The sequence below is a fragment of the Nocardioides sp. B-3 genome, assembly GCF_024703895.1.
Taxonomy (GTDB): domain Bacteria; phylum Actinomycetota; class Actinomycetes; order Propionibacteriales; family Nocardioidaceae; genus Nocardioides.
Map to the genome: position 1 here is coordinate 1,542,743 of NZ_CP087968.1, position 54,531 is coordinate 1,597,273.

At 69.0% G+C, this 54,531-nt stretch carries 56 protein-coding genes, 1 tRNA gene and 20 pseudogenes (2 of these 77 only partly in view); 48 read left to right on the plus strand and 29 right to left on the minus strand.

Annotation, left to right across the window (positions count from 1 at the left end; genetic code table 11):
• From LP418_RS33010 to LP418_RS33025, 19 genes and pseudogenes are all read left to right on the plus strand, one after another.
• Positions 1-313, plus strand: a pseudogene (locus tag LP418_RS33010) (S8 family serine peptidase) (its annotated part extends 47 nt beyond the left edge of the window); the annotation flags it as partial.
• Positions 314-443: 130 nt separating this feature from the next.
• Complete coding sequence (locus LP418_RS10165; protein WP_257956179.1) at positions 444-965, plus strand: S8 family peptidase; 522 nt, start codon at positions 444-446, stop codon at positions 963-965.
• Between the two features lie 184 nt (positions 966-1,149).
• Positions 1,150-1,323, plus strand: coding sequence for a CsbD family protein (locus tag LP418_RS10170; RefSeq protein ID WP_257956180.1), 174 nt, complete (start codon positions 1,150-1,152; stop codon positions 1,321-1,323).
• A gap of 98 nt (positions 1,324-1,421) precedes the next feature.
• Positions 1,422-2,228, plus strand: coding sequence for an exodeoxyribonuclease V subunit gamma (locus tag LP418_RS10175; protein WP_257956181.1), 807 nt, complete (start codon positions 1,422-1,424; stop codon positions 2,226-2,228).
• Between the two features lie 252 nt (positions 2,229-2,480).
• Positions 2,481-3,920, plus strand: a complete 1,440-nt coding sequence (locus tag LP418_RS30690) for a hypothetical protein (protein WP_336275959.1) — start codon at positions 2,481-2,483, stop codon at positions 3,918-3,920.
• Positions 3,865-4,128, plus strand: coding sequence for a hypothetical protein (locus LP418_RS30695; RefSeq protein WP_336275960.1), 264 nt, complete (start codon positions 3,865-3,867; stop codon positions 4,126-4,128). Before LP418_RS30690 ends, LP418_RS30695 begins: the two co-directional genes overlap by 56 nt.
• The gene (locus tag LP418_RS10190; protein ID WP_336276053.1) at positions 4,050-4,370 is read left to right on the plus strand and encodes a hypothetical protein; all 321 of its coding nucleotides are present in this window, start codon (positions 4,050-4,052) and stop codon (positions 4,368-4,370) included. The genes LP418_RS30695 and LP418_RS10190 overlap by 79 nt, the downstream gene beginning before the upstream one ends.
• Positions 4,367-4,759, plus strand: a complete 393-nt coding sequence (locus LP418_RS10195; RefSeq protein ID WP_257956183.1) for a hypothetical protein — start codon at positions 4,367-4,369, stop codon at positions 4,757-4,759. Before LP418_RS10190 ends, LP418_RS10195 begins: the two co-directional genes overlap by 4 nt.
• A 219-nt stretch (positions 4,760-4,978) precedes the next feature.
• The gene (locus LP418_RS10200) at positions 4,979-5,551 is read left to right on the plus strand and encodes a UvrD-helicase domain-containing protein (RefSeq protein WP_257956184.1); all 573 of its coding nucleotides are present in this window, start codon (positions 4,979-4,981) and stop codon (positions 5,549-5,551) included.
• Positions 5,548-5,763, plus strand: a complete 216-nt coding sequence (locus LP418_RS10205; protein ID WP_257956185.1) for a hypothetical protein — start codon at positions 5,548-5,550, stop codon at positions 5,761-5,763. Before LP418_RS10200 ends, LP418_RS10205 begins: the two co-directional genes overlap by 4 nt.
• Positions 5,736-6,188, plus strand: a complete 453-nt coding sequence (locus tag LP418_RS10210; protein WP_257956186.1) for a UvrD-helicase domain-containing protein — start codon at positions 5,736-5,738, stop codon at positions 6,186-6,188. The genes LP418_RS10205 and LP418_RS10210 overlap by 28 nt, the downstream gene beginning before the upstream one ends.
• The gene (locus tag LP418_RS10215; protein WP_257956187.1) at positions 6,145-7,227 is read left to right on the plus strand and encodes a 3'-5' exonuclease; all 1,083 of its coding nucleotides are present in this window, start codon (positions 6,145-6,147) and stop codon (positions 7,225-7,227) included. Before LP418_RS10210 ends, LP418_RS10215 begins: the two co-directional genes overlap by 44 nt.
• Positions 7,228-7,422: 195 nt before the next feature.
• Positions 7,423-7,956 carry a hypothetical protein gene (locus LP418_RS10220; protein WP_257956188.1) on the plus strand — a complete coding sequence of 178 codons (534 nt, stop codon included), beginning with the start codon at positions 7,423-7,425 and terminating at the stop codon, positions 7,954-7,956.
• On the plus strand, positions 7,938-8,294 hold the full coding sequence (locus LP418_RS10225; protein ID WP_257956189.1) for a hypothetical protein: 357 nt from the start codon (positions 7,938-7,940) through the stop codon (positions 8,292-8,294). The genes LP418_RS10220 and LP418_RS10225 overlap by 19 nt, the downstream gene beginning before the upstream one ends.
• Positions 8,291-8,542, plus strand: a pseudogene (locus tag LP418_RS33015) (exodeoxyribonuclease V subunit alpha); the annotation flags it as partial. The gene LP418_RS10225 and the pseudogene LP418_RS33015, both read left to right, overlap by 4 nt.
• Positions 8,543-8,871: 329 nt before the next feature.
• On the plus strand, positions 8,872-9,033 hold the full coding sequence (locus LP418_RS33020) for a hypothetical protein (RefSeq protein WP_442940252.1): 162 nt from the start codon (positions 8,872-8,874) through the stop codon (positions 9,031-9,033).
• The gene (locus LP418_RS10235; RefSeq protein ID WP_257956191.1) at positions 9,030-9,776 is read left to right on the plus strand and encodes an AAA family ATPase; all 747 of its coding nucleotides are present in this window, start codon (positions 9,030-9,032) and stop codon (positions 9,774-9,776) included. Before LP418_RS33020 ends, LP418_RS10235 begins: the two co-directional genes overlap by 4 nt.
• A 49-nt stretch (positions 9,777-9,825) precedes the next feature.
• Positions 9,826-10,068, plus strand: a complete 243-nt coding sequence (locus LP418_RS10240) for an ATP-binding domain-containing protein (protein WP_257956192.1) — start codon at positions 9,826-9,828, stop codon at positions 10,066-10,068.
• 9 nt (positions 10,069-10,077) lie between these two features.
• Positions 10,078-10,321: pseudogene (locus LP418_RS33025) on the plus strand (ACT domain-containing protein); the annotation flags it as partial.
• Between the two features lie 198 nt (positions 10,322-10,519).
• Here the strand turns inward: LP418_RS33025 and LP418_RS10250 are convergent.
• Positions 10,520-11,131: a nitroreductase family deazaflavin-dependent oxidoreductase gene (locus LP418_RS10250; protein ID WP_257956194.1), complete on the minus strand. Its 612-nt coding sequence runs from the start codon at positions 11,129-11,131 to the stop codon at positions 10,520-10,522.
• Positions 11,132-11,187: 56 nt separating this feature from the next.
• On the opposite strand from LP418_RS10250, the pseudogene LP418_RS10255 reads away from it, so the two are divergent.
• The 4 genes and pseudogenes from LP418_RS10255 to LP418_RS33030 all read left to right on the plus strand — a co-directional run.
• Positions 11,188-12,153 (plus strand): annotated as a pseudogene (locus LP418_RS10255) (1,4-dihydroxy-2-naphthoyl-CoA synthase).
• Between the two features lie 94 nt (positions 12,154-12,247).
• Positions 12,248-12,493, plus strand: coding sequence for an addiction module protein (locus tag LP418_RS10260; protein WP_257956195.1), 246 nt, complete (start codon positions 12,248-12,250; stop codon positions 12,491-12,493).
• A gap of 55 nt (positions 12,494-12,548) precedes the next feature.
• Entirely contained in the window at positions 12,549-12,791 is a 243-nt protein-coding gene (locus tag LP418_RS10265; protein ID WP_257956196.1) for a hypothetical protein, read from the plus strand.
• 252 nt (positions 12,792-13,043) lie between these two features.
• A pseudogene (locus LP418_RS33030) lies at positions 13,044-13,565 on the plus strand (NAD-dependent deacylase); the annotation flags it as partial.
• 252 nt (positions 13,566-13,817) lie between these two features.
• On the opposite strand, the pseudogene LP418_RS33035 reads toward LP418_RS33030, so the two are convergent.
• Positions 13,818-14,333: pseudogene (locus LP418_RS33035) on the minus strand (sensor histidine kinase); the annotation flags it as partial.
• Here LP418_RS33035 and LP418_RS10275 point away from each other — a divergent pair.
• Positions 14,256-14,786: a hypothetical protein gene (locus LP418_RS10275; protein WP_257956198.1), complete on the plus strand. Its 531-nt coding sequence runs from the start codon at positions 14,256-14,258 to the stop codon at positions 14,784-14,786. The pseudogene LP418_RS33035 and the gene LP418_RS10275 sit on opposite strands and share 78 nt — an antisense overlap.
• On the opposite strand, the gene LP418_RS10280 is transcribed toward LP418_RS10275, so the two are convergent.
• The 4 genes and pseudogenes from LP418_RS10280 to LP418_RS10290 form a co-directional block, all read right to left on the minus strand.
• The gene (locus LP418_RS10280; RefSeq protein WP_257956199.1) at positions 14,760-15,551 is read right to left on the minus strand and encodes a hypothetical protein; all 792 of its coding nucleotides are present in this window, start codon (positions 15,549-15,551) and stop codon (positions 14,760-14,762) included. The genes LP418_RS10275 and LP418_RS10280 overlap by 27 nt on opposite strands.
• 67 nt (positions 15,552-15,618) lie before the next feature.
• On the minus strand, positions 15,619-15,840 hold the full coding sequence (locus LP418_RS33040; protein WP_442940253.1) for a M15 family metallopeptidase: 222 nt from the start codon (positions 15,838-15,840) through the stop codon (positions 15,619-15,621).
• A pseudogene (locus LP418_RS33045) lies at positions 15,803-15,985 on the minus strand (M15 family metallopeptidase); the annotation flags it as partial. The gene LP418_RS33040 and the pseudogene LP418_RS33045, both read right to left, overlap by 38 nt.
• Positions 15,909-16,259, minus strand: a complete 351-nt coding sequence (locus LP418_RS10290) for a hypothetical protein (RefSeq protein ID WP_257956200.1) — start codon at positions 16,257-16,259, stop codon at positions 15,909-15,911. The pseudogene LP418_RS33045 and the gene LP418_RS10290, both read right to left, overlap by 77 nt.
• Positions 16,260-16,600: 341 nt before the next feature.
• On the opposite strand from LP418_RS10290, the gene LP418_RS10295 reads away from it, so the two are divergent.
• The 3 genes from LP418_RS10295 to LP418_RS10305 all read left to right on the plus strand — a co-directional run bounded on the left by LP418_RS10295 (position 16,601) and on the right by LP418_RS10305 (position 19,077).
• On the plus strand, positions 16,601-17,749 hold the full coding sequence (locus tag LP418_RS10295) for an acyl-CoA dehydrogenase family protein (RefSeq protein WP_257956201.1): 1,149 nt from the start codon (positions 16,601-16,603) through the stop codon (positions 17,747-17,749).
• A 109-nt stretch (positions 17,750-17,858) separates the two neighbouring features.
• Positions 17,859-18,335: a 2'-5' RNA ligase family protein gene (locus tag LP418_RS10300; RefSeq protein WP_257956202.1), complete on the plus strand. Its 477-nt coding sequence runs from the start codon at positions 17,859-17,861 to the stop codon at positions 18,333-18,335.
• Between the two features lie 4 nt (positions 18,336-18,339).
• The gene (locus LP418_RS10305; protein WP_257956203.1) at positions 18,340-19,077 is read left to right on the plus strand and encodes a VIT1/CCC1 transporter family protein; all 738 of its coding nucleotides are present in this window, start codon (positions 18,340-18,342) and stop codon (positions 19,075-19,077) included.
• A gap of 2 nt (positions 19,078-19,079) precedes the next feature.
• Here LP418_RS10305 and LP418_RS10310 read toward each other — a convergent pair whose 3' ends face one another.
• Complete coding sequence (locus LP418_RS10310; RefSeq protein ID WP_257956204.1) at positions 19,080-20,117, minus strand: LacI family DNA-binding transcriptional regulator; 1,038 nt, start codon at positions 20,115-20,117, stop codon at positions 19,080-19,082.
• A 225-nt stretch (positions 20,118-20,342) separates the two neighbouring features.
• On the opposite strand from LP418_RS10310, the gene LP418_RS10315 reads away from it, so the two are divergent.
• The 7 genes and pseudogenes from LP418_RS10315 to LP418_RS10340 all read left to right on the plus strand — a co-directional run bounded on the left by LP418_RS10315 (position 20,343) and on the right by LP418_RS10340 (position 24,607).
• The gene (locus tag LP418_RS10315; RefSeq protein WP_257956205.1) at positions 20,343-20,477 is read left to right on the plus strand and encodes a hypothetical protein; all 135 of its coding nucleotides are present in this window, start codon (positions 20,343-20,345) and stop codon (positions 20,475-20,477) included.
• Positions 20,449-20,541: pseudogene (locus LP418_RS33050) on the plus strand (hypothetical protein); the annotation flags it as partial. The gene LP418_RS10315 and the pseudogene LP418_RS33050, both read left to right, overlap by 29 nt.
• Positions 20,537-21,013: pseudogene (locus tag LP418_RS10320) on the plus strand (extracellular solute-binding protein); the annotation flags it as partial. The pseudogenes LP418_RS33050 and LP418_RS10320, both read left to right, overlap by 5 nt.
• A 160-nt stretch (positions 21,014-21,173) precedes the next feature.
• Positions 21,174-21,521 carry a hypothetical protein gene (locus LP418_RS10325; RefSeq protein ID WP_257956207.1) on the plus strand — a complete coding sequence of 116 codons (348 nt, stop codon included), beginning with the start codon at positions 21,174-21,176 and terminating at the stop codon, positions 21,519-21,521.
• A gap of 428 nt (positions 21,522-21,949) precedes the next feature.
• Positions 21,950-22,630 carry a carbohydrate ABC transporter permease gene (locus LP418_RS10330; RefSeq protein WP_257956208.1) on the plus strand — a complete coding sequence of 227 codons (681 nt, stop codon included), beginning with the start codon at positions 21,950-21,952 and terminating at the stop codon, positions 22,628-22,630.
• Positions 22,630-23,499: a sugar ABC transporter permease gene (locus tag LP418_RS10335; RefSeq protein ID WP_257956209.1), complete on the plus strand. Its 870-nt coding sequence runs from the start codon at positions 22,630-22,632 to the stop codon at positions 23,497-23,499. Before LP418_RS10330 ends, LP418_RS10335 begins: the two co-directional genes overlap by 1 nt.
• Before the next feature lie 10 nt (positions 23,500-23,509).
• Positions 23,510-24,607 (plus strand): annotated as a pseudogene (locus tag LP418_RS10340) (ABC transporter ATP-binding protein).
• Positions 24,608-24,759: 152 nt separating this feature from the next.
• On the opposite strand, the pseudogene pntB reads toward LP418_RS10340, so the two are convergent.
• Positions 24,760-26,203: pseudogene (gene pntB, locus LP418_RS10345) on the minus strand (Re/Si-specific NAD(P)(+) transhydrogenase subunit beta).
• Positions 26,204-26,213: 10 nt separating this feature from the next.
• Positions 26,214-27,741, minus strand: a pseudogene (locus LP418_RS10350) (Re/Si-specific NAD(P)(+) transhydrogenase subunit alpha).
• Between the two features lie 202 nt (positions 27,742-27,943).
• Between LP418_RS10350 and LP418_RS10355 the strand changes: the two are divergent.
• Both LP418_RS10355 and LP418_RS10360 read left to right on the plus strand, forming a co-directional pair.
• Entirely contained in the window at positions 27,944-28,522 is a 579-nt protein-coding gene (locus LP418_RS10355; RefSeq protein ID WP_257956210.1) for a hypothetical protein, read from the plus strand.
• Positions 28,512-28,874 (plus strand): hypothetical protein, encoded by a 363-nt coding sequence (locus tag LP418_RS10360; RefSeq protein ID WP_257956211.1) that lies wholly within the window; start codon positions 28,512-28,514, stop codon positions 28,872-28,874. The genes LP418_RS10355 and LP418_RS10360 overlap by 11 nt, the downstream gene beginning before the upstream one ends.
• A gap of 61 nt (positions 28,875-28,935) precedes the next feature.
• Here LP418_RS10360 and upp read toward each other — a convergent pair whose 3' ends face one another.
• Positions 28,936-29,577, minus strand: coding sequence for a uracil phosphoribosyltransferase (gene upp / locus LP418_RS10365; RefSeq protein ID WP_257956212.1), 642 nt, complete (start codon positions 29,575-29,577; stop codon positions 28,936-28,938).
• 86 nt (positions 29,578-29,663) lie between these two features.
• Here upp and LP418_RS10370 point away from each other — a divergent pair, with 86 nt between their 5' ends.
• On the plus strand, positions 29,664-30,170 hold the full coding sequence (locus tag LP418_RS10370; protein ID WP_336275962.1) for a tRNA adenosine deaminase-associated protein: 507 nt from the start codon (positions 29,664-29,666) through the stop codon (positions 30,168-30,170).
• Between the two features lie 26 nt (positions 30,171-30,196).
• Positions 30,197-30,630: pseudogene (locus tag LP418_RS10375) on the plus strand (nucleoside deaminase).
• Between the two features lie 6 nt (positions 30,631-30,636).
• Here LP418_RS10375 and LP418_RS10380 read toward each other — a convergent pair.
• The 6 genes and pseudogenes from LP418_RS10380 to LP418_RS10400 all read right to left on the minus strand — a co-directional run bounded on the left by LP418_RS10380 (position 30,637) and on the right by LP418_RS10400 (position 33,731).
• Positions 30,637-30,804 (minus strand): DUF779 domain-containing protein, encoded by a 168-nt coding sequence (locus LP418_RS10380; protein WP_336275963.1) that lies wholly within the window; start codon positions 30,802-30,804, stop codon positions 30,637-30,639.
• Entirely contained in the window at positions 30,741-30,968 is a 228-nt protein-coding gene (locus tag LP418_RS10385) for a DUF779 domain-containing protein (RefSeq protein WP_336276054.1), read from the minus strand. The genes LP418_RS10380 and LP418_RS10385 overlap by 64 nt, the downstream gene beginning before the upstream one ends.
• Before the next feature lie 10 nt (positions 30,969-30,978).
• Positions 30,979-31,444: pseudogene (locus tag LP418_RS33055) on the minus strand (aldehyde dehydrogenase family protein).
• A pseudogene (locus LP418_RS10390) lies at positions 31,344-32,531 on the minus strand (aldehyde dehydrogenase family protein); the annotation flags it as partial. The pseudogenes LP418_RS10390 and LP418_RS33055, both read right to left, overlap by 101 nt.
• A 74-nt stretch (positions 32,532-32,605) precedes the next feature.
• The gene (locus LP418_RS10395) at positions 32,606-32,818 is read right to left on the minus strand and encodes a hypothetical protein (protein WP_257956214.1); all 213 of its coding nucleotides are present in this window, start codon (positions 32,816-32,818) and stop codon (positions 32,606-32,608) included.
• Between the two features lie 97 nt (positions 32,819-32,915).
• Positions 32,916-33,731 (minus strand): GAF domain-containing protein, encoded by an 816-nt coding sequence (locus LP418_RS10400; protein ID WP_257956215.1) that lies wholly within the window; start codon positions 33,729-33,731, stop codon positions 32,916-32,918.
• Positions 33,732-33,895: 164 nt separating this feature from the next.
• On the opposite strand from LP418_RS10400, the gene LP418_RS10405 reads away from it, so the two are divergent.
• Positions 33,896-33,985 (plus strand) — tRNA-Ser (locus tag LP418_RS10405).
• Between the two features lie 177 nt (positions 33,986-34,162).
• Here LP418_RS10405 and LP418_RS10410 read toward each other — a convergent pair.
• The 6 genes from LP418_RS10410 to LP418_RS10435 all read right to left on the minus strand — a co-directional run bounded on the left by LP418_RS10410 (position 34,163) and on the right by LP418_RS10435 (position 37,493).
• Positions 34,163-34,360: a helix-turn-helix domain-containing protein gene (locus tag LP418_RS10410; RefSeq protein ID WP_257956216.1), complete on the minus strand. Its 198-nt coding sequence runs from the start codon at positions 34,358-34,360 to the stop codon at positions 34,163-34,165.
• Between the two features lie 352 nt (positions 34,361-34,712).
• Complete coding sequence (locus LP418_RS10415; RefSeq protein ID WP_257956217.1) at positions 34,713-35,234, minus strand: hypothetical protein; 522 nt, start codon at positions 35,232-35,234, stop codon at positions 34,713-34,715.
• A 202-nt stretch (positions 35,235-35,436) separates the two neighbouring features.
• A complete protein-coding gene (locus LP418_RS10420; RefSeq protein ID WP_257956218.1) occupies positions 35,437-36,054 on the minus strand; it encodes an AAA family ATPase in 618 nt (205 codons plus the stop codon).
• 71 nt (positions 36,055-36,125) lie between these two features.
• The gene (locus LP418_RS10425; protein WP_257956219.1) at positions 36,126-36,533 is read right to left on the minus strand and encodes a hypothetical protein; all 408 of its coding nucleotides are present in this window, start codon (positions 36,531-36,533) and stop codon (positions 36,126-36,128) included.
• A gap of 284 nt (positions 36,534-36,817) precedes the next feature.
• A complete protein-coding gene (locus tag LP418_RS10430; RefSeq protein WP_257956220.1) occupies positions 36,818-37,231 on the minus strand; it encodes a relaxase domain-containing protein in 414 nt (137 codons plus the stop codon).
• Complete coding sequence (locus tag LP418_RS10435; protein ID WP_257956221.1) at positions 37,119-37,493, minus strand: hypothetical protein; 375 nt, start codon at positions 37,491-37,493, stop codon at positions 37,119-37,121. Before LP418_RS10435 ends, LP418_RS10430 begins: the two co-directional genes overlap by 113 nt.
• A gap of 1,031 nt (positions 37,494-38,524) precedes the next feature.
• Here LP418_RS10435 and LP418_RS10440 point away from each other — a divergent pair.
• Both LP418_RS10440 and LP418_RS10445 read left to right on the plus strand, forming a co-directional pair.
• Positions 38,525-38,761 carry a hypothetical protein gene (locus LP418_RS10440; RefSeq protein ID WP_257956222.1) on the plus strand — a complete coding sequence of 79 codons (237 nt, stop codon included), beginning with the start codon at positions 38,525-38,527 and terminating at the stop codon, positions 38,759-38,761.
• A 254-nt stretch (positions 38,762-39,015) separates the two neighbouring features.
• Positions 39,016-39,360 carry a response regulator gene (locus tag LP418_RS10445; protein WP_257956223.1) on the plus strand — a complete coding sequence of 115 codons (345 nt, stop codon included), beginning with the start codon at positions 39,016-39,018 and terminating at the stop codon, positions 39,358-39,360.
• 1,519 nt (positions 39,361-40,879) lie between these two features.
• Here the strand turns inward: LP418_RS10445 and LP418_RS10450 are convergent.
• The 4 genes and pseudogenes from LP418_RS10450 to LP418_RS10465 all read right to left on the minus strand — a co-directional run bounded on the left by LP418_RS10450 (position 40,880) and on the right by LP418_RS10465 (position 43,100).
• Positions 40,880-41,077 carry a hypothetical protein gene (locus tag LP418_RS10450; protein WP_257956224.1) on the minus strand — a complete coding sequence of 66 codons (198 nt, stop codon included), beginning with the start codon at positions 41,075-41,077 and terminating at the stop codon, positions 40,880-40,882.
• 9 nt (positions 41,078-41,086) lie between these two features.
• On the minus strand, positions 41,087-41,320 hold the full coding sequence (locus tag LP418_RS10455; RefSeq protein ID WP_257956225.1) for a hypothetical protein: 234 nt from the start codon (positions 41,318-41,320) through the stop codon (positions 41,087-41,089).
• A pseudogene (locus LP418_RS10460) lies at positions 41,317-42,537 on the minus strand (signal peptidase I); the annotation flags it as partial. The gene LP418_RS10455 and the pseudogene LP418_RS10460, both read right to left, overlap by 4 nt.
• A 158-nt stretch (positions 42,538-42,695) precedes the next feature.
• A complete protein-coding gene (locus tag LP418_RS10465) occupies positions 42,696-43,100 on the minus strand; it encodes a hypothetical protein (protein ID WP_257956226.1) in 405 nt (134 codons plus the stop codon).
• Positions 43,101-43,463: 363 nt separating this feature from the next.
• Here LP418_RS10465 and LP418_RS10470 point away from each other — a divergent pair.
• The 4 genes and pseudogenes from LP418_RS10470 to LP418_RS33060 form a co-directional block, all read left to right on the plus strand.
• A pseudogene (locus tag LP418_RS10470) lies at positions 43,464-44,865 on the plus strand (IS1380 family transposase).
• Between the two features lie 2,189 nt (positions 44,866-47,054).
• Positions 47,055-47,252: a hypothetical protein gene (locus tag LP418_RS10475; protein ID WP_257956227.1), complete on the plus strand. Its 198-nt coding sequence runs from the start codon at positions 47,055-47,057 to the stop codon at positions 47,250-47,252.
• The gene (locus LP418_RS10480) at positions 47,249-47,542 is read left to right on the plus strand and encodes a hypothetical protein (RefSeq protein ID WP_257956228.1); all 294 of its coding nucleotides are present in this window, start codon (positions 47,249-47,251) and stop codon (positions 47,540-47,542) included. The genes LP418_RS10475 and LP418_RS10480 overlap by 4 nt, the downstream gene beginning before the upstream one ends.
• A 253-nt stretch (positions 47,543-47,795) precedes the next feature.
• Positions 47,796-48,173, plus strand: a pseudogene (locus LP418_RS33060) (family 16 glycosylhydrolase); the annotation flags it as partial.
• Positions 48,174-50,160: 1,987 nt separating this feature from the next.
• Here the strand turns inward: LP418_RS33060 and istB are convergent.
• Positions 50,161-50,883, minus strand: coding sequence for an IS21-like element helper ATPase IstB (gene istB, locus LP418_RS10495; protein WP_272496326.1), 723 nt, complete (start codon positions 50,881-50,883; stop codon positions 50,161-50,163).
• A 54-nt stretch (positions 50,884-50,937) separates the two neighbouring features.
• Positions 50,938-52,419, minus strand: a pseudogene (gene istA, locus LP418_RS10500) (IS21 family transposase).
• Positions 52,420-52,618: 199 nt separating this feature from the next.
• Between istA and LP418_RS33065 the strand changes: the two are divergent.
• The 3 genes and pseudogenes from LP418_RS33065 to LP418_RS10510 all read left to right on the plus strand — a co-directional run.
• Positions 52,619-52,780, plus strand: a pseudogene (locus tag LP418_RS33065) (helix-turn-helix domain-containing protein); the annotation flags it as partial.
• A gap of 237 nt (positions 52,781-53,017) precedes the next feature.
• Positions 53,018-53,305, plus strand: coding sequence for a hypothetical protein (locus tag LP418_RS10505; protein ID WP_257956230.1), 288 nt, complete (start codon positions 53,018-53,020; stop codon positions 53,303-53,305).
• A gap of 171 nt (positions 53,306-53,476) precedes the next feature.
• Positions 53,477-54,112 (plus strand): nucleotidyl transferase AbiEii/AbiGii toxin family protein, encoded by a 636-nt coding sequence (locus tag LP418_RS10510; protein WP_257956231.1) that lies wholly within the window; start codon positions 53,477-53,479, stop codon positions 54,110-54,112.
• Between the two features lie 339 nt (positions 54,113-54,451).
• On the opposite strand, the gene LP418_RS10515 is transcribed toward LP418_RS10510, so the two are convergent.
• On the minus strand, positions 54,452-54,531 hold the 3' end of the coding sequence (locus LP418_RS10515) for a tyrosine-type recombinase/integrase (protein WP_257956232.1). It continues 589 nt past the right edge of the window; 80 of the gene's 669 nt are visible here — the last part of the coding sequence; the start codon falls outside the window, past its right edge — the gene reads right to left on this strand; its stop codon occupies positions 54,452-54,454.

Here is a 54,531-nt window from a genome sequence, read left to right on the forward strand (position 1 = left end):
CTTCAAGGAGGCCGACGGCAGCAGCGCGGTCGTCGCCAACCTGAAGACCCTCTGCGACCCGCTGGAGGCGTTCTGCTCGGTGCAGAAGGTCCCCAACAGCGTCGACACCGACACCCTCTCGCTCGGCGGACACGGCACCCACGTCAACGGCATCGTTGCCGGTCGCCCGACGACCCTGTCGAGTGGCAAGAAGCTGCAGGGCGCGGCACCCGGCGCCAAGCTGGTGTCGATCTCGACCGGTGCCGGCATCGTGATCATCGGCGCCGACGCCGCCCTCAACTGGGTGCTGGAGAACCACGCGGCGCCGTGCGGCGTGGGCGTCCCGGCGACCACCTGCCCGCCGATCAAGGTCACCAACAACTCCTACGGTCCGACCGGTGGCGGCGACTTCGAGCCCGAGTCGGCGACCGTCAAGCTCCAGCGCGCTGGTCGCCGAGGGCGTGGTGACCGTCTGGGCCGCCGGCAACGACGGCGGCGACGGCCTCGAGAGCCTGACCAACCCGCCCGGCCGGGACCCGACCGGCGGCATCATCTCGGCCGCGTCCTACTACGACCAGGACAACGGCACCCGCAACGGCGTCGTGTCCGACTTCTCCTCGCGCGGCGACGCCTCGCGCAGCCAGACCCGGCCCGACATCTCGGCGCCCGGCGAGAACATCACCTCGTCGTGCCGCCTCTACCTCGTGATCTGCTCGACCGGCGGTGCGCCGGAGAACGGTCCGGGACTGCTCGACATCGGCACCTTCAACACCATCAGCGGTACGTCGATGGCCGCGCCTCACATCGCCGGGATCGTGGCCCAGCTCTTCCAGGCCAACCCGGCCGCGACCCCGGCCCGGGTCGAGGCCGCGATCAAGGCGACCGCTCACAAGTTCACCGACGGTTCCTCCTACGTCGGCGGGACGTCGTACGACAAGGGCTTCGGCCCGGTCGACGTCGTCGCCGCCGCCACAGCGATCCGCTGAAGGGGTCCGCGCTCAGGGGAAATGAGCGCGGTGCCCGAAGTGCCGGGGGCACGTGACGGCCGGCGCATCCACTGGATGCGCCGGCCGTCCGAACTTTCACCCAGTGGGGTGTTGGTCGCCCGTCGCCTCCGTGGCAGGTTCGTCAGGGACGCCCCACAGGGGACGTTCCGACGAAGGGATCCTCATGGGACTCGACGACAAGATCAAGAACAAGGTGGAAGACCTCACCGGCAAGGCCAAGGAAGGCACCGGCAAGGCGACTGACGACGAGTCGCTCGAGGCCGAGGGCCGCGGTGACCGTGCCTCCGCCGACATCAAGCAGGCCGGCGAGAAGGTCAAGGACGCCTTCAAGCACTGAGCCTCTTCCACCCACGGGACACCGACTCGAGCAGCTCGGTGTCCCGTTCGGCATTCTCGGTGAGCGGGCTTGTCGGTGGTGGGTGGCAGGCTGCCGCCATGGCAGTTCACGTCCACATCGTGGAGCGGACCGACGCCCCGGCCGACGGCCCGGCGTCGCTGCTCGCGACCCCGCTGGCTGATCCGTTCGCCCGCGAGGTCGTGGTCGTGCCCGCGCGGGGTGTGGAGCGGTGGCTGACCCAGCGGCTGTCGCACCGGCTCGGGGTTGGCTCGCGGACCGGCGACGGCGTGTGCGCGGGCGTCGACTTCGTGACGCCGCACTCCCTCGTCTCGATGCTGCTCGACAAGGACGCCGACGACCCCCGGGACCCCGACCGGCTCGCCCGGCCGTTGCTCGACGTCATCGACTCGGTGATGGGCGAGGCCGGGTTCGCCGACCTGACCACGCACCTCGGCGGCGGCGACCCTTCCGACGACCGCTCGACCCGTCGCTATGCCGTGGCGCGCAGGCTGGCGGGCCTCTTCCATTCCTATGCGGTCCAGCGACCCACGCTGATCACCGACTGGCGCGAGGGGCGCGACACCGACGGGGCGGGCGGCGCGCTCGAGGACGACCTGCGCTGGCAGGCGTCCCTGTGGCGTCGGCTCCTCGAGCGGATGGAGACGCCCCCGCCCGACGTGCGGCTGGCCACGACGATCGAGCGGCTGCGCACCGGTGGCGCCGATCTCGACCTGCCCCCGCGACTCTCGCTCTTCGGCCACACCCGGCTGCCCGAGACCGAGGTGGCGCTCCCGGACGCACTCGGCGCGCTGCGCGACGTGCACCTCTGGCTGCCGCAGGCGTCCCCGACCCTGTGGGGCGCGTTGTCCTCCTCGGCGGGTCCGGTGCCGCGCGCGCAGGGATGAGTCTGCCAACCCGGTCGGGCATCCGCTCCTCGGTTCGCTGGGGCGTGACTCGCGCGAGCTGCGGCGCGCGCTCGGCGCCGTACGCACGGTGAATGCGGGTTCCGTGAGCGCACCGCCGGACACGCTGCTCGGGTGGTTGCAGTCCGACCTGCGGGCCAACGCCGCACCCGACGCGTCGCTGCGGGCGTCACGGACCGCCGTCGACGACTCGGTGCAGGTGCACGCCTGCCACGGGTCGGCGCGCCAGTCGACGTGCTGCGAGAGGTGCTGGTCGGGCTGCTCGCCGACGACCCCACGCTCGAGCCGCGCGACATCCCGGTGATGTGTCCCGACATCGAGACCTATGCCCCGCTGATCTCCGCGGGGTTCGGGCTCGCCGACATCGCCGAGGGGCAGGGGCACCCGGCCCACCAGCTGCGGGTGCGGCTCGCCGACCGGTCGCTCGGTGCCACCAACCCGCTGCTCGGCGTCGCCGCCCAGCTCGTCGAGCTGGTGCGCGGACGCTTGACCGCCACCCGGGTGCTCGACCTCGCCGGCAGCGACCCCGTGCGAGCCCGGTTCGGCTTCGGTGACGACGCCCTCGAGCGCATGGCCCAGTGGGTCGGGGAGGCCGGCATCCGGTGGGGCTACGACGCCGACCACCGTGCGGAGTTCGGGCTCGGCGGGCTCTCGGCGAACACATGGGCGGCCGGCATCCGTCGCGTGCTGCTGGGGGCGGCCATGTCGGGGCTGGACCACCGCCGGGTCGCGGGCGCGCTGCCCATCGACGACGTCAGCGACGGTGACCCGGAGCTCGCCGGCCGCTTCGCCGAGTTCATCTCCCGGCTGCACACGTTCCTGTCCGGGGCCGAGGCGGCGCGCACTGTCGCGGAGTGGACGCGGGTGCTGGGCGACGGCGTGCACCAGCTGACCGCCACCGCGCTCGACGACAGCTGGCAGATCGCCCAGTTCGACCGCGAGCTCGCGCGGATCGCCGCCGGAGCCGCGGGCAAGGAGACGCTGCTGCGCCAGTCCGACGTGCGGGCGCTGCTCCAGCAACGGCTGCGCGGGCGACCGACCCGCTCCAACTTCCGCACCGGCACCCTCACCGTCTGCACGATGGTGCCGATGCGCTCCGTGCCGCACCGCGTCGTGTGCCCGGTCGGGCTCGACGACGGAGTCTTCCCGCGCGCCACCGGGGTCGACGGCGACGACGTGCTGGCCCGCAACCCCCGCACCGGCGAGGCGGGACGTGCGGTCCGAGGACCGCCAGCTGCTGCTCGACGCCATCGCCGCGACCACCGAGACGCTGGTGATCACCTACACCGGACGCGGCGAGCACAACGGCGCGGAGCGACCGCCCGCCGTGCCGCTCGGCGAGCTTCTCGACGCCCTCGACCGCACGGCCGCCGCACCGGTGCGCGGTCACGTGCTGACCCAGCACCCGCTGCAGCCCTTCGACGAGGACAACCTGGTGCCGGGACGCCTGCGGGGGGATCGCCCCTTCACCTTCGACCGGTCGGCGCTGGCCGGTGCACAGGCCGCGCGCGGCGAGCGGGCGGTCGTGCGCGAGCTGGTGCCGACGGCGCTGGCGGCTGTCGACCCACCGGCCACCGAGGTGTCGCTGGCCGACCTGCAGGACTTCTTCAAGCACCCGGTGCAAGGTTTCCTGCGGCGGAGGTTGCGGATCACCGGGCCCTACGACGCCGATGAGGTCAAGGACGCCATCCCGATCACCCTCGATGCTCTCGAGCAGTGGGCCGCCGGCGACCACCGGCGACGGCCGTGCTCGGCGGCGCCGACGCAAACGCCGTCGGCGAGGCGATCAGGGCGGGCGGGGCGCTGCCGCCCGGGGCGCTGGGCAAGGGTGTCCTCGACGGCATCATCACCAAGGTCCGGCCTCTCGTGCTCAGCGCGCTGAGCCTGCAGGGCGGCGACCGGCGCACGCTCGACGTCGACATCGACCCGGGCGACCGGCGGGTCACCGGCACGGTCGGCGACATCTTCGGCAACAGCCTCGGTCGCGGTGTCCTTCTCCAACCTCGGCGCGAAGCACCGGCTGGCCGCGTGGCTCAACGCGGTGGCGCTCGGCGGGGCCGGCCCGACGAGAACTGGACGGCGCACACGATCGGCAAGCACCGCTCCGGCGGCCGGTCGCGATGATCCGCCCGCTCGCCGAGCACGACGCGCGGGCGTGGCTGCGCGAGGTCGTCGCGCTCTACGAAGCCGGGCTCCGTGAGCCGCTGCCGTTGCCGGTCAAGACCTCACTGGCGTGGGCCGAGGAGTTCCGGCGCACCCGGGGCGGCAGCGACGGCGACCCCGATGCGCGCGGTCGGGCCGAGTGGACGACGCCGCGCTTCAACGACGCCGGCTTCCCCAAGGAGGACTCCGACGTGTGGCACGTCCGCGTGTTCGGGGAGCACGCCGACTACGACCTGCTCGCGTCTCCGTTGCGTGCGGGCGAGGACGGCCCGGCTCCGCACCGGCTGGGTCACTACGCGTGGCGGCTGTGGAGCCCGGTCCTCGACAACGAACAGATCCGGGGACTGTAGGCCATGCCTCCCAATTCCATGGCCTGCTGCGCGTCGTTAGGCACGCACGCTGGCTGCGTTGTCGTCAGTCGCCATGACTCCGTCATGTCTCCCTCCTCCGCCAAGCCACCACCCCAACAGATCGCTCGCTACGCTCCCCGATCCGCCGGGGACCCCGGAGGTGCCATCGCACGCCCCGAACGACGCTCGCGACGGCCGAGAATTGGGAGGCATGGCCTGATGGACACCTTCGACATCACCCGCGACCTCGCGCCCGGCATCACACTGCTGGAGGCGAGCGCCGGCACCGGCAAGACTCGGACGATCGCCGCGCTCGTGACCAAGCACGTCGCCGCCGGCTCGGTCGGGCTCGAGGAGATGCTGGTCGTCACCTTCACCCGCGCCGCCAGCCGGGAGCTGCGCGAGCGGGTGCGCGCCCAGCTCGACGAGGCCGTGCAGGTGCTCACCGACCCATCCGCACGCGAGGCCGACAATCGCTTGCACGAATGGCTGCTGACCGGCGACGACGTCGAGCTGGCCGCTCGACTGCGACGACTCACCTCCGCCCTCGTCTCCTTCGACGGTGCCACCATCGCGACGATCCACCAGTTCTGCCAGCTCGTGCTGCGCAGCCTCGGCGTCGCCGGCGACACCGACTCCGGCGCCACGCTCGTCGAGGACCCGGAACAGCTGACGTCCGAGGTGGTCGATGACCTCTACCTCGCCGGCTTCGGCGACCGGAGTCGCCGCCGTGGACGCGCACCCGGGCCCTCTCGCTGGCGCGGGAGGTCGTCGGCGATCCGCGGGCGGTGATCGAGCCCGTCGCCGTACTCACCGAGGCACCGGACTCTCCTGCCGCGATGCGGGTCCGGTTCGCGAATGCCGTCCTCGACGAGGTGGAGCGCCGCAAGCGTCGGCTCGGTGTGCTCAGCTACGACGACCTGCTCAGCCAGCTGGCCGACGCTCTCACCGGACTCGACGCCCCCGCCCGCGCGGGATGCGCCGACGCTGGAAGTTCGTGCTGATCGACGAGTTCCGGGACACCGACCCGGTGCAGTGGCAGGTCTTCGAGCGGGCCTTCGCCGACTCGACCACGATGGTGCTGATCGGCGACCCGAAGCAGGCCATCTATGCCTTCCGCGGCGGCGACATCGTCACCTACCTCGCGGCCGCAGATGCGGCGCGCACCACCCAGACGCTCGGGATCAACTGGCGCTCCGACAAGCCGTTGCTCGACGGGCTCCGGAGCCGTGCTGCAGGGCGCGACCCTCGGCGACCCGCGCATCGCCGTACACCCCGTCGAGGCGCACCACGAGACGTCCCGCCTCGCGGGTGCGGGTGCGCCGTTCCGGCTTCGTGTCGTACGGCGAAGCGAGCTCGGCAAGGGTCCGAAGTCCAAGCCCCCGGTGGCCCTGTGGCGCGATCACGTCATCACGGACGCGGCCCATGACATCAAGCGACTGATCCAGAGTGGCGCGACGTTCGAGGGCCGCCCGCTGGTGCCCGGCGACATCGCAGTGCTGGCCGCGCGGCGCAGCGAGCTCGAGGCCACGCAGGAGGCGCTCCTCGCCGTGGGCGTGCCGTCGGTCATCAACGCGGGCGGCTCGGTCTTCCACACGCCGGCCGCCGACGAGTGGGTGGCGCTGCTCGAGGCGCTGGAACAGCCACACCGCTCCGACCGGGTGCGAGCAGCGGCACTGACGTCGTTCTTCGGCTGTTCCGCTGAGGCGCTCGATGCCGGTGGCGACGAGCTGACCGACTCCCCGGCCGACCGGATCCGCACGCTCACCGACGTCTTCACGACCCGGGGCGTCGCGGCGGTGCTCGAGGTGACGGTGGTCGCCGGCCTGACCGCGCGGGTGCTCGGTCGCGTCAGCGGCGAGCGCACGCTGACCGACCTCCGCCACATCGGCGAGGCGCTGCACCGCGTCAGCGTCGAGGACCGGCTCGGCATCGTCGGGCTGCTCGGCTGGCTGCGCGAGCAGGTCGCCGACGACAAGGTCGAGGTCGCCTCCGAGCGGACACGACGACTCGACTCCGACGCCGCGGCCGTGCAGCTGGTCACCATCCACGGCAGCAAGGGCCCGGAGTACCCCGTCGTCTACCTCCCGACCCTGTGGAACCGCTACGTCGGCAACGACCCCGAGATCCCGCTCTTCCACGACGACTCCGGTCGGCGGTGTCGCGACGTCGGTGGCCGCAGTCCCTTCCACCGGCACTCCGTCGCCCGGCACTGGCGCGAGGACGCCGGCGAGTCGCTGCGACTGCTCTATGTCGCGATGACGCGCGCCCAGTCCCAGTCGTCGCGTGGTACGCCGCCGCCGAGCGCAACACGCCGGCGTCGCCGCTGCACCGGATGCTCTTCGGGCGGCGCCCGCAGGGAGAGGTGGTGCCGGACGAGCAGGCGCTCGTCTCCGAGGACCGGCTGCTCGAGATCCTCGGGCACTGGCAGGCCGCCGGCGGACCCTCGGTCGAGGTGTCGGACCTGACCCCGCCCGACCCGACTCCGCTGGAACGGTCGTCCGACACACTCGCGGTGCGGTCGTTCACGCGGTCGGTCGACACGACCCGGCGGCGGACGTCCTATTCGTCATTGTCGGCCGCGAGTGCGGCCCACGGCGATGCCGGTTGGTCCGAACCCCTGTCCGAGCCGGAGGACGTGCCGGAGGTCGGCGACGCCCCTCGTGCTGGGTGAGAGCGGCCCGCCCGATGTCGAGACCGCGGCGGTGCCGTCGCCGATGGCTTCTCTTCCGGTGGGGGCGACGTTCGGCTCGCTCGTGCACGCCGTGCTCGAGCACGCGGACCCCGCGGCGACCGACTTCCGCGCCGAGCTGCTGGGACACATCACCGAGCAGCTGGTCTGGTGGCCGGTCGACCTGTCCACCGACGAGCTCGCCGATGCGCTGGTCTCCGTGTGCCGCAGCCCGCTCGGGCCGTTGGCCGACGACCTGACCCTGCTCGACCTGCGACTCCCCGACCGGCTGCGTGAGCTGGACTTCGAGCTCCCGTTGGCGGGGGTGACGTGGCGGGCTACCCCACCGTCGAAGTGCGACTGGGCGACCTCGCTCCCCTGCTTCGGCGACACCTGCCCGCCGGCGACCCGGTGCTGTCCTACGCCGACACCCTCGACCACGACCCAGACCTCGCGGACCAGCCGTTGCGCGGCTACCTCACCGGGTCGATCGACGTGGTGCTGCGGGTGGGCGGGCGGTTCCTGACCGTCGACTACAAGACCAACTGGCTCGGTGACTCGGACGCGCCGCTGTCGGCCCACGACTACCGCCCGGCGGTGCTCGACGAGGCGATGGGTCACTCCGACTACCCGCTCCAGGCCCTGCTCTACACCGTGGTGCTGCACCGGTTCCTGCGCTGGCGACTGCCCGGCTACGACCCGGCCACGCACCTCGGCGGCGTGCTGTACCTCTACCTCCGCGGCATGTGCGGACCGGAGACGCCGTTGATCGACGGCGCCCCGTGCGGCGTCTTCGCGTGGCGGCCGCCTGTGGCGCTCGTCGAGGAACTGTCCGCCCTGCTGGATGGAGCTGCCACCTCATGAGCGAGCTCTTCGAGCCGATCGATGCCTTCGACCGCGACCCGGCCCTGACCGCGCCACCGAACCTCGCGGCGGTCAACGCCGCCGGGGTGATCACCGCCGCCGACGTCCACATCGCCATCACGGTGGGGCAGCTGAGCGGCGAGCACGACGCCGACGTGCTGCTCGCCGTCGCCCTCACCTCGCGCGCGGTGCGACACGGTTCGGTGTGCCCGGAGCTCTCCGCCGTGGCGAGCCAGCTCGGAGATCTCGGCCTGTCCCGGCCGGCACTCGATGCGTGGTCCGCAGCCATCGAGCGGAGTCCGCTCATCGGGCTCGGCGTGCTGCACTGGGAGCACGGACTGCTCTACCTCGACCGCTACCACGAGCAGGAGACCCGGGTCCTCGACGACCTGACGTCTCGTTCGGCGTCGACTCCGCCGCTCGACCCCTCGTTGCTGGCCGCATCCCTCCAGCGGGTCTTCCCGGACGAGGGCTACGCCGAGCAGCGCACTGCCTGCGCCCATGCGGCCAGCCAGTGGACGACCGTGATCACCGGGGGCCCGGCACCGGCAAGACCACCGCCGTCGCCGGCCTGCTCGTGGCCCTGCACGAACAGGCCGAGATTCGTGGCGAACAGCTGCGGATCGCGATGGCCGCTCCCACCGGCAAGGCCGCAGCCCGTCTCGAGCATGCGGTGCGCGACAACCGCGTTCGTTCAGCGACGCCGACCGGGCGCGGTTGGCGGGGGTCAGCGCGATGACCCTGCACCGCCTGCTCAAGACCCACCCGGGCAACAGCACACGCTTCCGTCACCACCGCGGCAACCGGCTCCCCCACGACCTCATCGTCGTCGACGAGACCTCGATGGTCTCGCTGACGATGATGGCGCGGTTGCTCGAGGCCGTTCGCCCCGACGCACGACTGGTGTTCGTCGGCGACCCCGACCAGCTGTCGTCCGTCGACGCGGGCGCCGTGCTCACCGACCCGGTCCGCGGTTTCGACGGACGTCCGGACAGTCCGGTGGCGGCACTGCAACAGGCGCATCGCTACGGAGAGGAGATCCGCGCCCTCGCCGAGGCGCTCCCGGCTCGGCGACGCCGACGCGGCGATCGCCGCACTCCGGGCGGGGCACGAGCACGTCGAGTGGATCACAGATCTCGACCCCGCGTCGGCGATCCGGGCGACTGCGCTGCCCGCGGCCCTCGCCGTGCACGCGACGCAGCCGCCGGAGGCGACGGGGCCAAGGCACTGGCCGCACTCGACCGGCACCGACTGCTGTGTGCGCACCGCGACGGACCCTTCGGCGTGCGGCACTGGAACCGGCGCATCGAGCAGTGGCTCACGCAGGAGACCGGCGACCCGCTCCACGAGTCGGCCTATCTCGGCCGGCCGTTGCTGGTGACGGCCAACGACTACACTCTGGGCCTCTTCAACGGCGACACCGGCGTGGTCGTCGACACCCCCGGCCGGTCGACGAGTCGCGGTCTCGACGACCAGCGGTGACCTCGAGCTCGCGCCGTCGCGGCTCGGCGACGTCGAGACGCTGCACGCGATGACGATCCACAAGAGCCGGGGCAGCCGGGCCGACGTGGTGACGGTGCTGCTGCCCGACGAGGAGTCGCGGCTGCTGACGCGTGAGCTGTTCTACACAGCGGTCACGCGGGCGCGCACGAAGGTCCGGGTCATCGGTCCCGAGTCCGCCCTCCGCGCCGCCATCGGTCGCCGGGCCCAGCGAGCCAGCGGCCTCCGGGCACGCCCGGCGGACGGAAACACCGGCGCAACACCACCGGACTAGCCTGTGGGGGTGCCCTTCCTCCTGCGCCTCTCCCTGCCCGACGTCCCCGGTTCACTGGGGCGCGTGGCAAGCGCCATCGGTCAGGCGGGCGGTGACATCGAGGCGATCGAGATCGTCGAGAAGTCCGGATCCGGCACCGCAGTCGACGACGTCCTCCTCGAAATGGCGCCGGGTGCGATGCCCGACTCGATCGTCTCGGCCTGCAACGCACTGGACGGAGTCGAGGTGCTCTGGATCAGCCGCTACGCCGCAGGCGGCAACCTGTTCCCCGGACCTCGAGGTGGTCGAGGAGCTGACCGCCCACCCGGGCGAGGCGCTCGACCGGGTCATCGACCTGCTGCCGATCACCTTCCGCGTCGACTGGGCGGTGCGGGTCGGCTCCGACGGCATCATCGGACGCCGGACCGACGCCGGGCCCACAGAGCTCGACTGGGTCGCGCTCGACCAACCGTCACGGCTGCCGGACGACGAGGTGACGGTGCTCTGCGGCGCCCCGCTCGGCAAGGACCTGATCGTGCTGGGTCGCCGGGGCGGACCGGAGTTCCTCGACTCCGAGCTCGCGCGGCTCGGACACCTGCTCGGGCTGGCGCGCTCGATCAACCGCGCTGCCTGAGCTGAAGGTCAGGTGCGCTCGAGCAGGAACAGCGGGATCTCGCGGTCCGTCTTCTCCCCGGTAGCTCGAGTAGGTCGGCCGGGTCGCGACGGCGTGGTCCCACCAGTCGACGCGCTCCTCGCCCTCGAGGAGGCGCACGGAGTAGGTGTGCTTCTCCGCCTTGTCCTGCAGCTCGACCTCGGGGTGCTCGAGGAAGTTGCGGACCCACTCGGGGTTGTCGTCGGAGCCGCCCTTCGACGCGACCGCCGTGTACGCGCCGTCCCGCTCGACCCGCATGACCGGATTCTTGCGGAGGTTCCCGGACTTCCGGCCGACAGAGGTGACCACGACGATCGGATACCGGCTTCCCCGCAGGGTGCCGCCCTTCTCGCCGTTGCTGCTCTCGTACTCCTCGACGTTGTCGCGGACCCACTGGGCCGCGCTCGGTACATAGGTTCCGGTGAGTGCCATGCCGGGCACAACACCACCTCGGGCTGGTCGATTCCATCCCGACTACGCTCGCGCGCATGAGTGCGATCGAGGGCGTGTCCGAGACTTTCGACCCGACAGCGTGGGACGACGTGCCCGGCTTCGAGGACCTGACCGACCTGACCTACCACCGGGCCAAGGCCCACGGCACCGTCCGGATCGCCTTCGACCGGCCAGACGTGCTCAACGCCTTCCGGCCCCACACCGTCGACGAGCTGCTGCGGGTGCTCGACCACGCCCGCCAGTCCGCCGACGTCGGCTGCGTCCTGCTCACCGGCAACGGGCCCAGCGCGAAGAACGGCAAGTGGGCCTTCTGCACCGGCGGCGACCAGCGCATCCGCGGCAAGGCGGGCTACCAGTACGAGACCGCCGGTCACACCGACGAGGCCGCGCCGCCCAACCCGATCGACCGCGCCAAGCTGGCCCGCCTGCACATCCTCGAGTGCCAGCGCCTGATCCGCTTCATGCCCAAGGTCGTCATCTGTGTGGTGCCCGGCTGGGCGGCCGGCGGCGGCCACAGCCTGCACGTCGTCAGCGACCTCACGCTCGCGAGCCGTGAGCACGCCCGCTTCAAGCAGACCGATGCCGACGTGGGTTCTTTCTGACGGAGGGTACGGATCGGCATACCCGGCGCGACAGGTCGGGCAGAAGTTCGCCCGCGAGATCTTTTCCTCGCCGAGGAGTACGGCGCCGAGGAGATGCACGCCATGGGCGCGGTCAACCGCGTCGTGGACCACGCCGACCTCGAGGCAACCGCGCTGGAGTGGGGCGCGAAGATCAACGGCAAGTCGCCGACCGCGCAGCGGATGCTGAAGTACTCCTTCAACCTCTCGGACGACGGCCCGGTCGGCCAGCAGCTGTTCGCCGGCGAGGCGACACGGCTGGCCTACATGACCGACGAGGCGCAGGAAGGCCGCGACCAGTTCCTCGAGAAGCGCAGGCCCGACTGGTCGCCGTACCCCCCGGTATTACTGATTCCACCTGTTTCCGCAGGTCATCCCTGAAGGAGCGGGGTCGCCTCGGACCTGATGCGCTGATTGTCGCAAGGCCAATACTCGAGGGGCTGCCGCCTGTCGTTGTCGGACGTAGACTCGTGGCATGACGATCAGCGCATCGGAGTTCTACGAGGCGGGGATGTCCCTGCCTCCTGACGTGCGCAAGGACGTAGCGCTGCGGCTACTCGAATCGGTCGAGCCGGACGGGGCATTTGACCGGGCAGCCGATGAGTGGCTGACCACGGAGGCGGCTGCGGCGTACGACGCGCTGAATTCTGACCCGACGCGCGCGATTCCTGCCGCGGACGTTCGTGCCGAGTTCGAAGCAAAGTGGGCCGCCCGTTCATGACGGGCAGGATCAACTTCACCCCTGAGGCACGGCAGCATCTTCATCACCTCGACGAGTGGGTCGCCGAGAAGGCGACGGCGGAGACCGCTCGGCGGTTCGTGGCTGCGATCCTCACCACATCGACGGCATCCTCGCCTTCCCGCTCGCCGGTCGACGTCGCGACGACGTCCGACTGGGCATGCGGACGATCACCTTCAAGAAGCGGACGCTCGTCGCCTACGAGGTCGATGAGTCGTCGGGTGAGCTCGTAGTCAACGTGCTCAGCGATGGTCAGGGCGACCGGGAGGCGAGCCGATGACGCGTTCGGGTGTGGCAAAAATGTGGCAGGACGACCAGCCGCGTGCCGCGCTTTCCCCGGTACTACTGATCCGTGCCGAACACACCAGCCACTGCCGTACACGTGTAGTGGTCGTGGCCCCTGATCGTCGCGGGTAGGGGCCAGAAGTCCTACACGTGTACGGCGACGACGCCCTGTCCGGGAGGATGTGCCCGTGATCCACGCCGACGAGATCATGTGGATGCTCGTCGTTGCCACCGAGGGGGACATCTGATGCGCATCGTCGTCCTCACCGGAGCCGGCATCTCGGCCGAGAGCGGTCTCGCCACCTTCCGCGACGCGGACGGGTTGTGGGAGGGCCACGACCCGATGACGGTGGCGACGCCCGAGGCCTTCGCGCACGACCCCGACCTCGTGCAGCGGTTCTACGACGAGCGCCGACTGCTGCTCGGGCGGGTTCAGCCCAACGCCGCCCATGTGGCGCTGGCCCGGCTCGAGGCTGAGCTGGGCAAGGACCTCTTCCTCGTCACCCAGAACATCGACGACCTGCACGAACGCGGCGGGTCCACCCGCGTCCACCACATGCACGGCCGCCTGCGTGCAGCGTGGTGCACGGCGTGCGGCGAGCGCCACGAGTGGAGATCGACACTGATCGAGCGACCACCGTGCCCCTCCTGCGAGGCCAGCGCGCTGCGCCCGGACGTCGTGTGGTTCGGCGAGATCCCCTACGACATGGACGCCATCGACGAGGCCCTGTGGGCGTGCGACCTCTTCGTCTCGATCGGCACGTCCGGGCTCGTCTACCCAGCGGCGGCCTTCGTGCACTACGCGCTGGGCAACGGCAAGCGCACCCTCGAGCTCAACCTCGCGGCGAGTGACGGCTCCAGCGAGTTCCACGAGTCGCGTCGCGGTCCCGCCACCGACTCGGTCCCGGCCCGGGTGGACGAGGTCCTCACCGTAGGTCGTGATCAGCGCGGCCCGGTCCGCCCGGGGGAACACCAGCCGGAACAGGGCCCCTTCGCCGCGCGCCGACTCGACCTCGATCGTGCCGCCGTGCCGCATGACCACCTGCCGCACGATGCTCAGGCCCAGCCCGTAGCCCGAGCGGTCCAGCGCCGCCGGGTCGGCCGAGCGGAAGAACTCCCCGAAGAGCAGGTCCCGGTCGCTCTTCGAGATCCCGATCCCGAAGTCACGCACGGTCACCGTCACACTGCCGCCTTCGCCGTGTACGGCGACCTCGACCCGTCCACCGCGACGGGAGAACTTCACGGCGTTGTCGAGGAGGCCGCCGATGCAGCGCGTCAGCTCGAGGGGGTGCCCCAGCACGTCACACCGACCCGCGACCGAGAGGTCGATCGTGACGTCGCGGTGCTCGGCCTGCGGGCCGACGAGCGCAACGGCCTCGGTCGTCAGCTCGGCCGGGTCCAACGTCGCCGTGCTCACCGGACCTGACGAGTCGGCGAGGCGCGAGAGGAGCGAGAGGTCATGGGCGAGGGTGGTGAGCCCGGCCGTGTTGCGGATCATCGGGACGATGGACTTCATCGCGTCGTCCGGCAGGTCCATCGCCTCGAGCAGCTCGAGGTGGCCCGACACGAGGGCGAGTGGGTTCTGCAGCTCACGCGCGACGGTGTCGATCAGCGTGCGGCGGTAGTTGTCCAGCTTGCGCAGCTCGGCCGTCGCGGCACGCTCACGCTCGACGGCACGCGCATTGAGGATGGCCCGGCCCGGGTCGTGGGCGACGTCGAGGGCGGCCGAGCTCTCGTCGTCGGTCCACCGCGGCCCATCGGCGTCACGATCGACCGTGAGCAGACCCAGCAGGTCGGGGCCGGCGCCGATCGGCACCATCACGATCTCGCGCAGGCCGCGCGCGGAGACGTGCGGCGTCAGCTCGCCGCGGAAGTGCTGGTCAAGGTCCTCGTCGCCCCAGACGCGGTCGTGCTCGACGATCAGCACGGGCCTGTCGGCCCCACGCCCGCAGCAGCGACGACGTCAGGGCCGCGCGCACGTCCGGCCTGACCTCGGGTCCCGGCAGGTAGAGGGACTCGACCTCGAGGGTGTCGAACTCCTCGACCGTGTTGATCCACAGCGCCTTCGCCCGGAAGGGCTCGCAGCACCGGGTGCGGACGGTGCGGAACAGCTCGCGCAGGTCGCCCTGCGGGGCAGACGCCCGGATGATCGCGCGGTGCCGTGCGCCAGCCGGATCCGCTGCGCGAACTCCTCGCGCTCGATCTGGACCAGGATGCTGTGCAGGCCCGGGCGGATCAGCGTCTCGAGGTCGGCGAGCTGAACGGGGTCGGGGCGTCGACCGCCGTACGGCAGGTCGAAGTAGACGAGGGCGCGCAGTCGGCCCTGCGCGTCGCGGACGTGGGCGACGAGCATGTCCTCGGCCCGCCACCGCGTCGCGTCGTCGCTGGGGTCGGTGTCCGGCACGACGCTGTAGGGGCGGAGCCGGTCGAAGGCCTCCGGGGTCATGTCCTCGGCCCGCACGAACCGGAGGACGCCGACCTCGAGGCCCCGGTCGAGCGCGGGATACATCGCGGACAGGGGTGAGCTGACGCCGTCCATCTCGCTGCGCGTGGTTGCGTCTTCCGTCGCGAGTGCCACGAACTCGAGCATCGCGTCGCTGCGCAGGACCTCGATCGCGCACACCTCGTAGCCGACGAGGTGACGGAGGGCCTCGGCGATTCCGGACATGGCACGGCGCGCCGTCGCGTCGCCCCATCCGTGCCGGCGAGGTCGAACGACGGCCGTGACCGAGGCAGCAGGTTCGTGGCTGGTCATCCGTCCCCCCTTCGGGGGTCACGATCCCACGCATTCCGCCGGTGCACTGGGGTTTTGGCGCGAAGTTTTACAGGCCGTTCTGGCTGAAGTGCTGGTAGTCCTTGGACTGGTTCCAGTCGCCACCCCATTCCCAGCCGATGCGTGCGAACGCCGCGATCACCGGGCCGGCGTCGACGATCATGCCCGCGCACCTCATCTCGGCGCAGGTAGGAGCTGGCGAGCTCGGGCAGCACGACGTCGCCCTTGAGGTAGGGGTTCTGGAAGGTGTTGACGTCGATCGCCGGGCCATAGGCGTGCTGGGAGAAGTAGGACGCGCCCGTGCTGGGTCGACAGACGAAGGAGCCGGTCCCGTTGCCGTCACCCGTCGGCGGCGCGTCCGGGTCGTAGGACCGCACGATCACGACCTGTTCCTGCGGGAACCGCGTGCGATACATCGTGCGGAAGACGCTGACGATGTCGTCGGCTGCGGAGCGGTGGACCAGCAGCTCTCCGGTATGGCGACGCGCGTCGAAGCCCCAGAACGTGAGCCGGATCCGGGCCCGGGTCGGTCGCGGCGACCGGGCACCCGTCCTGCCAGCTCGAGCGCGCGATCACCCGACGCGGCGCCGGCGACAGGACCTTCGAGGCGAACCCGCGGCCCGGGAGCATCGCCACGGTGTCGGGCAGGGTCCACCGACGGTGGCGCAGCGCCGGCGGAGTCGGGCGCACTTCGCCGTACCCGCTCGAGGTCCCGGGAGGGCTCGCGGGTGCCGAGCCGGGAGGGTGGGCGCGAGCCGAGGCCGGTCGCGGGCTCGAGGAGGGTGCCGTCGCATCCGCTGGTTGAGCAGGCCGAGGCACGAGGCCGTGTCAGAAACTCGAGGACTGTGCGACGGATGCCTTGGTTTCGACACGCTCGCTGCGCTCGCTGCTCAACCCGCGGTCACTTGTCGCCGCGCAACCGCTCAGCAGCGCGGCCGCAGCCGGGGCCACGGCGCATCTCGACGTACGACTGGTCACACCCGCACGCTATCCCGGTGCCATGCACCGAACTCGCGAGTAACATTGGAGGCATGAGCCGAGAGATCTACGACGAGGACCACGAGGCGTTCCGCGCCTCCGTCAAGGAATTCCCGGACCGCGAGGTCATCCCCCACCCGGACGACTACGCCGCGGGCCACGGGCTCTCGCGCGAGTTCTGGCTGGCAGCAGGCAAGCAGGGCTTCCCGGGCCTCGAGATCCCCGAGGAGTTCGGCGGCTCCGAGGCCGGCGACTACCGCTTCAACGCGGTGCTCACCGAGGAGCTCGCCAAGGTCAACATGACCCTGCCCTCGTGCGTGGGCATCCACGCCGACATCGTCGCGCCCTACCTCGTGCACCTGACCAACGACGAGCAGAAGGCGCGCTGGCTGCCGAAGTTCTGCTCCGGCGAGCTGCTGACCGCGATCGGCATGACCGAGCCCGGCGGCGGTTCCGATCTCGCCAACCTGAAGACCACCGCCGTCCGTGACGGCGACGACTGGATCATCAACGGCTCCAAGACCTTCATCACCAACGGTGGCAGCGCCGACCTCGTCGTCGTGGCCGCGCGCACCAGCCCGGAGAAGAAGGCCAAGGGCATCTCGCTCTTCGGCGTCGACACCTCGCTGGCCGGCTTCTCCGTCGGCCGCGTGCTCGACAAGGTCGGCCGGGACGAGTCCGACACCGCCGAGCTGTCCTTCGAGGACGTGCGCGTCAGCAACGCCGACCTCATCGGCCCGCTCGACACCGGCTTCATCTCGATGATGCAGTTCCTGCCGCAGGAGCGCCTCGGCTCGGCGATCACCAACCTCGCGCACGCCAAGCAGATCCTCGAGGAGACGATCACCTACGCCAAGGAGCGCCGGGCCTTCGGCCAGCCGATCGGCAACTTCCAGCACAACTCCTTCCTGATGGCCGAGCTCGTCACCCAGATCGAGGTGACCGAGGCCTACGTCGACCAGTGCGTCCTCAAGCACACCCGCAGCGAGCTCACCGCGGTCGATGCAGCGAAGGCGAAGTGGTGGACCTCGCAGGTCCAGAACGAGGTCCTCGACCACTGCGTCCAGCTGCACGGCGGCTACGGCTACATGAACGAATACCGGGTGGCTCGCGCCCGGCGCGACGCCCGCGTCTCGAAGATCTGGGCCGGGTCCAACGAGATCATGAAGATGCTGATCGGGCGTGACCTCGGGTTCAAGTGAGCCGGATGTTCGTGGCGGTCGTCCCGCCTGAGGAGGCCGTCGAGGACCTCGACGACTTCCTCTCCGTACGGCGAAGCGCCGGCGAGTTCAGGTGGACGCTGCCCGACCAGTGGCACGTGACGCTCGCGTTCGCCGCACACGTTCCGGACCGCGCTTCGACGAGCTGTGCGAGCGGCTGGAGTCCGTGGGCGAGCGGCAGGCGCCGTACGACACGAGGATCGGCGGTGGCGGCGCGTTCCCGCACCCGGATGCTGCGCGTGTGCTCTTCGCGGGAGTGTCCGGGTCGTTCGAGGGTCTGTCGCGGGGTGCGCGCAACGCGCTGTCGACCAGCGGTGCCGCGGTCGACGGTCAACGCTTCCACCCCCACCTGACACTCGCCCGGCTGGGGCGACCGGCCAACGTGACGAAGTGGGTGCGGCTGCTCGACGCCTACTCCGGGCCGACGTGGTCGGTGTCCGAGCTGGCACTCGTCGAGTCGCACCTCGGCGAAGGGCCGAGCAAGCGACCGCGCCACGAGGTGCGCGCGACCTTCCCCCTAGCCCAGCCTCACCTTCGTTGCGGGAGTGATGGGCGCGGGGAAGGCTAGGAGCATGAGCAGCCCGGAGATCGGCACGGACTCGGACCCGCAGCACTGGCACGAGCAGACCGATGCTGGCAACGGCAACCGGCTCAACGCGTTGCGCGCCGCGGTCCCGGGCGCCAACGACGGCATCGTCTCCACCGCCGGCATCGTGATGGGCGTCGCCGGCGCGACCAGCGACCGGACGACCATCCTGATCGCGGGCGTCGCCGGTCTGGTCGCAGGCGCGATGAGCATGGGGACGGGTGAGTACGTCTCGGTCAGCACCCAGCGCGACTCCGAGAAGTCCATCCTGCGGCTCGAGGCCGAGGAGCTCGAGGCGATGCCGGAGACGGAGCAGCGCGAGCTGGCGAAGATGTACGAGGAGAAGGGGCTCGACGCCGCGCTCGCCGAGCAGGTCGCGGCCCAGCTGACCGCGCACGACGCGTTGGCGGCGCACGCCGACATCGAGTTCGGCATCGACCCCGACGAGCTGACCAACCCCCGGCACGCCGCGTGGGCCTCGATGATCGCGTTCACCCTCGGCGCCCTGCTGCCCCTGCTGTGCGTCGTGCTCGTGCCGGCCGACGCGCGGATCGTGATCACCGTGCTGGCAGTGGTACTGGCCCCGGCCCTCACCGGATTCGTGAGTGCCCGACTGAGCCTCAGCCCCCGGCTCCGCGCGATCCTGCGCAACGTGATCGGCGGGCTCCTCGCGATGGGCGTGACCTACCTGATCGGCTCCCCGGTCGGGATGGGGATCGGCTGAGGCTACGCCGGCGAGGGGGCCGGGCCGCTCGACGACCGCAGCACCAGCTCGGGCTTGAAGAGATACTCCTTGAACGGGATCGGCTGTCCGTCGATCGCGTCGGCGAGCGCTTGTACGGCGGCGGCGCCCATGCCCTGCACGGGCTGTCGCACCGTGGTCAGCGGCGGGTCGAGGAACCCCATCAGGTTGGAGTCGTCGAAGCCGATCACCGACACGTCGCCCGGCACGTCGAGGCCGCGCTCGCGAGCCGCTCGGATCGCGCCGAGCGCCATCAGGTCGGACGCGCACACGACGGCCGTCGCCCCCCGGTCGAAGAGCGAGTCGGCCGCCGTGGCACCGCCCTCGACCGTGAAGAGCCCGTCCTCGATCCAGGACGCGGCGTCCGCCTCGTCGAGCGTCAGCGTGGACCGAAGGGCCTTCACGAATCCGGTCCGCTTGCGGGCCGAGGGCATGTAGCGCCCCGGGCCGGTGGCGAGCCCGATCTTCGTGTGGCCGAGCTGCGCGAGGTAGCCGACGGCCAGCGTCATGGCCTCCGCGTCGTCGGTGGACAGGAAGGGCGCGGCCAGCCCGGCGGCGTACCCGTTGATGAACACGATCGGCATCCCGCGGTCGATCAGCGACTGGTAGCGGGTGTGGTCCCCCGTGGAGTCGGCATGGCGGCCGGACACGAAGATGATCCCGGCGACGCCGTGGTCGAGCAGCGACTCGACGTACTCGTCCTCGGAGATGCCGCCCGGGGACTGCGTGCAGAGCACCGGGGTGAAGCGGCGCCCGGCCAGCGCGTCCTCGATGACCTGCGCGAACGCCGGGAAGATCGGGTTCTCCAGCTCGGGGACGACCAGACCGACCGGGCCTGCCGAACGCCTTCGCAGCTTGTGCGGGCGCTCGTAGCCGAGCACGTCGAGGGCGGTGAGGACGGCGGAGCGGGCGGTGTCGCTGACGCCGGGCTTGTCGTTGAGGACCCGGCTGACCGTGGCCTCACTGACGCCGGCCGACGCGGCGATCTGGGCGAGGGTGGCCATGGCCGTATGAAAGCGCATCGGCAGCGATCCTGCAAGGTCTTCCATTCCTTGCAACCTCTTGCTAATCTCCGGTGACCCTCGTCACAGCGACCCCGCCGTGACCCAAGCTCAAGGAGCACACATGCGCCGCACCATGCCCGGCATCGCCGGCATCGCCGCGCTCTCGCACTCGTCCTCGCCGCGTGCGGCAACGACTCGGGCGACAGCGACACGGACACCGACACCAACCCCGACTCGACCTCCATGCAGGCCGAGCTGACCCGGTGGGACACCTCCGACGCCACCAACGAGGCGCCGACCTACAAGGCCCTCATCGCGAAGTTCAACGAGGAATACCCCCGACATCAAGATCAACTACCAGTCGGTCCCGTTCGGTGACGCCCGGGGCAAGTTCAAGACCGCCGCCGACACCGGCGCGGGCGCCCCCGACATCCTGCGTGCCGAGGTCGCCCGGGTGCCCGAGTTCGCCTCGCTCGGCTACCTCTACGCCCTCGACGGGACCGAGTTGCTCGAGGACAACACGTTCCTTGAGACCCCGCTCTCGAGCAACGTGTTCGACAGGCAAGACCTACGGCGTTCCGCAGGTCACCGACACCCTCGGCCTGATGTACAACAAATCCCTCTTCGACAAGGCCGGCATCGACTCACCGCCGGCCACGTGGGACGAGGTCGTCGAGGCGGCCAAGCTGCTCAAGAGCAAGGCCAAGGTCGACGGCCTCTACATCAACAACGGCGGCTACTTCACGCTGCCGTTCATCTACGGCGAGGGCGGCGACCCGGTCGACGTCGAGGCCCGGGAGATCCCGGTCAACTCCGACGCCAACGTCGCTGGCATGCAGACCGCACAGGACCTGATCGCGTCGGGTGCCGCCGTCACGGCCGACCAGACGGTCACCTACGACACGATGATGACCTCCTTCAAGGAGGGCAAGGTCGGCATGATCATCAACGGCCCGTGGGAGACGGCCGCCGTCTCAGGACGACCCGAACTTCGGTGGCTTCGAGAACCCGGGCATCGCCGCAGTTCCCGCCGGGTCCGCGGGCGCCGGTGCGCCCGTCGGTGGCCACAACTACGTGATCTACAGCGGGATGGACGAGGCCAAGGCCGACGCGGCGATCGCGTTCGTCAAGTTCATGTCGTCCGCAGAGTCGCAGGCCTTCGCAGCCGAAGAGCTCGGCGTGCTCCCCGCCAACGAGGCTGCCTACGACCTCGTCGCGGACAACGAGCGGGTGCTGGCACGGAAGCCGGCCCCGGACGTGGCGCACGCCCGGCCGTGGATCCCGGAGGGTGGCCTGTTCTTCACGCCGCTCGACAAGATGACCACCAAGATCCCGGTGGGCAAGGCCGACGTCAAGAAGACGCTCGACGAGGCCGCGGCCGAGTTCAAGAGCGACGTCGTGCCGGACTACTCCGAGCAGTGACGCCTGAAGCCCGCGAGGGTCGGGACTGGTCTCGGCCCTCGCGGTTCCCCGCCGGAACCGCAACACACCACGTGGAGGAGCGCTCCCACATGAGCGAAGCAGTGGCCCGGGCGCCCGCACCGACAGACCCCGGAACGCCGCCCCCGGGCGTGAGGGTCGCCTGCGGCGACTGTTCGACAAGAACTGGTACGCGTGGGCGATGGTCCTGCCCACGGTGCTCGTCCTCGCCGTACTTGTGATGTTCCCGCTGGTCCAGGGGCGTCTACCAATCGCTGACCGACCTCAACGAGCAGAACAAGGACGCGATCGTCTGCACCAAGACGCTCGGCGGTGGCGAGGACTGCAAGGACAACCCGGACAAGGCGCAGTTCGTCGGCCTCGACAACTACATCGACATCCTCAGCGGCGATCGCGGCGAGTTCTGGCTGATGTTCGTCAACACCATCGTGTGGACGCTGGCGTGCGTGTTCTTCCACTACACGATCGGGTTGGGCCTCGCGGTGATGCTCAACCGCAAGTTCAGGGGGCGAAGCCTCTATCGCGTGCTGCTGATCGTCCCGTGGGCCGTGCCCGCGTTCGTGAGCGCCTTCGCGTGGAAGTTCATCTTCAATCCCGACCGCGGCCTGTTCAATGCCGCGCTGCAGGCGATCGGATTCGAGCCGGTCGCTCGGTTCGAGCACCGCTGGACGGCGATGTTCGCCGCCATCTGCACCAACATCTGGCTCGGCGTCCCCTTCATGATGGTGGCGATCCTCGGGGGCCTGCAGTCCATCCCCGCCGAGCTCTACGAAGCAGCCGAGATGGACGGCGCGACGCCCCGGCAGCGGTTCGTCAACGTCACCCTGCCCGGCCTGCGACCGGTCTCCTCGACGGTGATCCTGCTCGGCACGATCTGGACGTTCAACATGTTCCCGATCATCTACTTCGTCACCGGCGGCCAGCCCGCAGGTGAGACCGAGATCCTCGTGACCGGCGCCTACCGCGCCGCCTTCGAGAGCATCCGCAACTACTCGCTCGCCGCGACGTACGGCGTGCTCATCCTGTCGATGCTCATGGTGTACGCCGCGGTGTACCGCCGGGTACTCAAGGCCCGGGGAGAGGTGTTCTGATGTCGACCATCACCGACCCCAAGCCGATGCGACGCGGGCGTGAGGACCGCTCACCACTGGCCTCGCTCGCGCTGCACTCCTCCCTGCTGGTCGCGGTGTTCATCGCGCTCTTCCCCGTGGTGTGGGTGCTCCTGTCGTCGCTGAAGGAGAAGGCCTACATCCAGCGGTCCGAGATCAAGCTGATCGACCACCCGACGCTCGACAACTACCGCAACGTCCTGACCGAGACGAGCTTCCCGACGTGGTTCCTCAACTCGGTGATCGTGGCGGCCTTCACGATGGTGATCGGCATCGCGATGTCAGCGACCTGCGGCTACGCCCTGAGTCGCTTCAACTTCGCGGGCAAACGCGGCCTCATGTGGGTCTTCCTGATCACCCAGATGTTCCCGGTGGCGATCCTGATCGTTCCGATCTACACCATCATGGCGAAGCTCGGGCTCATCGACACGAAGGCGTCGCTGATCATCGCCTACTGCACCGTGGCGGTCCCGTTCTGCGCCCGGATGCTCCGCGGCTACTTCGACACCATCCCGCGCGAGCTCGACGAGGCGGCAGCGCTGGACGGGCTCGGACCCTTCGGCACCTTCTACCGCGTGATCCTGCCGCTCGCCCGCCCCGGGCTGGCCGTCACGGCGTTCTACACGTTCCTGACTGCACGGGGTGAGGTCGCCTACGCGATCGCGTTCATGCAGTCGGACAGCCACCAGACGCTCGGTTCGGGACTCCAGCAGTTCGTGCCGCGCTTCAACCCCCAGTGGGACCTGCTCACCGCCGGCGCCGTGCTGATCATGCTGCCGGCAGCCGTCGTCTTCTTCTTCGCCCAAAAGCACACGGTTGCCGGCCTCACCGCCGGCGGCACGAAGGGATAAGGAACTCCCGATGACCACCAACGTCACGTTCGACAAGGCCACCCGGATCTACCCCGGCAGCACCGAGCCGGCCGTCAGCGCGCTGGACCTCGAGGTCCACCCGGGCGAGTTCCTCGTGCTGGTAGGGCCCTCGGGCTCAGGGCAAGTCCACGGCGCTGCGCATGCTCGCGGGCCTCGAGGACGTCAACGAGGGCCGCATCCTGATCGGCGACAAGGACGTCACCCACCTGCGTCCGAAGGACCGCGACATCGCGATGGTGTTCCAGAACTACGCGCTCTACCCGCACATGAGCGTCGGCGAGAACATGGGCTTCGCGCTCAAGATCGCGGGCTCGCCGAAGGCCGACATCCAGGCGCGTGCTCGAGGCGGCCAAGATCCTCGACCTCGAGCCCTACCTCGAGCGCAAGCCCAAGGCGCTCTCCGGCGGCCAGCGACAGCGCGTCGCGATGGGCCGTGCGATCGTGCGCCAGCCGCAGGTGTTCCTGATGGACGAGCCGCTGTCCAACCTCGACGCCAAGCTCCGCGTCTCGACGCGCACCCAGATCGCTTCGCTCCAGCGACGCCCTGGACACGACCACCGTCTACGTCACCCACGACCGGGTCGAGGCGATGACGATGGGTGACCGCGTCGCCGTGCTCAAGGACGGGTTGCTGCAGCAGGTCGACACCCCGCTCGGGCTCTACGACAACCCGAAGAACGGCTTCGTCGCCGGCTTCATCGGCTCACCGGCCATGAACCTCGGCACCTTCACCGTCGCCGACGGCCACGCGCTGATCGGTGGCGCGAAGGTCCCGCTCCCCCGCTCGACCGTCGGTGCGATGAAGGGTACGCAGGTGCAGGTCGGCTTCCGGCCCGAGGCGCTCGAGCTCGCGTCCGAGGGCGACCCCGGCTCGTTCCCGGTCGAGGCACTGGTCATCGAGGAGCTCGGCTCGGATGCGTTCCTCTACGGCAACCTGATCGGCGACGACCTTCGTGCCGACCACATCGTCGCGCGGATCGCCCCGCGTTCGGTGCCTGCCAAGGGCGCCACGGTGTGGTTCCGGATCGCGCCCGGTCGGATCCATGCCTTCGACGTCGAGTCCGGCGACGCGCTGCCGACGGACTGAGGGCGCCGTACGCCGCCGGGCTGGCCCTGCGGCGTACGCCCTGACATAACGCGAACTGGGTGGGGAAGTCTTGCGCTTCTTGGGCGTTGTGCAACGGCCAAGATGTGTAGGAGTCCCCGCTTGAGCGGGGACTCCTACAGGCTCGAGCGCCGTCAGCTCAACGCGCGCACGATGTCCTCGACGCGGTCCTTGGCATCACCGAAGAGCATGCGCGAGTTCTCCTTGAAGAACAGCGGGTTCTGGACGCCGGCATAGCCGGTCGCCATGGACCGCTTGAAGACGATGACGTCCTTGGCGTGCCAGACCTCAAGGACCGGCATGCCGGCGATCAGGGGAGCCCGGCTCCTCGAGGGCGGCCGGGTTGACGGTGTCGTTGGCGCCGATCACGAGCACGACATCGGTCTTGGCGAAGTCCTCGTTGATCTCGTCCATCTCGAGCACGATGTCGTAGGGGACCTTGGCCTCGGCGAGCAGCACGTTCATGTGGCCGGGCAGTCGGCCGGCGACCGGGTGGATGCCGAAGCGGACCTCGACGCCCTTGTCGCGCAGCTTCTTGGTGAGCTCGGCGACGGGGTACTGCGCCTGCGCGACCGCCATGCCGTAGCCCGGCGTGATGACAACGGACCGGGCGTCCGCGAGCAGCTCGGCGACCTCGTCGGCCTGCACCTCGCGGTGGTCGCCGTAGTCGCGCGCCTCGCCGCTGACCGCACCGTCGGAGCCGAAGCCGCCGGCGATGACGCTGACGAACGAGCGGTTCATCGCCTTGCACATGATGTAGCTGAGGATCGCACCGGAGGAACCCACGAGGGAGCCGACGATGATCAGCAGGTCGTTGCTCAGCATGAAACCGGCGGCCGCGGCGGCCCAGCCGGAGTAGGAGTTGAGCATCGAGACCACGACCGGCATGTCGCCGCCGCCGATGGCCGCCACCGGGTGGAAGCCGAGCAGCAGCGCGAGCGCGGTCATGATGATCAACGGCACCGGGCCGAGGTCGCCCTCGACGGGCACGAACCACACCAGCAGCAGCGCCGAGGCGATCAGGATGCCGAGGTTGAGCAGGTGCCGGCCCGGCAGCGCGAGCGGCGTCGACTTCATCTTCGCGCTGAGCTTCAGGTAGGCCACGATCGAGCCGGTGAACGTCACGGCGCCGATGAAGACGCCGATGAAGACCTCGACGTCGTGGATCGTGGCCAGCGAGCCCTCGAGGTGCTCTTCTGCGAGGTAGGAGTTGAAGCCCACCAGCACGGCGGCGATACCGACGAAGCTGTGCAGGATCGCCACCAGCTCCGGCATCCCGGTCATCTCGACCGTGCGGGCGCGCCGGGCGCCGATGACGGCACCGATCGCCATCGCGATGACGATGAGCACCAGCGTGAGTGCGAGCGGGCGCTGGTCGCCGTACTGACTGTTGCGGGCCGCCGGGACGAGGGTCGCGCCGAGCGCGAGGCCCATGCCGGCCATGCCGAACTGGTTGCCGCGGCGCGCCGTCTCGTGCTTGGAGAGGCCGGCCAGCGCCGCGATGAAGAGGATCGCGGCGACGATGTAGGCGGCTCGGATCAGGCCGGGCAGTCGCTCGGAGGTCAGGAAGTCGGTCATGGGGAGGGGGTCAGTCCTTCCGGAACATCTGGAGCATGCGGGCGGTCACCGGGGAAGCCACCGAAGATGTTGATGCTCGCGACGAGAACCGCGATCAACGCCGGGACGGTGACCGCGAGGTTGTCGCTGCCGACCTGCAGGATGCCGCCGACCGATGATCCCGGAGATGGCATTGGTCTCGGCCATCAAAGGCGTGTGCAGGGCATGGGCGACGTTGGAGATGACGTAGTAGCCCACGAAGATCGCCAGCGGAAGACGGTGAAGTGCCCCGGGAAGCTCGGGGGTGAGTACGCCGCAGCGAGCCCGAACAGGACGACGGCAAGCGCGGCCGCGAAGAGCTTGCGGCGCGGGTCCATCGGCGGCTTCACCACCTTCTCGGGGCGCGCGACCGGAGCGGCAGCAGCGGGCGCGGCGCTGACCTGCACGGGCGGCGGCGGCCACAGCGACTCGCCTTCCTGCGTGACGGTGATGCCGCGCTGGACGACGTCCTCGTGGTCGAGGACCAGCTCGCCGTCCTTGCCGGGGGTGAGGAGCTTGAAGAGGTTGACGATGTTGGTGCCGAAGAGCTGGCTGGTCTGCGCCGCGAGGCGGCTGGCCGTGTCGGTGTAGCCGAGGATCGTGACGAGGTTGTCGGTGACGACGCGCTCGTCGGCCTGCGTCAGTGCGACGTTGCCGCCGTTGGCCGCGGCCATGTCGACCAGCACCGAGCCCGCGCGCATGTTGGCGACGGTCTCGGCGGTGATCAGCTGCGGCGCCGGGCGGCCGGGGATCAGCGCGGTGGTGATGACGATGTCGGCGTTGCGGGCCTCCTCGTCGTACATCGCGGCAGTCGCCGCCTCCTGCTCGGCAGTCATCTCCTTGGCGTAGCCGTCGGAGGAGACCTCCTGCTCCATCTCGACGAGCACGAACTCGCCGCCGAGCGACTCGACCTGCTCCGCAACCTCGGGGCGTACGTCGAAGGCGCGCACGATCGCACCCATGGCGCCCGCCGCTCCGATGGCGGCGAGACCGGCGACCCCGGCACCGACGACGAAGACCCGCGCGGGCGGGACCTTGCCGGCGGCCGTGACCTGCCCGGTGAACTGGCGGCCGAACTCGTGGGCGGCCTCGATCACGGCGCGGTAGCCCGCGACGTTGGCCATGCTCGAGAGGACGTCCATCGCCCGGGCACGCGAGATGCGCGGGACCGCATCCATCGCGAGCGCCGTGACGCGCTGGGCCCGGAGCTCCTCGATCAGCTTGGGGCTGCGACCCGGCGCCATCAACGAGATGACCGTCGCGCCCCGGCGCAGGCGCCTGATCTCGGCCGACGTCGGGGCGTTGACCTTGATCACGATGTCGCTGGTCCAGACCTCGTCGGCGTCGGTGACCCGGATGCCGGCAGCGGTGAAGGCCGCGTCGGTCTGGTCGGCGGCGACGCCGGCGCCGGACTCGACGACGACGTCATAGCCGAGCGCTTCGAGCTGAGCGGCGGTGACGGTGGTGGCGGCCACGAGGGTTTCTCCCCGGCGGGACTCGCGGGGAATGCCGATGCGCACAGTGGCCTCCTTGGGGGCGGCTGGACTGTGCGGAAACCTACACGGGCTGTGCGTTCGTGAGACCGGGTCTCAGGTGGTGTTGGTCACCTTGACTCCGAGTCGAGTGATGAGGTGGCTGTATCCACGGTTGGGGATATCACTCGACTCGAGCCTGTGGAGAACCGTTCGCGCCAGAGCGCCCGCTCGTCGACACTCAATCGCCATGGGGAAGAAGAAGACTCAGACTCGGCAAGAGGTCTCTGCCGGGCAGGAGTGCGTGATCTCGTCGCGGCAGTTGCGCGTCCTCGGCGTCACGCGGGCAGCGATCCGGCACCATCTCGCGATCGGCCGCTGGGCGCAGCGCTCCACCGAGGTGCTGACCACGACGACGGGTCCACTCTCCCATGCACAGCGACTCTGGGTCGCTGCCCTCCACGCCGGTGGCGACTCGCTGATCGGCGGCCTGTCCGCCACCGAGGTGCACGGGATGAAGAACTGGCACCGGGAAAACATCACGGTCCTCGTCAACAACCCGCTGTCCCTAGAGCCGCTGGACGGAGTGGAGTTCTTCCGGACGCGTCGCGATCTGTCGACGCTCAGTGCGCCGACTGCGCTGCCATTGTGTCGGGTCGAGCCGGCCGTCCTGTTGTTCAGCGGCTACGAGTTCAACCAGCGCACCGCGCACGGCGCCATCGCAGCCGTCGTCCAACAGCGACTGGCCACCCCCGGGCCAGCTCCGCTCGGCGCTTTCCTCCATGTCACCGTTGCGCCGGGCGAAGGAGTTCCGGCTGTTGCTCGATGACCTGGAGGGCGGCGCCCAGTCGCTGGCCGAGGTGGACGTGAAGAAGGCCTGTCGCGAGTTCGGAATCGCACCACCCACCAGCCAGACGAGGCGTAAGGATCGCGGCGGGCGAACTCGCTTCACCGATTGCGAGTGGTGTCTGTCGGATGGCCGAGTCGTCGTCCTCGAGGTCGACGGCAGCTTCCACGACGATGTGCTCGAAGCCTCCGAGCACCGAGCGCGCAACCGCAAGCTGACGTCCGCCACCCGCGTAGTCGTTCAGTGCAGCGCTTACGAGATCCGACACGAGCCCCGGGAAGTGATGGAGGACCTCATCGCCCTCGGGGTGCCCCGTGTCTCGGCCGCCGGCTGAACGAGTCGAGTGCTGAAGCGGTTGTATCCACGGTTGGGGATATCACTCGACTCCAACGATGTCAGTGCGCTACGCCGTACAACCGGTCGCCCGCGTCACCGAGGCCGGGGACGATGTAGCCCTTCTCGTTGAGCTTCTCGTCCCGGGCGGCCGTCACGATGGTCACCGGCACGTCGAGGCCCTCGAGGCCGGCCTCGAGGTTGACGAGTCCCTCGGGTGCGACGAGCAGGCAGATGCAGATGATGTCGTCGGCGCCGCGGTCGGTGAGGAAGCGGATCGCGGCGGCGAGCGTGCCGCCGGTGGCGAGCATCGGGTCGAGGACGTAGCACTGACGACCGGACAGGTCGTCGGGCAGCCTTTCGGCGTACGTCGAGGCCTCGAGCGTCTCCTCGTTGCGCACCATGCCCGGGAAGCCCACCTCGGCGGTCGGCAGCAGCCGCATCATCCCGTCGAGCATGCCGAGGCCAGCACGCAGGATCGGCACCACCGGGGGCTTGGGCGTGGCCAGCTTGACACCGGTCGCGGGCGCGACCGGGGTGTCGATGGTGTGCTCGACGACCCGCACCTCGCGGGTGGCTTCGTAGGCCAACAACGTGACCAGCTCGTCGGTCAGCCGGCGGAAGGTCGGCGAGTCCGTCTCGACGTCGCGGAGCGTGGTCAGCTTGTGGGAGACGAGCGGGTGGTCGACGACGTGCGTGCGCATGACGTGAACCCTAGTGGGCGCTGGCGGAACAGGGTTTCCTCAGCGCCACCGATCTGCGACGCTGGAGGCGACGGGAGGTGCTCTCAGTGGACGGATTCACCATGGACGACCAGCTCGACAGTGTTGACTTCGCGCTGGCCGCCTACCGCGACCACGGTGAGTGGCAGGTGCAGGACATCGCCGCGCCCGCCTTCGAGTCGGTCGACACCCTCAGCCACGCGCTGCGCCGGCTGCCCGGCGACGGCGGCGCCGTCGCCCTGATCGCGGTCGACGAGGACTTCTTCGTCATCGTCCGCGTCGACGGCCCCACCACCCGCGTCCTGCTCAGCGACATCACCGCCGCGGAGGAGTGGGAGCTGGCCCAGTCGGCACTGGAGTTCCTCGGCCTGCCGCCCTTCGACGACCTCGATGACGACGACGTCGCCCCCGCCGGCGACCTCGATCTCCTCGCCGACCTCGGCATGCACGCCATGGACATGGGCGTGCTGCTCGACGACGACGACCTCTACCCCGACGAGATGCTCTCCGACGTCGCCCGCGCCCTCGGGTTCGGCGAGGTCTTCGACGACCCGGTCGGGCTCACCTCTGCATGAGCTCGACAGATCACTGGCACGAGCCGATGCGACTCGCGCTCGCCGAGGCCCACGCCGCCCTCGCCACCGACGACGTGCCGATCGGCGCCGTCGTGCTCGCCCCCGACGGGCGAGGTGATCGGCACCGGCCGCAACGTGCGCGAGGCCGAGCACGACCCCACCGGCCATGCCGAGGTCGTCGCCCTGCGCGCCGCCGCCCTCTCCGTGGGCGAGTGGCGCCTGACCGGCTGCACCCCGGTCGTCACCCTCGAGCCGTGCACGATGTGTGCCGGCGCCGCCGTCCTCGCCCGCGTCGAGCGGGTGGTGTTCCGGTGCGTACGACGACAAGGCCGGCGCCGTCGGATCGCTCTGGGACGTCGTGCGGGACCGGCGGCTCAACCACCGACCGGAGGTGGTCTCCGGGGTGCTGGCCGCCGAGTCGACCGAGCTCCTCGAAGGGTTCTTCGTGCAGCACCGCTGAGCCCTGTCAGGGCTGGGCTGCGGCGTACTCCTCGTCAGTGAAGATCCGCGACCGGATCAGGAACCGCACGCCCTCGGGCGCCTCGAGGGAGAAGCCCGCCCCTCGGCCCTTCACCACGTCGACGGTGAGGTGCGTGTGCTTCCAGTACTCGAACTGAGACTTCGACATCCACATCGGGACATCGCGGTCGAGGCCGACGTCGAGGTCTCCCGGTGGATGTCCGAGTCGCCGGTGCGGAACTCCCCGTCGGGGTAGCACATCGGGGACGACCCGTCGCAGCACCCGCCGGACTGGTGGAACATCACCGGACCGTGCGCCTCGGTGAGGCGGCGGACCATCGCCGCCGCCTCACCGGTCACCGCTACTCGCTCGACCACTTAGAAGAACCCCAGCTTGTCCGGGCTGTAGGAGACCAGGGAGGTTCTTGGTCTGCTGGTAGTGGTCGAGCATCATCTTGTGGTTCTCGCGGCCGATGCCGGACTGCTTGTAGCCGCCGAAGGCCGCGTGCGCGGGGGTAGGCGTGGTAGCAGTTCGTCCAGACGCGACCGGCCCGGATCGCCTTGCCGGCGCGGAAGGCGCGCGAGCCGTCGCGGGTCCACAGGCCGGCGCCGAGGCCGTAGAGAGTGTCGTTGGCGATCTTGAGGGCGTCGGACTCGTCGTCGAAGCTGGTCAGCGAGACGACCGGGCCGAAGATCTCCTCTCCGGAAGATCCGCATCGAGTTGTCCCCCTCGAAGACGGTCGGCTGCACGTAGTAGCCCCCGGCGAGGTCGCCCTCGAGCACGTTGCGCTCACCGCCGGTGAGCACCTTGGCACCCTCCTGCTTGCCGATGTCGAGGTAGGACAGGATCTTCTCGAGCTGGTCGTTGGAGGCCCGGGCGCCCATCATCGTGGAGACGTCGAGCGGGTTGCCCTGCGTGATGGCCTCGACCCGCGCGATCGCGTCGGGCACGAAGTCGGAGTACATCGAGCGCTGAACGAGCGCGCGACGGACAGGTGCAGACCTCGCCCGGTTGAGCGCGAACATCGTGAAGCCCTCGAGCGCCTTGTCGTAGAAGGCGTCCTTCTCGGCCACGACGTCGTCGAAGAAGATGTTCGGGCTCTTGCCGCCGAGCTCGAGCGTCACCGGGATGATGTTCTCCGAGGCGTACTGCATGATCAGTCGCCCGGTCGTGGTCTCGCCGGTGAAGGCGATCTTGCGGATCCGGCTGCTGCTGGCCAGCGGCTTGCCGGCCTCCACGCCGAAGCCGTTGACGACGTTGAGCACACCGGCCGGCAGCAGGTCGCCGATCAGCTCCATGAGCTTGAGGATCGACCACGGGGTCTGCTCGGCGGGCTTGAGCACGACCGCGTTGCCGGCAGCCAGCGCGGGCGCGAGCTTCCAGACGGCCATCAGGATCGGGAAGTTCCACGGGATGATCTGGCCGACGACGCCGAGCGGCTCGTGGAAGTGGTAGGCGATGGTGTTCTCGTCGATCTCCGAGATGCCACCCTCCCGGGCGCGCAGGGCGCCGGCGAAGTAGCGGAAGTGGTCGATGGCCAGCGGCATGTCCGCGTTGAGCGTCTCGCGCACGGCCTTGCCGTTGTCCCACGTCTCGATGACGGCGAGCTGCTCGAGGTTCGCCTCCATCCGGTCGGCGATCTTCAGCAGGATGTTCGAGCGCTCGGTGGTCGACGTACGACCCCGGGCGTCGGCGGCGTTCCGGGCCGCGTCGATGGCGGCCTCGATGTCCTCAGGGGTGCCGCGGCCGACCTCGGTGAAGGGCTTGCCGTTGACCGGGGAGATGTTCTCGAAGTAGCCGCCCTTGATCGGGTCGACCCACTCGCCGCCGATGTAGTGGCCGTAGCGGCTCTTGACCTCGATGTCCGAGCCGTCGGTGCCGGGCTGTGCGTAGACAGTCATGTGGTGCTCCGGGAGTGAGGGTGTGTGATTGCCGTCACGCTAGGAGCGGGCACGTTGCAACAACGTTGCGTGCTTCAGCGCAGGTCGCGATCGAGCCGGGCGAGCTGCCCGTCGACCAGCGAGCGCATCGGCGAGCCGCCGCCCGGGGCGTCGCGCTGGGCCAGCCACACGTCGTAGTCGTCGGCGCCCCAGCGCGAGCGCGTCCGTGTCGACATCAGGTCGGGCTCCCTGCTCGCCAGCACGGCGGCGCGCAGCGAGTGGTGGAGCTGGTCGCGGAGTCGGACCACACCGGGCGCGGTCGAACGAGGCAGGATCGGACCGCGATACTGGCGCAGCGCGCGGCGTACGTCGCCCGCCGCCAGCTGCGCCTCGAGCGCCAGCCAGTCACCGGCGACCCCGGCGCAGAGCCGGTAGGGACGCGAGGCGAGGAGGTCGTCGCCGAGCAGGTTGCGCAGCCGGTTGAGCTCCGCGCGCAGCGTGGAGGAGGCACCGTCGTCCTCGTAGACCCGGGACGGCGAGCTCGTCGCCGGACAGCCCGTGCGGGGCAGAGGCGAGCAGCAGCAGGATCTCGCTGTGCCGCGGCGAGAGCCGTAGGGAGTGACGGGCGTCGATGTCCAGCAGCGCCTCGTGGCGACCGAGCAGCTCGACGACGAGCTGCGGACCGGCGGAGGACGCGACCGGCCGCGCCGCCCGGGTGAGCACCTCGCGGGCCAGCTCGGCCTCGGCCATGCGCGCCGCGGCGCGCACCATCGCCATGGTCTGGGGCACCGCGATGTCGTCGTTGCCGGTGATGTCGAGGACACCCAGCAGCGTGCTGGAGGTGGGGTCATGGATCGGCGTCGCGGCACAGCTCCACTGCTGGACGGAGTGCCGGAAGTGCTCGGCCCGCCGCACCTGCACGGGCTGCCCGAGGCGCAGTGCGAGGCCCGGAGCGTTGGTGCCGGCGAGGCGCTCGTCCCAGTTCGAGCCCTCGACGAAGCCGATCTTCTCGGCCTGCCGCAGCGTCGAGGGCGACCCACAGACCCAGAGCAGCTGCCCCGCCGCGTCGCTGACCGCCATCACCGCGCCGCAGTCGCGAGCCGCCCGGCCGAGGACGTCGTCGAGCAGCGGGAAGACTCGGGCAAGCGGGTGCGCGGCGCGGTGGTCGCGCAGGTCTGAGGCGTCGAGCGTGATCGGCACCTCGACGCTCGCGGCGTCCACGCCCGCGGCGGCCGAGAGGTGCCGGGGAATCCGCCACCTCGGCGCGCATGCCGTCGCTCACTGGTCCACCTTTCACCCCTCGTGGGCCAGTGTGCCCGCCGGGAGGTTGCGAAGAGGTTGCATCCGATTTCATCGCCCCGCCCGGCTCCGGTAACCTTCCCCGCGGTGGCGTGTCCGAGCGGCCGAAGGTGCAACACTCGAAATGTTGTGTGGGGTCAAACCCACCGTGGGTTCAAATCCCACCGCCACCGCCAGTATCAAACAGCCTCTGACCTGCGAAGATGCGGTGTCAGAGGCTGTTTGGGTTCCAGTCGTGCCAGATACGTGCCAGATCAGCCGCGAAACCGAGGGCATTCCACGTCTTGACGCCCGTCCGAGGCGCAGGACTTCGTGGGCCGGGTCGTTGCCGCGGACGGTCGTGGTCATGGCTGTCACCACCGCGCTGACGGGATCTGGCGTGGCGTGGCCTCGAGGTCCTCCAGCTTGATCCGGATGGCTCGTTTGCCGCATCGGTAGGCGGGGAGGGTGCCTGCGGCGATCCAGCGGCGGATGGTCTTGACCGAGACTGACATGGCGTCGGCTGCTTCCTCGAGGCTGAGGTAGACCGGGATAGCGCGGCGTTCGGCCATCGGAGCGCGCCTCGACTCGCGTGGCCGTGGCGGAAGCGAGGAAACGTCGGGCCTCGGCGACGGTGATGTAGAGCCGGCCGACGCCTTGGAAGCGGGTCCACACGGGGCCGACGCCACGACGGCGCCAGTCGCGGACGGTGCGTTGCGGTGTGCGGATGAGTTCGCAGAACTCCTCGAACAGGATCAGGCCGTTGTCGTCCCAGTCGTCGGGGATGTTGATGGGTGCCGTCATCACGTCGCCTTTCGTCGTGGCCACCGACCGATTCGATGGCCTTCACCCGGAGAAGCAACGTCCCGGTGTGCGGATCGGACGTCCGTTGGCCATTCCTGTCGAGATTGGCTTCTCCCCCGGTCACCTAAGTCGTCTCGAGTCCCCCGAGCGGTCACCCGGAGTAGGAAGTTCCTCAGCGGCCGATCCCGCGCGAGATCGGGTCGGGAGCCGTGATCGGTTCCGGGTGGCCGGCGTGGGCCGGCCCGGCAGTGCCGCGGCCTGCAGAACGGTGGACGGTGACGGCGCACGCGGCCCGTACCGGTCGATGTCGTCAGCGGCCCTCTGGGCGGCGTGCCCGGGCCCGAGGTCGGCGCGGTCACGGCTGAACACCTCGACCCATTGGCTGCGGGCGTCGTCGACGGACTCGGCGACGAGGTGGGCGATGTTGTGGTGGCGGCCCCGGGTCATGGCGACGTACGCCGAGGCGGCGCCGGTCGTCTCGCCGAGCGCGAAGTGCGCGGACCTGACGGTCTCGCCTTGGGCTCCGTAGGCGGTGATGGTGAAGGCGAGCTCGACGTGCTCGCGGACGTACTCCGCGGGCAGCTCGCGTTGACCTGCGCGGCCGGTGACGAGCAGGCTGCCGTCCTCGCCGATCCCGGCCACGGTCCAGTGTCACGGTTGGCGACTGCAAGGTCGCGGTCGTTGCGTCGAGTGGCGACCCGGTCCCCGAGACCGATCCGCTCACCACGGCGCGTGACCAACTCACCAGCACTCTCACCGCGACGCGTGATGTCCTCACCACCTCGCTCCCCGGGTGGTACGCCAGCGCCATGGCGGCGGTCGCAGATGGCTGCATTGAGCGCACTCACCGGTCGCGGGTGTCAGCGATGATCAGCTGGTCACCATCACCAGCACCGTCATGAGCACCGTCGGCGCCGATGGCGGCCGGGGCTGCGGTGCGTTCGACCTCGCTGGCATGCAGGACGATCTGGCCGCGCTCGAGCAGGGCGTCGAAGACCTCACCAGAGCGCTCACCAGTGCGCATGAGCAGGCTGAGGTCGGCGTACGCCGGGTTGCTGAACCGGTGCACGGATTCGAGCTCGTGGTGCGCTGCGGGTCGCACCCAGCGTGCGGCGAGGTCGAGGACGCCGCCGCGGCCGACCGCCGGTAGTTGGTGGCGGTCGCCGAGGAGCGCGAGGGTGGCGTGCGCTCGGTCGGCGATGGCGAACAGCGCGCGGGCGGTGTCCCGGTCGAGCATGCCGGCCTCGTCGACGAGGAGGACGTCGCCGGGGAGCAGGCGGGCCCGTGCCTCGGGTGCGGCGTCAGTCTGGGACCAGTTCCCGTCCTCGTCCCAGCGGTAGCCGTGTTGGTGGATGAGCCGGGCGGCGGAGAACGCGTCGGCGCCGACCTGCTGCTGCGCTGCTTGAGCGGCCTTGAGTGTGGGCGTGACGACCACGAGTCGCCGGTCCGAGGCGTCGAGCACGTCGCGCGCGGCCGCGAGGGTGCTGGTCTTCCCGGTGCCGGCGGCGCCTTCCGATCACGAGCAGGCCGGCGTCACCGGCGAGGGCCGCGACGACGCGTCGTTGCGCCGGGTCGAGGTGCGCCAGATCGACGTTGTTGGTGCCGCGGAGCCGGACTGCGTCGGTCACCGGTTGCGAGGCGCGCGCAGCGAAGGTGTCGACCGGGTCGGCTTCGACGGCCGGGACGTTCGGAGGTCAGGCTGCGGATGTGCTCGGGGACGTCACCTCGGTCCAGCAACGGCACGCACCGTGTCCGAGCACGATCGGCGATGTCTTCGACCAGCTCATGTCGAGTCGCTCGTTCGGCGACGACCCCGACGGAGGCGATCAGTCGTTCGGCCTCGCCGCGGATGTCGGCTGCGTTCCATGCCGAGCGCTTGGAGCCGAGTCTGGCGAGCAGGAGGTCGGCGGCGACGTCGCGGTTGATTCGGCCGATCTGCAAGCCCGGTTCCGCCACAGGACGAGTCGGTGGCGTAAAGCCGAGGTCGCTCAGTTCGTTGTTCCACGCGGTCACGAGGTCGGATCCACGCTGGGGCACGACCTTGTCGGGCCGTGCGTCCGCCCACGCGTCGGTCCCAGGGTCTGACGCAGTCGCGGCCCGGGCTCTGGTCGGGGTGCTCGGCTCGCCATGCGGCCTCGTACCGGTCGACGTTGCGGCTGATCTGGGCCGCGCGCTGGCTGAACCCGCCGGCGTACGGCGCCAGCTGACGGATCTCGCCGTCGTCGTCAAGCGTGTAGCCACGTACGGCAAGGGCGGCCCTGAATTCGGGGTCGCACATCACGGCCGCGTGCCCGATCCCGTTGAGCGCCTCGATGCTGTCGACGACACCGACCGAGTGCAGTCCACGCCACGCCCCGCGCGAACACGCGTGCGTTGATCTGCACATGCAGGTGGCGGTGCGGGTCACCGGCCCGGGAGGTGTAGTGACGCACGACAGCAGCCTCGACCATTTCCACCGGGACCTGCACCTGCCGCCCGCGCGGTCCGACCCGGGTGGTGGCGTGCTCGGCCACCCACCCGATCACCTCACCAGCCGCCCGATGCATCGCCGAGTCGTACGCCGCCGCGATGTCGGGATGGAGTGCCGCTGCCAGCGACCGGGACTTCGGTCCATTGATGACGACCTCGACGAACCGCAACGCGCGTGCGTCGTCGCGCAGCTCGGCCCTTGCCCGCGCCGGTCAGTACGTCGTAGCCCGCGACCCAGCGCTCGTATGCCGCGCCGTCAAGATCACCGACCTGCCACACCGCGCCGGGGCCGGCGATGTAGTGCTCGGCCAGACCGGTTCCTTCGGCCGGGTAGTAGTCGTCGGAGCGCGAGTGGTCGGCCTCGACGTAGGAGCGCGCTGCTGAGGCGGAGCCGCGGTAGAACTTCACTCCACCGTGCATCGCCCTCGTCACCGCCCGTCACTACTCGTCATGTAGCCTTGAAATGACGTCCGGCCCGCCCCGAGGGGCGGACCGACCTACGAACCTTCGTAGCATGCGTGCCGCTCAGTTTTGAAGGTCTTCGAAGGCGTTCTGGGAGAGCGGAACCGGGACTCGTCACTCATCGTCATCGCGTAGCCGTGACCTAGAGATGAAGCATTCACGCGGTTCCGGATAGAGACGTCGGGCTGTCAGAGGGTGGCTACTCGGCTCCGGACTACTTCTCGTCGAGATGGTTCGGCCAACCGTGTGGCACCGAAAGGACGAGTCGGAAGCCGGGCACGTCCCGTTTGGTGCCGCCCCGGTCGGTGCGTCGAGGGACACGGACATGACGCCCGCCGGAGTCCCCAATCGGGATCCGGCGGGCGCCTGACGCCTTGCGGTGATGCGCGAGTCGATATGGGGTTCGACCCGCGGTCGGCCATACGGGGGAGGGCCGACTTCACGAGACATCCACCCGACTATCGGCACTCGGACCGCAAAGCTGAGCGATTCTCACGCAATGGATTTTCCGGTGCTCCGGGGACGGCTTCGGGGACCGGTGCCCTCAAGGCGCCGGGCTCGGCCGGTGGATTCGCGGCGGAATGCAGTCGTCGTGAAACGGTCGGATGAACCGAGACCCCGTCACCTGCTCGCACGGAGGGCAGCACGCAACTCTGCGGCACGCCCCTCCGATCCTACCCCCGGCCTAGCAGCGGCATCGCTGCCACGTGAGACCGGCATCTCGGAGACTGGGCGGTAACCGGGGCGAGAGTGTGGCCCACGTCACTTACCTGCGAGTAGAGGTAGGAGTGTCTCTAGCGTGCGACCTCGATGCGGGCGAGTTCACTGGTCCGCATCCGGGCTGCACGCCACCCCTCCCAGTCGGTCAGTCTGGCGCCCAGCCCGGTCCCCCGTGCGGGCTGGGCGCACCTGTCCCACCTGTTGCGTCAGCAGAACGACGCAGTGCCGAACGACGAGCACTCATACTCGCGCGCCAGGCGCACCGAGACATTGAGGTCGTCATGACAACCGAAGAACTCATCATCAAGTCCGACCGGCCGTTGTTGCCACTTCTGGCAGCTGTCGAGCCAACCGGTGGCAGCATCTTGCTCCTCGAACGCGGTGGCCGCCGCGCCCGACTGGCCCGACTGGTCCTCCCCCGGGACCCGGACCGCGCCACCAGATGCCGCGAGCTGATCGATGACTGGACCACAGCAGGAGCTTGGCCCCCGGGACACCCCCGGCATCAGCACTACTAGGCACTACTAGGGACGCATGCCTCACCGGCCCGTCAGCACGCGCACAATCACGATGGTGAGGTGCAAGACCGCGCGTTCCCCTATTGGCTGCGACAGCGCAGGACGGCAGGTTTCCGCGCGACAAACGCGTGGAGCCATGTCTCGAAACCCTGACGAACCTGAGGTCGCATCCATCCGAACATTCATCATCCGATCTCGTCGGCCGCTAGCGCCGCCACTGGTCCCGGACGACCCGCAGGACGGAGGAGTGTGAAATGACTGGGCAGCTGCGCTTTCTCGTCGTTGATGACACCGACGACATCCGCGACATGATGATGCGCATGGTGCAGCGGGCCGGCCACCCGGCCGAGGGGGCCGCGGACGGGGTCGAGGCAACCATCGCGCTGGCTGAGCATCGCTACGACGTGATGCTGCTCGATCTCTCGATGCCACGGATGAGTGGTGAGGATGTCGTGCGTTGGCTCGGCGCCCATCCCGATCGAGGCCGACGGCATGCGCACCGTGGTCGTGACCGCGTGGGCCGGCGACCGACGCGGAGCCCTGCACGAGCTCAGGGATCACCACCGTCCTGCCCAAACCATTCAGGCGCCAACACCTGACCGATCTCATCGCCGCCATCACTGCCGACACCGCCGCCGAGCGTTGACGTGAGGGCGACTTCCTCCCAGGTAGGTGCTCAGGCACGAACCCTCGCCAGAGGTACTCATTTCCGAGGAACGTCAGCTCGCAGTGACGCCCGCGTCTGTAGCGCGACGGGGCGCGAGGACTTTGGCCGGTGATAGCGCGATCGGGACCATGCTCGATGGATGGGCACCGACTGCGCTGGCCGCGAAGTCCGACGAGTTTCTATCAGGTGGATTCATCGATTTAAGGATGGGAGTGCAGTGCGCGATCAAGGCGATTTTCTCCATCATGACGACGGATCGCTCAGTGAGTTGGAGTTGGTATCCAAGCTGATCATCGCAGCGACAGAGTTCGATGGCCCGATGTCGGTGGAGAGCATCGATCGGATCCTCGGGATCTAATGCGACGCTGCGTCGTCCCGGCTAGGTGTGTGCCACAAGGCCTAGTACCTGCGCCCACGCGCGGCGTCGCCGGGTGTTCCTTCGGTTAACTCTTCAACCATGGTTGTGCAGGCTGTCCCGCTGCAGTAGACCTATTCCACGAGGCGCCCGGGGTCACTTGCTTCACGCAGGCGAGTGACCCCGGGCGCTTCGGCCAGTTCCCGGTGGGCCTCTGTGCGCGTCACCTTTGCTCGCTAAGTTGGTCCCAAGACAGAGCGCCCGGTGCGTGCGGCGGATCGTGAGTCCCGTCGGTGATACTGCCAGAACTGCGGACAGCCCAACAGGCCGCAAGTTGAGTTTGCTAGCGCGCTCGTGCTCGCGCCGTATCGCCGGAAAGACGCGCCCTGTTGGTTCCATGCGGGGGCCGTCCGGACGCGATACTCAACACATGGGAGCGCAACCCGACCTTCGTCTCACGTGGAGCTTCCTGCGTGCCATCGCCACCTTGTGGGCTTCCCACCCGGGCACCTACAAGGTGGCTGACCGAGCTGACGATCTCGTCCCGGCGCTGGCGCAAATGTGCGTTCGGGCGTTCGCGAGAGCGAGGTGCGTGAGTCAGTGCCCCGCCCACAGCAGGACGTCGAAGTCGCGGGAGAGTTGACCTTGAGAACAGGCGAGCGCCGAGACGTGACACTTCACGACATCGCCAACAAGGTGACCCACGGGTCCGCGGAACGCATCGTCGTGCGGGATGACGGCGAGCCGTTTCCTCCCAGTGCCCGTCTCCGGCACTGAAGGAGACTCGTAGCGACCTCACACCGAGTCGAGTCGAGAGCTACGCAGGCCAACGCGGGATAGACGCACCTCTTGGACGCACGACTCGCAGCAAGGGCGGACGTTACGAAAGCGCGACCTGAACGTCGGCAGTCACCCAGATGCCACCCGGGTCAATCTGGGTAACGGCCCTCAAGGTGACCGAGTCCGAGGCCGAGACAACGGTGTGCGCGGATTGATGGTTGTACCTGAGTTGCTCGTCCCAGATATGCGAGAGCGCTGCGGCGATGGATTCGGCGTCCTCCGTCTTGCCGGACGCGCGCCCCGTGATGAGCCATTCCTAGCCCTCTGACCGGTGCACGGTCATGTCGTGCCACAAGCCGAGGTCGTCATCCGCGTAGGCAGGATCTCCCGGGTAGGCGCACGCATCGATCTCCATGCCAAGCTGGCCGTCCACGAGCAGCTTGCATGGGACGCGGTTGTCGCGCGCTAGGCCGAGCGCGGGGCCCATTGTGTAGACGGTCGAAGTGAATCTCATGATCGCGTCCTAACGGGAAGGTTCTGCGGCGGCCGCGGGGATCGTGGCGGTCCCGCGGTCGATCTCTGTGCTGTTGGGGTTGTTGGTTCGGTAGCGGTAGGTGATTCCGTCGTCGTGGACGGTGAAGGTGTCGACGTTGGCTCGGGTCCAGTGCATGACCATCAGGCCGTAGCGTTCGGAGAGCTTGGCCGGGGCGGTGAAGTCGGTGACGTCCACGATTGGTCGACCCGGCGGGCTGGTCATTGGTTCGACCGGGAGCAGGAGTGCTGCGTAGCGTCGTTTGATGGCCGCGCCTTCGCTTGCTGTCCTGCGTGTTGACAGCAGGCCGACCGAGCACAGGAGCGCGAGTGCCCCCACGATGAGTGCGACGGATACGGCCCGCACGGAGGAGACGGGCAGCTCGTAGCCGGCCAGTTGAAAGGTGCCCTGCGCAGAGTCTGGTGTGCGAGTCGTGGGATCCACGGCCCGGAGGGCCGCGGGTCCGCCAACGAGGCTGAGCTGGAGGGGGTTAGCGCGAAGTGCAGTTCGGGAGCGAAGGTGTCACCCTCTTGGGTCGTGATGGTGGACACGATGGCAAGGTCGATCTGGGTTGCGGGAATTCCGATGGCATCGGCGGCCGAGTGTGCGTGGCGTTCTAGTCGATCGAGGTCCAGCGGGATTGTTGCCGTGTGTTCGAACTCGTTGAAGGTGACGCGTGGCTGGAGCGGCACTGTGGAGTGCCAGCCGCTCGGGGTGGAGAGCTCGCCGGTCACGCTGACGGTGCCGGGTTCGCCCCGGTAGGCGTAGCGGATGTTCACCTGATTGGTGAGCTTGCGGAAGATCGGGTCCGGTGCAGTGACCCGGGTGTCGTCGTAGGCGGGAGAGGGCGGCACGTCGGCCCGGTAGGTGAAGGTGACGGTGCGTGCCGTTTCGTCAGCGGTTGTCGGGGTGCTGGCGTTGCTGGTGGTGGGTCGGGTCCATGACATGGCACCGAGGGCAAGACCGATGCAGAGCGTGGCCGTGGCGACGGCCATGGTGGTGCGCCACCGGGGTCGCCAGCTAGATGCTGTTCGAGCGGACCCGGTGGGTGCGGCGTGCTGTGACATGGGTGTCTTCCTCGTTTTCTTCTTGCCGCGGCGCCGCGTGTCCACTGCGGTTCCGCCGCTGGCCAGCACCGCGAAGGCCACGATGCTCAGGGGGATCGGGCTGGTCAGCCGGTCGATCCAGATGCCGCCGGCGGGCACGTGCAGCAGTTCCTTGCCGATGACCCGGTGCTCGGTGGGTCGCTCGGGGTCGTCGAAGGGGTTGTGGTCTCCGCGGAGGGTGTACCCGCCGTCGTTGTGGATGGATACCACGCGATGCAGGACCACCCGGCCCAGCTCGGGGCTGGTATAGGCGACTACGTCGCCGACTCGGTAGGTGTTCGACGCGTGTACGAAGACCGGGTCTCCGGCGTTCATGCGCGGTGCCATGCTGTTGCCGTGTGTCTCGACCGGGGGCGATGGCCCCGGTCAGGAACGCCGCGACACCACCGAGCAGGAGGGTGCAGCTCAGTGCGATCAGGAGTCTGCGCATCGTTATCACGCGTCCGGTGCGGAGGGGCGACCCATCAGAGGTCGCGCCCTCCTAACGGGACCTGTCAGCCGTTGACGACGAAGCGGACGCTCGTCACGTTCGCGATGTCGGCGATGTTGCAAGCGATGTCGCTGAAGTCGGTAGCGCCCTCGTCGGTGCCCAGCGGGGCGATGTCGGTGAGGGTGACGGTGCAGTTCTCCAGCGTCCCGTCGTTGATGGAGACCTTGACCACGCCGGCCGTGGTGGACAGCAACTGCTCGGCCTTGGCGGAGATCGCGGTCGTGGTGTCGGTGGCCGAGGTGTAGGTGTGGCTCACGTTGGTGATCGTGGCGCCGCTGACGCTCTGGGCCACCGAGCCCACGTTGATTGCCGAGTCGTCGATGGTGCTGGTGGCCGTGAAGGCCGAACCGGCGGCCGCGACTACTCCTGCGGCTCCGAGGGCAACGATGATTTTGGTGGTCTTGTACATGAGAGGTGGTGCCTTTCGCTGTTAGGTGTCTCGGAGCCCCCTTGTGCGTGGGGCTCCGAGACAGGGGCAGACACCAGTTGTCCACAAAACAGCAACAATTTGACAGCGATTGGTAACAACTGAGCACAACCGACTACCGGGGCCTATCGATGAGATCGCTACTCACAGGTACTTCACGTGTCCGGAAGTGGTCCAGACCACCCACCTGTCATCCACGCCCGGATCGACCTCGGTGCCTTATCCTCGATCCACCGATGGGCTTGAGGTTGTGAGCGCGTCGTGAAGTGAGAATGCCCTTACGTGCTGGGAAAATCGGACTTCTTCAGGGTCCCAATTTCACCAAGCACGAAGGGCATCTCGTAGATGCAACTTTGCCACACGTCGGCCGCGACCTCAGCGGTGTTCGACGATCCGAATCTCGTGTCCTCGGCAGGGCTGGTCCCGGTCATCGCGCTGGCTGCTTCCGCGGGCCTCCAAGAACTGGCCAAGACGCACCTGACGGTTCCGACCGACAAGGGCGCGAACGCCGGGTTGAAGGTGACCTCGCTGGTCGCCGGGATGGTCGCTGGCGCCGACAGCATCGATGACATGGCGCTGCTTCGCCACGGTGGGATGGGACGGGTGTTCGCCAACGCCTACGCACCCTCGACCCCAGGTTCGTTCCTGCGCACGTTCACCTTCGGCCACGTCCGCCAGCTCGACGCGGTCGCGTCCCGGTTCCTGACCCGGGCTGGCCACCCGTGCACCGCTGCTCGCCGGACCGGACGCGAACCATGCCCGGGTGTTGGTCGATATCGACGACACCATCATCGAGGTCCACGGCCACTCCAAACAGGGCTCGGGCTACGGCTACTCCGGGGTCCGCGGACTCAACGCACTGCTCGCGACCGTCTCCACCAGCGACTCGGCGCCGGTGATCGTGGCCCAACGGCTCCGGAAGGGATCGTGCGGTTCGCCACGGGGCGCGGCCCGGTTGGTCGCGGACGCTTGAAGACCGTGGGCTCGTTGTCCTCGGCCAAGGTGTTGCTGCGCGGCGACTCCGCCTTCTACGGGGCCGCCACGGTCGGGGCCGCGCTACGAGCCGGCGCCGACGTGTCGGTCACCGTCAAGCTGAACCCCAAGGTCAAGGCCGCGATCTCCTCGATCGCCGAGGATGCCCGGACCCCGATCGAGTACACCGACGCCGTGTTCGATGAACAGAACGACCGATGGGTCTCGCGGGCCGAGGTCACCGAAATCCCGTTCACCGCGTTCAGCTCACGCAAACAACCAGAACAAGTCACCGGCCGGCTCGTGGTGCGCCGGATCCCGGACCTCAACCCGGGCAAGAACACTGGGCAAGAGACGTTGTTCGACACTCGGCGCTTCCATGCCTTCTTCACCACCACCAGCCCGGACGTGGCCGACACCGTGACCGCCGACAAGACCCACCGCGGCCACGCGATCATCGAACAGGTCCACGCCGACCTGAAGCACTCCGCCCTCGCGCACTTGCCCTCCAGCAAGTTCGCCGCCAATGCGGCCCTGGCTCGTGCTGGCCGTGATGGCGTTCAACCTGACCCGCGCCGCCGCGGCCCTGACCGGCCCAGTCCCGGCGAAGGCCACCACCGCGACCATTCGCCGCAAGCTCATCGCCGTGCCCGCCCGGGTCGCGTCCTCGGCACGACGAGCGACGCTGCACCTCCCGACGCACTGGCCCCGGGAGAACGCCCGGACGGCCCTGTTCGACCGAGTCAGCGACCCGCCCCGCGACCTCGCGGCCTGACCACCCAGCAGCGAGAGCGGCGCGACGAGGAACAACGTGGAACACCCGGACAGCGACGGTCCGGCGGATCCTCACGCCCCGACATCCTCACCCCGCAGCCGCGACGCTCAACCCATCCCGAGCAGGTCCATCGGTGGATCCAGGCTTATCTAAAGGTCATCGGCATGCTCAGGTGACCTCGGTGACGGGTACCAGAGCCCCGGCCGCCCCATCGCCGTCGAGCAGGGGGCAGTGCAGCGCAAGTGCCGCAACGGCTGGTCCGGCCGGCGCGTGGTGATGGCGAATCGGAAACGGCCTCACCGGCGAGCGCTCGGACGGGGGATCTCGTCGGGCCGAAGCGGACGTCGGCCGGAGGCATCGAAGAGGTGGTCGGCCGGCGCCCTACTCCAATTGCGAGGAAATGGGAAGCGCAGGCCCACCATCGATTCGAGCGCGGAGTCACTTCGCTGATCGACCTGCGATGTCCCTCGGTGCTGGCGCTTCGAGCATAAGCATGTTTCTGCGCCCGGTCTCGGTCGACCATGACGATTGCGGGCGGGCGGTGGGCGAGTGCGCGTCGTGCGGCACCGCGTGTTCGACTGACCCTGACATAACAGGTAGGGCGGTGCGCCCAGCCCGAACGGGGGACCGGGCTGGGCGCCAGACTGACCGACCCCCGGGAGGTGGTGGAGTGCAGCCCGGATGCGGGGGCAGCGAACTCGCCCTGCATCGAGGTCGCACGCTAGGGACCCCGTCACCACTACCCACAGGTAAGTGACGTGGGTCACACCTACGCCCGGGTTACCGCCCAGTCTCCGAGATCCCGGGCCGGGCACCGCCACGGTGGCCCGACCTCATGTCACCGGTGCCCGCACGCATTCGTGCTCAGGTGAGCCGTGGCGGCTGATGGTGAACTGCTGGCGCGGTTGAGCGTCTCAGCCATGAGCCGCTCTCGTAGGTCCTTCACGAACTCAGTCCTGGCAGTGACGGGCGGTAGCGCGCGAAGAGCGGCCACCACCTGAAGCATCTGCGTAACGTGGGGGTCGACGTCTCGACGACCGAAGAATTGCGTAGACCGGCCGGTTTGGCTTTCGTGCCACAGGTTGTGGAAGTGCGTCAGATTGCGCGGCACCATGGCTCCGGCACAGGTCGCAGCTGGAGTGCGTGAGTTCGTCCACACCCGGAGATTAGGCACTGGAGTTCGATGGAATCGTTCTACCGAGGAGTAGCCCGCACTTCGGACGCACTGGCTGGGCCGGCGCGAATCTCGCGCGGGCCGTGGATACCCCGCCAAGGAGCCTCGATGCCTAGGAACGCGGCCGTCTGGCAGTCGCGTGATTGGTTATCGACTGTTTAACCGTTGATTGATTTTGTGACGCGGGTCACGGGCCGTGCTTTGCATCCCCACGAGACCGGGTTCGGACGTCAACGGGGCCGGCTGCGCTGAGGATGCACCCGCTGGGCGACGCAGGGCTTACGCAGTTGCTTCGTCGCGACACGGTGCCCGGTCCAACGTGGCCGGGCACCGCCACGTGGCCCGACCTCATGTCCGGTGCCGGGACGTGCTCCAACGGCGTGGCCCCGAGATTGTGGACATTGGTGGGTCCAGTCCGCTGGCTGTGGGGGAACGGTTTCGGGGGCGAGATGGATGGGGCTCGCCGGAGTGTGGGCAAACGGTGCCCGGCACTCCGACGAGCGCTCGGTGCCGCCCGCCCTTCCGGCAGGTCGGGGTTCTCCTCGCCGGGTGCGTTAAGAGACGGCAGCACTAGGGGGACTTTGGCAGCCACCCGATGTCTACGGACGAGTAGCCGTTCTTTGTGACGCAACGCACATGAAGAGGTCGCCGGTGCGTCTGGGGGTCGAGTGCCGGAGAGAATTTCTCCGACGCACCGAGGGGTTGACCTCCCATCCAATCCCGCGTCAAAAAGCGGCACCTCATGCCCGCATGTCGTCTGGCGGGCTGCTGTTACTCAAATTTTACCGACTCGTGGATGACCTGTGTACTCGTATCACCCGCTGTGATGGCTTCGGGTTCCGATTGAGCCACCTTCTACCGGGTGGTAATGGCCCGATTAGCACGCGGGGGGTCGGATCGGACCGCTACTCCACGGTACGAGCGACGGTCTGGCCCGGGGGCGGCTTTACTCAGCCTGCCTGTCTCGGGTGGCCATCGTGGTCGTCCGAACTTCTCGGATGAGGTAGCTGAAATCGTGACCCGACTGCGCGCCCTGCTTGCGCCCCTGCTCATCTTGGCGGTGGTGACACCGCTCGCCGCCGCGTTGACCGTCACCACCACGACACCGGCGGGAGCTGCCTTCGGACGGTTGCGTCCGCCGACGGTCACCCCCGTCGCCGGCTCCGGCTTCGAGCTCACCGGACACTGGCGTCCAAGGTACGGCGCACCGTGAAGCTCCGGGAGCTCCGTGGCGGGCGCTACGTCACCATCACAACCAAGAAGTCGACGCGGGTCGGAGGCTTCACCTTCAAGAACGTCGTCCTCGATGGGCCCACCAGCCTGCGCGTCCGCGCTCCTCGACACAAGGTCAACCCCGGGTCCCGGGGCCTGAAGTCCATCGTCACCAAGCCGGTGAACGTCGACGTCCGGGGGGCAGTCCTCCCAGCTGACGGCGCTCCCGCCGATCGCCCAGCAAGGGCCGACGCCCGTCGACCCCGTCGACACCGCCCGGGTCGTGGCTAGCTTCAGCCCCGCGCGCCCCGGCAGTGTGGTCCACCTCGAACGCCTCACCGGCGACCGGTGGGTCACCGTGCAGACCGGCGCCCGGGATCGCGCGGGCACCGCTGTCTTCTCCGTCCCAGATACGGCCACCTATCGGGCGACCGCCATCTCCACCGCCGGTGGTCTGGCACCTGAGACCACCAGCACCGTCACAACGCGCACTCGGGAACCGATCTTCGAGGAGACGTTCTCGGGCACCGCGCTCAACACCGCGGTGTGGACCGATCAGGCCCGCGAGAACAATCCCGACGGCCAACGCACCTGCGCTCGCGTCGACCCCTCTACCCGCCACGTCGCCGACGGCGTCCTGCACCTCGGTGTCGGCTACGACCAGACACGGCCCGGCCAGTCGTGCAGCTACTCCTCCACCTACGGTTCCGGCTCGGTTCCCTACCTGACCAACTCCCGGGTCGCCACCGAGAAATCGTTCACGTTCCAGTACGGGTTCGCGGCTGCTCGGATGAAGCTCCAAAGGGGCAAGGGCATGCACTCGGGCTTCTGGATGCTTCCCGCCGGCTTGTTTGCGCTGGGCGACCACGGGATCCTCCCGCCCTGTGACACCGAGGTCGACGTCATGGAGTTCTTCGGCGAGCACCCACGCTCGGCGAACGCCATCGGCGCCTTCCTTCACCAGTGCACGTCGGGCGGGCAGGTCACCAAGCACGGCGGCATCGTCAAGGAGACCGCGGCAATGAAGCCGGCCAACGACACCGGTGGGACTCATTCCATGTGTTCTCGGTGGAGTGGACGCCCAGCGAGTATGTCTTCCGCATCGACGGTGCCGAGTTCTACCGGGAGACCCGCGCGGTCAGCCATAAACCAGCGTTCCTCATTCTCTCGATGCTGACCTCGGACTACGAGCTGCGACACCTGACACCTGACCGGATGAGCCAGACCGCCCGGGTCGACTGGGTCCGCGTCTACCAATAGGGCTGTCCGAACGAGGCGGCCCAAGGCCGCCTCTTCCAAGGTGCCGCGGCCGATGAGCGCCCGACGACCTCCCCCGTCCCCGACCTCCCCCTGCTCGCCGGACCCCGAACGAGGAACACACGCCATGAAGCTACCCCCACTCGCCCGTCAGTCCTTGAGCGCACTCGCAACGACCGCCCTCGCGCTGTCCCTCGGCACGATCGTTGCTGGAGGCGTCCCCTCGGGCACGGCAACGGACCCGGGCGCGGGCCCCGCGCCACACCGTACGTTGGAGCATCAGGACTCGGTCCCAGACACCGGGGCAGCCCTCCTCAGCCGGGCGATGGCGATCACTGCATCAGCGCCCGAGGTCGTGGACAGCGACGCCGGGATCCTGATCTCCGGGGCCGTCAAGGTTCGGTCCGGGAACCATGCGCGGCCGCGCTCTGTCCACTTGTTCGAGTCCACGCCCCAAGGCTGGAGGCGGCTGGCCAAGCGCGCCAGCCTCCGCACGGGCACGTTCCGGTTCAAGGTTTCGGCAGGCTCCACTCCCCGCATGCGGACCTTCCAGGTGCGCGCTCTCCGCACGGACGACCCGGCCCCGGCCAACACAGGCAGCTTTCGAATCGAGGTGGCCGCCCCCGAGGCGGTAGTGCCTGCACCCGAGCCGCCACCGGGCAACGACGCCAACGTCCCCAGCGGCAGCCCGGATGACTGGTCGTTCCTCTTCGCGAGCCGCGGCGGTGCACGGTGGAACCCCTGTGCGGCCATCCGCTGGGCCTACAACCCGAGCGGCGGCTGCCGGACGCGCAGGCGCACGTTCAGGAAGCATTCACGCGCATTGCGCAGCACACCGGCCTTACATTCAGCTACGTAGGTGAGACGGGGCACGTGGAGGCGACGGGCACGGCATTCCCCGCCGATGTCGACATCGCGATCGGTTGGGCCGACGAAGCCCAAGTGCCGGATCTGGCCGGTGACGTGGTCGGTCTCGGCGGCGGGTCCGCCAAGGCGGCTCCGCCCGGGAGCGACGTCGGCTACAAGTTTGTGCGCGGCTTCGTCATCTTGGACAAGGGCCACAGCCTGCAGCAGGGCTACGACACCTCCGGCTCCACCACACCGGGGCCAAGTGATGCTGCACGAGCAACTGCACGCGCTGGGACTCGGCCACGCGACCGGCGCCGAGCAGTTGATGTTCAGGCGGCTTGTCGTCTCTCAACCACAGCTTCGGTGCCGGTGACCTCACCGGCATGGCGCGGGTGGGCGCGGGTCAGGGCTGCCTGTGACCCCTGGACCCGTTTGTTGCAGGGGGCGCTCCACGTGCAGGATCGCGTTCTCCCGGCAGCAGCTCCAAAATCGAGCGGCTCCGATCAACGAGTCGCATGGAACGGACCGGCCAAGCCCTCTTCGCCGCAAGCGCAAATCAAGACATCGCTCAGGCGTGCCCGACGCAACCGAGGGTAATGGTCGACCGTCATTTGGCCATCGCCATGGACCGGGACCGAGCCACGACGACGACGATGTCGGTGACATCTCGAGGGTAGGGAAAATTGAGCACTTTCGACGCGGTGGTTTCTAGCAGTGGTCGCAACACCTCCCTGATAATTGTCAACGGCCAGTTCGTGGTCCCCGCTGGTGGCCATCTGAAAGTCCCCACTCTTCGTGTTTGATCAGTTGGTCTTGATCCGGGTTCCTCCGTTCGCTCGTGCTTGCTTCATTCGGTAGGAGTCGCCGTCGGTGACCACGGTGTGGCAGTGGTGCAGGAGCCGGTCGAGCATGCTGACGGCGGTGGTGTGTTCGGGCAGGAATCGTCCCCGGGACTCGAAGGGCCAGTGCGACCCGATGCCCAACGAGCGGCGTTCGTGGGCGGCCGCGACGAACCGGAACAGCAGTTGTGCTCCGGTGTCGTCCAAGGGAGCGAAGCCGAGCTCGTCGACCGGGATCAGCTCGTTGCGGAGCAACGTGTCGATCACTCGTCCGACGGAGTTGTCGGCCAGCCCGCGGTAGAGGGTTTCGACGAGTTCGGCGGCGGTGAAGTACCGGACCCGGTGCCCGGCCCGGACCGCGGCGATCCCCAAGGCGACGAGCATGTGCGACTTGCCGGTGCCGGCGGGCCCGATCAGGCAGACGTTCTCCGCAGCACGGACCCATTCCAAGGACGCGAGGTAGTCGAACGTCGCGGTCGGGATCGAGGAGGCTGCGACGTCGAAGTCCTCGAGTGTCTTGGTGACGGGGAACGCCGCCTGCCGTAGCCGGGTTCGGGCGTTGGACTCATCGCGTGCGGTGATCTCGGCCTCGACCGGGGTGCGGAGGAACTCCTCGGGGTTCCAGCGTTGGGTCTTCGCGGTGACCAGCAGTTCGGGTGCCAGTCGGCGCATCGCGGCCATCTTCAACCGCTTCAGTCCCTCGGTCAGATCGGCTGCCAGCGGCAGGCGGTGTCGACGCGGTCATGACACGTCACCCCCGTCGATCCGGTAGGCATCCAGCGACCGGGTCGGCACCGTGGGCAGCGTCAACACCAGCGCTTGCCCGGCCGGGCGTGGGGTCGGGGCTTGGCCGTTGGTGGCCGGGATCGAACGGACGTCGGCGGCACGCCACCGGCTGAACGCGACCGCCCGTTCCGGGGCGGCCGAGAGTGGTTCTTCGCCGTGGGCCGCACCCGGGGTGAGGATCTCGGCGATCTCGGTGGACAGTTTGGTGACCCCGGCCGCAGCAGCACCGACCCGGGGAACGCCTCCACGGCACTGCCCCGAGCCGAGGAACGCCTTCTCGGTGGCCGTCCTCGGCCGTGCCGCCCGGCGTGGTTTGTCGGGGGCGTGGCCCGCCGTAGTGCTCATCGACGATGCTGGTCTCGCCCGGGGCGACCGGGGTGTGCTCGGCGAACACCTCCCCGGTGATCGGCGCGATGACCCGCAGCGTCCGGTCATCGACCAGCACCGTGACCGTCGTGCCGATCAGCTTGTTCGGCACCGAGTAGCGCCCCCGATCCGAACCGGACACACGAGAGCTTGTCGACCTTCCTCGTGGTCGGCTTCGCGCCGAAGTCCAGGCGCAGCGACGGCAGCACAGCGAGCAGTTCTCGCTCGGTGTCCAGCCGCTGCGCGGGGACCGCGCAGATCTCCGAATGGGTGTTGGCGTTGACCTCGGCGCACCACACGGCGGCGGCCCCGTTCGCGGCACCCAGCTCGTTGAAGGGTCCTTGCGGGACCATCAGGTCGGCTTTGGCGTAGCCGACGAGGTTCTCCACCATGCCCTTGGACTCCGGGTCGGCGGCCTCGCAGAAGTCCGGGCGGAACCGGTAGTGGGTCGCGAACCGGACGTAGTCCGGGGTCGGGACGACGACGTTCGCGACGACCCCACCCTTCAGACAGCCCATCCGGTCCGCCAGCACGACCTTGGGGACACCGCCGAGTTCTTCGAAGCACTCGGCCGGGAATCCCAGCGTGGTGGCGGCCTTCTCGTCGCCGGCGAACCGGACGAACCGAAACCGCGACCACGCCAGCACCGCACAGAACACGTGGACTCCGTTCAAGACACCCCAGTCGATGATCAGCGTCTCTCCAGGGCGCCCAGACCCCCGGCCGACGACCGCGGTGATTGCCGCGGCGCCACTGCGCCTTCGCGTCCGCGACCAGCCGACGGAAGTTCCGAGCAGAACCGACATAGCCAGCAGCGCGTGCCTCGGGCAACAGCCGCTTGGCCGAGATCCGACCAGAAGTGGCCTTGACCCGCGCCGCGACCACCTCAACGACGTCGTCGTAGTTCCTGACCCGCGGCGCCTTCTCGACCAGTGCAGCGCCGGCTTCGTGCTGCTCGATGATTCTCTTCACGGTCTTGTGGGTGGTCCCGCAGATCGCGGCCGCACCCCGATAAGTGCCCACGTCTCGGTAGGCGGAAATGACGTCCATACGGTCTCTCGCGTTCTTCAATGGAGACCCCTGCGTGGTGATGTGGCTGGTTGGTACCGCCACCGTCACCACGCAGGGCCTCACGGCTCGCATACGACACGACGAACGAAGAGTGGGGACTTCTACCCGGCCAAAACCGGGGACTCAGACATGGCCACCAGTGGGGACTTTCTCATGGCCACGGACAATAATCGGAGGTTGTGTTGTTGTATGACTCGTCGTGAAGAAGGGCCCCGGTCGGCGTCCTCAGTCGGCCAAGCGCCAGCGGTTCATGGAGTTGCGTGCGCGCGGCTGGAGCATCCGTGGTGCAGCTCGAGAGATTGGGCTCTCGCGCACCACAGGCAACAACTGGACACGCGGCTACAAGACCTACCGCACGGGCGGCGTGGCGGGGTTCGTGCCGGCACTGGATCCCCTATCGGAATCACGGCCGCGCGCTGGGCGGCCGCCGGTCGGGCTGCGACTGTTATATTTAACGCATGAATGCGGTCAGTTTGGCGGAGGCGGTGGATGTGATGGGCCCTGCCCATCTCGACCAGACCGCCTTCGCTGCGGCCGTGAACGTCACGCAGGCGGCCGTCAGCCAGTGGCTCTCCGGCCGCCGCTCGGACCCCGACCGATGTCCGGGGAGGTCCTGCGGCAGCTCGGCCACGCATGGAGCGGGGAGGCTGTCCGACTCGGGACCGACCCACTGGGGCGCTACATCACCGCGCCCGTCGAGCGCTGGCGTCCCGTGTTCAGTCCTCGCGGTCGGTTCCGGCTCGGCATCCACCTGAACTGGTCAGGAAGCGCGAATGCACGGTGGTTCGACGCCGAAGACGCCGGCGACGTGCTCGAGTCCTACAGCCCGGTGCTGACCAACGGCACCGCGGCCGACGTGCGCACTGGGTCGACCCTGAGGTCCTAGCCCGGTTCCTGCCGCTGTTCCGGATCAGCAACCAGCGGCGCACCGCGTGGGCGGCACACCTCAAGTCGCTCGGCTATGCCACCGAGGACACGGCACTTGGGCACATCGTGCCGCTGTCTAGCGGCCGGGGAGCGCGCCGCAGCGATCCTGCTGTCGGCCTCGGGAAGCCGCATGGCCCTAGGAGGCGGTGGTGCGTTGATCGCCCATGGTCTGGTCGATCGCGACTCGGAAGACTCGGACGCGTTCATTGACTCCCGCGAAGACTTCCGGACTGTCGCGAGCCGGGTCCGGGCCGCCTTCTCGGGCGCCAACTACGAGATCAGCGACAACGACAGCCCGGGCGACCCGAGCCAGATCCTGACTCGGTACGTGCGCCCTCGCAAGACCACCACCCGCGGCCGGCCGACCATGCCGTTGAAGATCCAACTCCTGCGCGACCCGATCCTCCTCGACCCCGTCCCCGGGCGGTACGGGCCGATGATCGATCCCGTCGAGCTAGGTGCTCAGAAACTGACAGTCATCTACGAGGACGCCCGTCCCCACGACTACGACGACCTCGCACGCATCGCGACCCACTACCGCCTCGACCGGATCATCGAGGTCGCCGACGAGCGACAATTCCAGCCACTGGACCGGCCCACGATTGCCGCGACACTACGGCAGGTCGCGCGCATGCGGGCCGCCGACATCCCCGAAGGATGCGGACTCCACGCGTTGGTCGCCTACTACGACTCCGTCGCCGACCCCATCGCCACCGGCGACCCGGGCCACGCCAGCAGCCTGCCGACACCGTACAGCTCCCAGTGACCCGCTGCGGAAACAACCGAGCAGGAGCAGTCGGCCGGCGGATCTCCCGAGGACATGGCCGCGCTGCAGCGGATACCTGCTCCAACAATCCCAGCAGCCGTGTGACGCGCCATCTGGACCCAGCGCGCCCCCGACCAGCCCACCATCGCTAGCCAGCGGGCGTGCCATGACACGGTCCACCCGACGACGACGGTTGCCGAAAGCTGAGAACCACCGAGATGAGAACCGCTGCATACACCGTTACTCGGACAGACCCCGCCCTCGGTGAGGATGTGCCCGAGATCGCACGGCGGCCGCGCTTGCCATAGGCCGCTGGCCAAACCGGCCACCGGCGGCTCGTCAGTCGCCGCTCGCTGCCCGCTCTGCCCTTGCGGACAGGCGACGACCGAGATCGCGGTCGCGGTCGAGACGGCTGTGCT

Excerpts from the sequence above, each read along its gene's own strand:
- LP418_RS10260 (WP_257956195.1), top strand. The coding sequence starts at position 12,248 with ATGACGATCAGCGCATCGGAGTTCTACGAGGCGGGGATGTCCCTGCCT.
- LP418_RS10385 (WP_336276054.1), bottom strand. The coding sequence starts at position 30,968 with ATGGTCCGCCGCCTCACCGAGGCGCACGGTCCGGTGATGTTCCACCAG.
- LP418_RS10305 (WP_257956203.1), top strand. The coding sequence starts at position 18,340 with ATGAGCAGCCCGGAGATCGGCACGGACTCGGACCCGCAGCACTGGCAC.
- upp (WP_257956212.1), bottom strand. The coding sequence starts at position 29,577 with ATGCGCACGCACGTCGTCGACCACCCGCTCGTCTCCCACAAGCTGACC.
- LP418_RS33040 (WP_442940253.1), bottom strand. The coding sequence starts at position 15,840 with ATGGCCCGGCGATCGACGTCAACACCTTCCAGAACCCCTACCTCAAGG.
- LP418_RS10445 (WP_257956223.1), top strand. The coding sequence starts at position 39,016 with ATGACTGGGCAGCTGCGCTTTCTCGTCGTTGATGACACCGACGACATC.
- LP418_RS10465 (WP_257956226.1), bottom strand. The coding sequence starts at position 43,100 with ATGTACAAGACCACCAAAATCATCGTTGCCCTCGGAGCCGCAGGAGTA.
- LP418_RS10250 (WP_257956194.1), bottom strand. The coding sequence starts at position 11,131 with ATGGCACTCACCGGAACCTATGTACCGAGCGCGGCCCAGTGGGTCCGC.
- LP418_RS10170 (WP_257956180.1), top strand. The coding sequence starts at position 1,150 with ATGGGACTCGACGACAAGATCAAGAACAAGGTGGAAGACCTCACCGGC.
- LP418_RS10280 (WP_257956199.1), bottom strand. The coding sequence starts at position 15,551 with ATGACCAGCCACGAACCTGCTGCCTCGGTCACGGCCGTCGTTCGACCT.
- LP418_RS10450 (WP_257956224.1), bottom strand. The coding sequence starts at position 41,077 with ATGAGATTCACTTCGACCGTCTACACAATGGGCCCCGCGCTCGGCCTA.
- LP418_RS10235 (WP_257956191.1), top strand. The coding sequence starts at position 9,030 with ATGACCCTGCACCGCCTGCTCAAGACCCACCCGGGCAACAGCACACGC.
- LP418_RS10440 (WP_257956222.1), top strand. The coding sequence starts at position 38,525 with ATGACAACCGAAGAACTCATCATCAAGTCCGACCGGCCGTTGTTGCCA.
- LP418_RS10195 (WP_257956183.1), top strand. The coding sequence starts at position 4,367 with ATGATCCGCCCGCTCGCCGAGCACGACGCGCGGGCGTGGCTGCGCGAG.
- LP418_RS10275 (WP_257956198.1), top strand. The coding sequence starts at position 14,256 with ATGGGCGAGGGTGGTGAGCCCGGCCGTGTTGCGGATCATCGGGACGAT.
- LP418_RS10355 (WP_257956210.1), top strand. The coding sequence starts at position 27,944 with ATGGGGAAGAAGAAGACTCAGACTCGGCAAGAGGTCTCTGCCGGGCAG.
- LP418_RS10295 (WP_257956201.1), top strand. The coding sequence starts at position 16,601 with ATGAGCCGAGAGATCTACGACGAGGACCACGAGGCGTTCCGCGCCTCC.
- LP418_RS10335 (WP_257956209.1), top strand. The coding sequence starts at position 22,630 with ATGTCGACCATCACCGACCCCAAGCCGATGCGACGCGGGCGTGAGGAC.
- LP418_RS10240 (WP_257956192.1), top strand. The coding sequence starts at position 9,826 with ATGACGATCCACAAGAGCCGGGGCAGCCGGGCCGACGTGGTGACGGTG.
- LP418_RS10510 (WP_257956231.1), top strand. The coding sequence starts at position 53,477 with ATGGCCCTAGGAGGCGGTGGTGCGTTGATCGCCCATGGTCTGGTCGAT.
- LP418_RS10505 (WP_257956230.1), top strand. The coding sequence starts at position 53,018 with ATGTCCGGGGAGGTCCTGCGGCAGCTCGGCCACGCATGGAGCGGGGAG.
- LP418_RS10455 (WP_257956225.1), bottom strand. The coding sequence starts at position 41,320 with ATGACCAGCCCGCCGGGTCGACCAATCGTGGACGTCACCGACTTCACC.
- LP418_RS10410 (WP_257956216.1), bottom strand. The coding sequence starts at position 34,360 with ATGGCCGAACGCCGCGCTATCCCGGTCTACCTCAGCCTCGAGGAAGCA.
- LP418_RS10315 (WP_257956205.1), top strand. The coding sequence starts at position 20,343 with ATGCAGGCCGAGCTGACCCGGTGGGACACCTCCGACGCCACCAACGAG.
- LP418_RS10175 (WP_257956181.1), top strand. The coding sequence starts at position 1,422 with ATGGCAGTTCACGTCCACATCGTGGAGCGGACCGACGCCCCGGCCGAC.
- LP418_RS10380 (WP_336275963.1), bottom strand. The coding sequence starts at position 30,804 with ATGTGGATGTCGAAGTCTCAGTTCGAGTACTGGAAGCACACGCACCTC.
- LP418_RS10210 (WP_257956186.1), top strand. The coding sequence starts at position 5,736 with ATGCGCCGACGCTGGAAGTTCGTGCTGATCGACGAGTTCCGGGACACC.
- LP418_RS10330 (WP_257956208.1), top strand. The coding sequence starts at position 21,950 with ATGTTCGTCAACACCATCGTGTGGACGCTGGCGTGCGTGTTCTTCCAC.
- LP418_RS10310 (WP_257956204.1), bottom strand. The coding sequence starts at position 20,117 with ATGCGCTTTCATACGGCCATGGCCACCCTCGCCCAGATCGCCGCGTCG.
- LP418_RS10200 (WP_257956184.1), top strand. The coding sequence starts at position 4,979 with ATGGACACCTTCGACATCACCCGCGACCTCGCGCCCGGCATCACACTG.